This is a genomic window from Novosphingobium sp. ERW19 (assembly GCF_012641315.1).
GTDB lineage: Bacteria > Pseudomonadota > Alphaproteobacteria > Sphingomonadales > Sphingomonadaceae > Novosphingobium.
The window spans coordinates 389,425-446,416 of the sequence record NZ_JABAIC010000004.1; the positions used below are offsets into that span (position 1 = coordinate 389,425).

Sequence of the window (56,992 nt, forward strand, 5' to 3'; positions counted from 1 at the left end):
CGCCGTTCGTCGGGGTTCGGTTGAGCCAGATCTGCGCGCCGTACTGCGCTTCGCGCGGGGAGGGCATGACCATGAACTCGATCCACTGCCGCGGGATGATCTGCGCGCCCTTGACCGAGCCCTTGTTGCGCAGGAACTCGCCGAACTTCGCCCAGTCACGCGCGGTGCCGTGGATCAGCGAACCGCCGATCAGCGTGCCCGAGGCGTCGAACTCGGGCAGCATCGATTTCATGCCGACCGGTTCGAACAGGCGGGTACGCAGGTAGTCGGACACGGCCTGGCGGCGATTCTCGGGGTTCGGCGCAGGCGAGAGCACGCGCGCCGCGAGATCGGCAAGGATCACACTGGTCGCCGAGGAGTACTCGAACTTGCGGCCCGGCTCTGCTTCAAGCGGCTGGTCCTCGGCATAGCGCGCCATGTCGTCACGCCCGTCAAGGAACAGCATGCGCACTTCATCGGATTCGTAGACCGGATCGATCGCCTCGGAATGGCGCAGGCCCGAGCGCATCTGCAGCAGCTGGCGCAGTGTGATCTCGCCGCGCGGGTCGCCGGGGCGCTGCCACGCCGGAACCGGCGCGGTCTCGTCGAGCCGCAGGCGCCCGTCGGACACCAGCATCCCGATCATCACGCCAGTGACCGACTTGGCCATCGACCAGCTGACGAAGCGGGTGTTCTCGTGATAGCCCTCGGCATAACGCTCAGCGACGATACGACCGTTCTTCATCACGATGACGGCGCGCGTCTCGCCCATCTCGGGAGCGAACAGGGCATCGACGGCGCGGGCGAGCTTCTCACGGCTGGTGCCCGGCTCCTTGACCACTGCCTTCAGTGCCTCTTCCGAGACGGGCGGCGGCCCATCGGCCTCATTCGTCCCCCGCGAACAGGCAGCCACGGCTGGCAGCAGCGCGAGGGTCAGGATAAGGGAGAGCGAGCGGCGGGCCATCGGGCCAGTCCTTTCGACCAGAATCGGCAGTCATGGCAACCGGCAACCACAGTTCCCCCACAGCTCCGTCACTGACGATCGCGCCCAAGCGCAGCTGGCGCTGGCGCGCGCTGCTGATTGCACTGGCTCTGCTGCTTGCGGTGCTTGCGACGTTCTGGCCGGCAATTCACGGCTATGCGACGACAGGAGCCAGCTATGGCGCGCGCGTCGCGTGTTCGTGTCGCTTTGTCGGCGGACGCGAACTGTCGGATTGCCGCAAGGACTTCGAGCCGGGGATGGAACTGGTGTCCCTGAGCGAGGACGCCGAGGCCAAGAGCGTGACAGCGCGCTTCGCCCTCGTGTTCAGCCAGACCGCAACCTATCGCAAGGGGCCGGGCTGCATGCTCGAGCCCTGGAAGAAATAGGGCGCAAGAACTGAAGGTTCAGGCGTCCCAACGCTTGGTCGAATCGATCCAGCCGCCGCCGATCACCCGCTCGCCCGCATAGAGCACTGCGGCCTGCCCCGGGGCGACGCCGTATTCGGGCTGCAGGAAGCGAATCGTCGCAGTGGCGCCTTCGCCGAACGGGCCATCGAGTTCGACCGGGACGGGCTTGGCCAGCGAGCGCACCTTTGCCGTCAGCGGGCCTGCCGGGAGCGGGCCGATGCGGTTGGTTTCCGTGATCGTCGCGCGGCTGACGGCCAGCATCGGGCGCGGTCCCACCAGCACGCGGCGCTGCGGTGCGTCGAGGCCGATCACGTAGAGCGGTTCGGGCTGCCCGCCGATCTCGAGGCCGCGTCGCTGGCCGACGGTATAGTGAATGATGCCGCGATGGTGCCCGAGCACTTCGCCAGTGGCGGCATGGACGATCTCGCCCGGCGCATCGCCCTCGGGGCGTACCGAACGGACGATTCTGGCGTAGTCGCCATCGGGCACGAAGCAGATGTCCTGGCTGTCGGGCTTGGCGGCGACGACGAGGCCCATGTCCTCGGCAATGCGCCGCGTCTCGGTCTTGGGCAATCCGCCTAGAGGAAAGCGCAGGAAATCGAGCTGGGCCTCGGTCGTGCCATAGAGAAAGTAGGACTGGTCGCGCGCGGGATCGAACGCGCGGTGGAGTTCGGGGCCGTCAGCACCGACCACGCGGCGCACGTAGTGGCCGGTGGCAAGGCAATCTGCGCCAAGTTCGCGCGCCATCGCCAGCAGATCGGTAAACTTCGGCCCCATGTTGCAGCGGACGCAGGGAATCGGAGTCCGACCGTTGAGATAATCGTCGGCAAAGCGTTCGACCACTTCCTCGCGGAAGCTCGATTCGTGATCGAAGACATAGTGCGCGATGCCCAGGCGGTCGGCCACGGCGCGCGCATCGCGGATGTCATCACCGGCGCAGCAGGCACCCTTGCGCCCGGTTGCCGCGCCATAATCGTAAAGTTGCAGGGTTACGCCGATCACTTCGGCGCCGCTTGCTGCAGCGATTCCCGCGACGACCGAACTGTCGACGCCGCCCGACATGGCGACGACGATGCGCCGCGCCTTGAGCGGTTGCGGCAGGTCGAAAAGATCGGGAAGTGTTGCCGTATCGAGCATGGTGCGCGCCATAGTCGGTTTGGCGCCGCAGCGCAAAGCGTGCCGCACGGCGCGGCATTGGACTGCCACAAGATAAACAACAGCTAAACGGGCCCTTTACCGGACCTTAGCCATCTCGCGCCTAGAAGCACGGCGATGGATATGAGTTTGAACGATCACGCGGCGTTTTTCGGCGGCGACACGGCTTTGGCGGCCGGGACCGGATTGCGTCCGCTGTCTTGGCACGGGCTGTGCGCCCGCATTGCCGCAACGCAGGATTTGCGTCGATCGCTGGGTGCCGACGGAGAGCACGGCGATGCCGAACGCGGTGGCAGCTTTCACCGGCTCACTGCTGCATTCATTGCGTCGAACGTGCAGGGCAATCCGGCGCATGAACGAGTCGTTAACCCAACCTCTTCAGCGAATAGCAAAGCCGATTTGGGCACATTCGCCGCCGATATGACCGTGACGCGGCAGGGCCGCGCCGAAGCACGAGATTGACATGATCGAGAACCAGAAAATCCGTCCGGCACAAGTCATCGGCCCGCTCGGGGAGCCCCTGACGATCGATAGTCTGCCGCCTGCCAACACCACGCGCTGGGTCGTTCGTCGCAAGGCGGAAGTCGTCGCGGCCGTGAACGGCGGGCTCCTTACTATCGACGAGGTCTGCGAGCGCTACAACCTCACGCTCGAGGAGTTTGCATCGTGGCAGCGCGCGGTCGACCGCTCGGGCATGCAGGGCCTGCGCGTGACCCGTATCCAGCATTATCGCGATCTCTACGAGCGACAGCTCAAGTATTGATCGCAAGCACCAGCTCCATCCGCGGCGGCCGCTTCCTTCGGGAGGCGGCCGTTGTTCTTTTGGGCATCTGTTCCGTTGTTTGCCTGCACTGCAAAGGTCGCCGACCGGTTACAAAAAGTTACAGGTGCAAGAAAGACACGGTGTCCATTTCGGCATAAGTCCTTCGTCGAGACGGAATTGCGCCTCGTCGGAAGGGTAGCTATTGCAGTGCAATGACCTGCCATACGGCGGTGCCGCATGCTTGCGGCAAGTGCGTTATGAATGTAACACACCTACTCGAATTCCAAGGGGCCTGCCCTCGCCCCGCTACGGGACGAAGGCATTGACGAACATGAACTACGAAACGACGATCAACGCCGACAACGCAGCCTCGCCCATGTTTGACGGAGAGGGTGACGGTCAGCGGTCGTCCCGACGGCTCTGGATCATCGGCGCGGTTGTTGTGGCGGTCCTGGCCGGGGTGTGGTTCCTGATGCACCGGGGCGATGGCAATGCCGCCGCTGATGCGCAGGAATCGCAGGCGCAGGTCGTGACCGTCGTGGTGCCCGGCACCACCACCATCGCCGGAACCATCACGGCCAGCGGCACGATTGCCGCGCGGCGCGAGATGCCGGTCGGGGTCGCCGGAGAAGGCGGGCAGATCGTCCAGGTGCTGGTGGATGCGGGCGACTGGGTCCGTGCAGGCCAGGTCCTTGCCGTGATCGACCGGTCGGTGCAGGGCCAGCAGATCGCGAGCCAGGCCGCAAACGTCGAAGTGGCCGCCGCCGATGCCCGCCTCGCGCAGGCCAACCTCGATCGTGCGCTGAAGCTGGTGGAGCGCGGCTTCATCTCGAAGGCAGACATCGATCGGCTCACTGCCACCCGCGACGCAGCCAATGCGCGGGTGCGCGTGGCACGGGCGAGCCTTGGCGAACTCGGCGCCCGCGCCGCGCGCCTGAACATCGTCGCGCCGGCGGCGGGCCTTGTCCTGACGCGCGCGGCCGAACCGGGCCAGATCGTCACTCCGGGTTCGGGTGTCCTGTTCTCGATGGCGCGTGATGGGCAGATGGAAATGCAGGCGCGCCTGTCGGAGTCCGATCTTGCGCGTCTTTCCGTCGGGGCGAGCGCGGACGTCACGCCAGTTGGCACAGACCGCAAGTTCTCGGGCCAGGTCTGGCAGCTCTCGCCGACGATCGACCAGACCAGTCGCGAAGGGATCGCGCGCATTGCCCTTGCCTACGACAAGGTCCTGCGCCCCGGCGGTTTTGCCACCGCAACGCTGGTGTCGGGCACGACCAATGCCCCGCTTCTCCCGGAATCGGCCATCCTCAGCGACGACAAGGGCTCATACGTCTTCGTGATCGACAAGGACGACAAGGCGGTCCGCCGCGCGGTCAAGACCGGTCAGGTCAGTGCCAAAGGCATCGCCGTGGTCGAAGGCCTTTCGGGCAGCGAACGGATCGTGCTGCGGGCCGGCGGCTTCCTCAATCCGGGGGACAAGGTCCGGCCGGTCGTTCAGAAATAAGGGCTGGCGATGAACTTCCAGAACATCTCGGCCTGGTGCATCCGCAACCCAGTCGTACCCATCGTCCTGTTCCTCGGGCTTACGCTCGCGGGCCTCGTCTCGTTCATGCAGATGAAGGTCCAGGACAATCCGGACATCGAATTCCCGGTCGTCATCGTCCAGATCAGCCAGCCCGGCGCTGCGCCGACGGAAATCGAGAACCAGATCACGCAGCGTGTCGAATCCGCCGTGCGTTCGATCGCCGGTGTCGACACCCTGACTTCTACCGCCTCTGAAGGCAGCAGCCAGACGCAGGTCCAGTTCAAGATCGGCCAGGACATCAACGCCGCGGTCAACGAGGTCAAGAACAAGGTCGACCAGATCCGTTCCGACCTGCCCGAGGGAATCCTCGAGCCGCAGGTCTTCAAGGTCGAGACATCGTCCAACCCGATCGCCTATTTTGCCGTCGCGGCCGACGACATGACCATCGAGCAGCTTTCGTGGTTCATTGACGACACGATCGCCAAGCGCCTGCTGACCGTGCCCGGCATGGCCGAAGTCAGCCGTTCGGGCGGGGTCAATCGCGAGATCGCCGTCACGCTCGATCCGATGAAGATGACGAGCCTCGGTGTGACGGCAAGCCAGGTCAACGCGGCGCTGCGCCAGGTCAACATCAACGCGGCCGGCGGCAAGACCGAAGTGGCCGGTTCGCGCCAGTCTGTTCGCGTCCTTGGCAATGCGAAGAGCGCGTATGAACTGTCCCAGACCGAGATCAATCTAAGCGGCAATCGTACGGTGCGTCTGTCCGACGTTGCCGATGTCAGCGATTCCTACAGCGAACTGACCTCGATCGCGAAGTTCAACGGCAAGCCTGTCGTCACCTTCTCGTTCTCGCGTGCCCGCGCCGAATCCGACGTGTCGGTCTATGACGGCGCGCTCAAGGAAATGGAGAAGATCAAGCAGGAGCAGGGCGGCAAGATCCACTTCGAGCTCCTGTTCACCTCGGTCATCCAGACCAAAGATCAGTATCGTTCCTCGATGAACGCGATGGTCGAGGGCGCTGTGCTGGCGGTGGTCGTGGTGTTCCTGTTCCTGCGGGACTGGCGCGCGACGATCGTCTCGGCGCTGGCCATTCCCCTGTCCTCGATTCCCACGTTCTGGGTGCTGGACCTGATGGGCTTCACGCTCAACCAGATGTCGCTGCTGGCCCTGGGGCTTGTCGCGGGCGTGCTGGTCGATGACGCGATCGTCGAGATCGAGAATATCGTCAGACACATGCGAATGGGCAAGACCGCCTATCAGGCGGCAATCGACGCGGCCGACGAGATCGGTCTCGCCGTTGTGGCGACGACTTTCTCGATCGTCGCCGTGTTCTTCCCCGTGGCGCTGATGCCCGGCGTATCCGGCCAGTTCTTCAAGAACTTCGGCCTGACCGTGGTCATCTCGGTCCTGTTCTCGCTGCTGGTTGCGCGCATGATCACGCCGATGATCGCGGCCTATTTCCTGCAGGCGCATGGCGAGGCCGAGCACGGCACCGGGCCGTGGATGGACAAGTACATGAAGGTGCTGGGCTGGTCGCTCGATACCTCGAAGGCGAGGGCCTACCGCGCCGAGCATCCGCGCCGCCGCTTCCGCGCGCGCCTGCGCGACCACCGGTTGTGGATGATGGGCATCGGGGCCGGTGCCTTCGTGCTGACCATCGTCATGTTCATGTCGATCCCCGCACAGTTCTTCCCCGACGCCGACAGCGATTCGAGCACGGTAACCATCGAGATGGTCCCCGGCACGACTCTGCAGCAGACCGAGCGCAAGGTGGGCGAGGTCGTCGCCCTGCTCGCCAAGCAGCCCGAGGTGGAATCGCAGCTGGCCTCGGTGCGCGAGGGACGCGGCAACATCTACGTCAACCTCCGGCCCGACCGTGAGCGGACGAGCCTGGTCTTCGAACGCGAACTGACCCCGCAACTGCAGTCGATCTCCGACATCCGGGCGAACTTCCAGGCCCAGGGGCCGAGCGGTCCGGGTGGTGGTTCGGGCCGACCGATCAGCATCATGCTGGCCGGGTCGGATCCCGAATTGCTGCAGAAGACTGCACAGACGCTGGTCGATCAGATGAGCACGCTGCCGCTTGTCGTGGCGCCGCGCATCAGCGCCGATCTGCGTCGGCCTGAAGTGATCATCAAGCCAAGGCTCGATCTTGCGGCAAGCCTCGGCGTGACGACGCAGACCCTGAGCCAGGTGATCCGCATCGCGACGCAGGGCGAAATCGACCAGAACAGCGCGAAGTTTTCGCTGTCCGATCGCCAGGTGCCAATCCGCGTGAAGCTGCCCGAAGCCTCGCGCCGCGACTTGTCGACGCTGGAAAATCTGCCGGTGCCGACTGCATCCGGTGGCTCGGTTCCGCTATCGCGCGTGGCCGAGATCGATTTCGGTTCGGGGCCAACGCAGATCCAGCGCTACAACCAGAGCCGCCGCGTCTTCGTTGGTGCGGACTTGCCGCCGGGCGTGGTCAAGGGCGATGCCATGAACGCCATCGCGAAGCTGCCGGTGATGAAGAACCTGCCGCAGGGCGTTTCCAACACGGCGGCGGGCGAAGACAAGTTCCAGGCCGAGCTGATGTACAACTTCGTCATCGCCGTCGCCTCGGGCATCCTGCTGGTGTTCTCGGTGCTGGTGCTGCTCTACCACCGCTTCATCTCGCCGCTGGTCAACATGGGCTCGTTGTTCCTGGCGCCGCTGGGCGGATTGCTGGCGATCTGGCTGATGGGGCAGGCCCTTTCTCTGCCCGTGTTCATCGGCATTCTCATGCTGTTCGGCATCGTGGCGAAGAACTCGATCCTGCTGATCGACTTCGCGATCGAGGAGATGGCGACTGGCCAGGAAAAGCTTGCTGCCATTACCGAGGCTGGGCACAAGCGCGCACAGCCGATCATCATGACCACCGTAGCCATGGTTGCGGGCATGATCCCGACTGCGGTCTCGGTTGGCGGCGATGGCGGATGGCGTGCGCCGATGGGCATCGTGGTGATCGGCGGGCTTACCCTGTCCACGGCCCTGACGCTGCTGATCGTGCCGGCAGGCTTCAGCCTCGCCGATGGTCTCGAAAAGCGTCTGGGTCCATGGCTTGCCCGCAAGGTTCTCGGCCATGAACCTGCGCCGCAGCCGGCCCACGCCGCCAAGCCGGTCATACCCGCAATGCGGAACGAACCGCAGCACGAGGCATTTCCGGCGGAGTGACCGCCGAATTGCCACAGCCAGTCGAAGCCGCGCCTTCGATCTCCAGCGGACCCGTCCGCATCGGAAGAGGGCGCGTGATGCCGGTGGTGGCTGATCGTGCGCGCCGCATGCGCATCGTCGCCACCTGTCTGCTCGTGGCGATGGCGCTGATCTATATTGCAACGCGCCGGTACGAAGGACTGCACCCGGCGATCGGCTTCATCCGGGCGTTTGCCGAGGCGGCGATGGTCGGCGGTCTGGCAGACTGGTTTGCGGTAACTGCACTGTTCCGGCATCCGCTGGGCCTGCCGATTCCGCACACCGCGATCATTCCGGAAAACAAGGACCGCATCGCCGATACGATGGCGTCGTTCCTGCAGGCCAATTTCCTCACCCCCCAGGTGGTTGCGCGCCGCATGGGAGCGGTCAACGCCGCCGCCGCCGCCGGTGCGTTTCTTTCAGACCCGCGAACCGGGGAAAGCCGCCTGCGCGATGGCGCGGCAGGGCTGCTGGCCGACGTGCTGGAATCGCTCGATCCGGATGAACTGGGCGGTCTTGCCAAAGGCGCGTTGCGGACGCAGCTCGAGAAGCTGGAGCTGGCGCCGCTTTTGGGACAGTTGCTGGGGGCGGCCATCGCCGATGGTCGGCACATGCCGGTGATCGAAAGCCTGATCCGCAAGGCTGCCGAAACGATCGAGGCAAACGAGCAGCTCATCCAGTCGACCATCCACGAGCGCGCCAATACGATCCTGCGCTGGACCGGGCTGGACGAGAAGCTGGCGAACGCAATCCTGGATGGCCTCTACAAGCTTCTCGCCGAGACTCTGGTCGTCCCCGACCATCCCTTGCGTCGCAAGATCGAGGAAGGGCTGGCAACGCTTGCCGACGATCTGGTGAACGATGCCGAGATGCGCGCGAAGGTCGAACGGATGAAGCGTGAGGTGCTGGCCAATCCTGCGTTCGGGCGGTGGCTGGACGGGCTGTGGGAACGCGGCCGGATGCGGCTCCTGCAGCTTGTCCGCAATCCGCGTGGGGCGCTTGGCGGCCAGCTGGGAGCCAGCCTTGCCGAGCTTGGCAATGCGTTGCAACGCGACGTGCGACTGCAGAAGATGGTCAATCGTTTTGCCCGGCGGACGCTGGTTGGCGTGTCGACGCGTTACGGCGCGCAAATCGTGCGACTGGTGTCCGAAACCGTCAAGCGGTGGGACGCCCGCACGGTGACCGACCGCATCGAAGGCGCTGTCGGCCGGGACCTGCAGTTCATCCGCATCAACGGTACCCTCGTCGGTGGGCTGGTCGGCCTCGTGCTCCATGCGATGGACGCGATGTTGTGAACGTGCTGCCGCAGCTGGAGACGGATCGCCTGATCCTCAGAGTGCCGCAGCGCGACGATTACCTGCTGCTGCGTGATCTTGTGGCCGATCCGGAAGTTCACCGCTTCCTCGGGCCACGGCCGGAAGACCCGACCACCGACATGTTCTCGCGCGCCTTGCGCGGTGCAGGCTCATGGCAGTTGTACGGCTACGGCATGTTCATCGTGCACGAGAAAGGCAGTAATGCTTTCGTCGGGCAGATGGGCCTGTTCCACTCCTTGCGCGGTTTCGGCAAAGGGCTTGATGACGCGGTCGAAGCCGCGTGGATCGTTGCGCGTCCGTTCTGGGGCCGTGGCTATGCGCAGGAAGGCATGCAAGCCGCGCTGGACTGGTTCGACCGGACTCGCGAGGCTCGCCGTGTCGCCTGCATGATCGAGCCTGAGAACCATGCATCCGTTCGACTGGCGCAGCGGCTTGGCTTCGTTCGCTATGACGAACACGTCTTCGACGGCGAAGCGGCTGTTGAACTTTACGAGCGAGTCAGAGCGAACTGACGTTGGGCAGCGTTATGGAAACCGGCCGGGCGAGGTTGCGTGCAAGAAGGTGAGCGGTCTGCCGCTGAAGGTCCTCGATCGAAAAGGGCTTGGTCAGAATGAGGGTTCGATCTTCCAGGCTGGCATCGTTTTGCAAGACCACACTGTCGGCATAGCCTGTCACAAATAGGACGCCCAGATCAGGCAGGCGGCGGCGCGCCTCGTCGGCGACTTGTCGGCCGTTGAGCCCGCCAGGCAGGCCCACATCGGTGACCAGCAGATCGATATCGGGGTGGCGATCCAGCATGGCGAGTGCCGCAGCCCCATCAGCAGCTTCAATGCAGCGCATGCCGATCATTGCCAGCGCGTCGAGCATCATCATGCGCACCGTTGGTTCATCATCGACAACCAGGACGGTGGCATCAGGGGACGGATCGACGCATCGGCTATCCTCGGTGTCCACTACGTCCTCGGGCAAGGCATCATGCCTCGGCAGATAGATCCGCACTTGCGTGCCTGCGCCCTGCGTCGAACGGATGCGGACGATACCGTTGCTCTGTCGTGCAAACCCGTAGACCATCGACAGGCCCTGCCCCGTGCCCTTGCCCGTGGGCTTGGTCGTGAAAAATGGTTCGAAAACGCGGTCGACATCCTCGGCCGCAATGCCCACGCCGGAATCGCTCACGGTGATCGTCATGTAGTCTCCGGGCGCCAGACTACGGCTTCGCGCATCGTTGTCCGCCAGCGCGACGTTGAGCGTGGAGATCACGAGGTTGCCGCCGTCCGGCATGGCGTCGCGGGCATTGATGCACAGATTGAGCAGGGCGTTCTCGAGCTGGTTGGGGTCTACCAGCGCGAGCCAAAGCGCGGGATCGAGTTCGGCCTGTACGGTGATCTGCGGCCCCATCGTGCGGCGGACGAGATCAATGAAATCCTCGACGAGCCGGTTGGCATTGGTTGCGCGCGGAGAGAGGGTCTGGCGCCGGGAGAAGGCCAGCAGCCGGTGAGTGAGTGCGGCGGCGCGCTGCGCAGCGCCAAGCCCTGCGTCGACATAGCGGGTGACTTCTTCCGCGCGGCCTTGGCTCACGCGCCGGCCGATCAGCTCGAAAGCCCCGGTTATGCCTGCCAGTAGATTGTTGAAATCGTGCGCAAGACCACCCGTCAGCTGGCCTACGGCTTCCATCTTCTGCGCCTGTCGCAGCGCGTTCTCGGCATGCTCGCGCTGGGCGAGGGCGTCGGCGACGCGCTGTTCGAGCGTTTCGTTGAGCTGGTGCAAGGCGCCTTCGGCGCTGACCTTCTCGGTCACGTCCTTGAACAGCACTGCGACCAGTCGATCCTCGAACGCGCCGATGCGGAACGAGGACACCTCGAGATGGCGTCCTGTCGCTACGAGTTCATTGCGGAACCGGATCGGCTCGCCGGTATGCAGCACCTTGCCGTAGAAGGCGATCCAGTCATCGGCCTCGTCCGGCACCATGTCGCGCAAGTGCTGCCCGACCACGTTCGGAATTCCGGTGTGCCGTTCGTAGGCCGAGTTCGCGAGGACGTGAACGTAGTCGCTGAGCGGACCATGAGGCCCATCGAGGAACCTTATGACGCAAAACCCGTCGTCCATGTTCTCGAACAGGATGCGATAGATCTCGTGGCCGACAACTGGAGCGGGAGGAGTGTGATCCGTCCTGGCGATGCCGTCCTTCACGGGCGCATCAATTCAGTCAGGCAGGATCGGGCGCAGTCCATCGTTCCCCAAACGCGGCTCGTCGCAACTTGTTCCCGTTCTTTTTGCCATGAGAACGAAAAAGGCCGGGAAGATCGCTCCTCCCGGCCCAATCCGTGTCAGCGTGAGCTGCGTGGACTTAGAAGTCCATGCCGCCCATGCCGCCCATGCCACCGCCCATCGGCGGCATCGCGGGCTTGTCGTCCGGCTTCTCGCTGATCGCCGCTTCCGTGGTGATCAGCAGGCCCGAGACCGAGGCAGCGTCCTGCAGGGCAGTGCGAACGACCTTCGTCGGGTCGATCACGCCGGCAGCCTTGAGGTTCTCATAGGTGTCGGTCGCAGCGTTGAAGCCCTGGTTCTCGTCGTTCTCGCGCAGCAGGTTGCCAGCGACGACCGCGCCGTCATGGCCTGCGTTCGCAGCGATCTGACGGATCGGGGCCTGGATCGCGCGGCGCACGATGTCGATGCCCTTGGTCTGGTCGTCGTTGGCGCCCTTGAGGCCTTCGAGAGCCTTGGTCGCATAGAGCAGCGCAGTACCGCCGCCCGAAACGATGCCTTCCTCAACCGCAGCGCGGGTGGCGTGGAGAGCGTCGTCGACGCGGTCCTTGCGCTCCTTCACTTCGACTTCGGTAGCACCGCCGACCTTGATCACGGCAACGCCGCCAGCAAGCTTGGCCAGACGCTCCTGCAGCTTCTCGCGGTCGTAGTCCGAAGTGGTGACTTCGATCTGCGCACGGATCTGCTCGACGCGGGCCTTGATCTCTTCGGCCGAACCTGCGCCGTCGACGATCGTGGTGTTGTCCTTGTCGATGGTGACCTTCTTGGCCTGGCCGAGCATGGCGAGCGTGACGCTCTCCAGCTTGATGCCAAGGTCTTCGGAGATCATTTCGCCGGCGGTCAGCGTGGCGATGTCGCCCAGCATGGCCTTGCGACGGTCACCGAAGCCCGGAGCCTTGACGGCAGCGATCTTGAGGCCACCGCGCAGCTTGTTGACGACGAGGGTCGCCAGCGCTTCGCCTTCGATGTCTTCGGCGATGATGAGGAGCGGACGGCCCGACTGCACAACCGCTTCGAGAATCGGCAGCATCGCCTGGAGCGACGAGAGCTTCTTCTCGTGGATCAGGATGTACGGGTTCTCGAGTTCGACCGTCATCTTTTCCGGGTTGGTGATGAAGTAGGGCGAGAGGTAGCCGCGGTCGAACTGCATGCCTTCAACGACATCGAGTTCGAATTCGAGGCCCTTGGCCTCTTCCACGGTGATCACGCCTTCCTTGCCGACCTTTTCCATCGCTTCGGCGATCTTCTGGCCGACTTCGGTGTCGCCGTTGGCCGAGATGATGCCGACCTGGGCGATTTCCGACGAGCCGGCAACCGGGGTCGAGCGCGCCTTGAGGTTTTCGACGACCTTGCCGACGGCGATGTCGATGCCGCGCTTCAGATCCATCGGGTTCATGCCGGCGGCAACCGCGGTCATGCCTTCGCGAACGATCGCCTGGGCGAGCACGGTCGCGGTGGTGGTGCCGTCACCGGCTGCGTCGTTGGCCTTCGAGGCCACTTCGCGCAGCATCTGGGCGCCCATGTTCTCGAACTTGTCCTTGAGTTCGATTTCCTTGGCGACCGAAACACCGTCCTTGGTGATGCGGGGTGCGCCGAAGCTCTTGTCGATCACGACGTTGCGGCCCTTGGGGCCCAGCGTGACCTTTACCGCGTCGGCGAGGATGTCGACGCCGCGCAGAATGCGTTCACGAGCGTCGCGCGAAAAGCGTACGTCCTTGGCAGCCATTTCTCGTTCCTTTGAATATCTTGAGTTGGTTCAGGAAATCCGGGGTTCGGCTCAGCCGATCACGCCCAGGATGTCCGATTCCTTCATGATCAGCAGGTCTTCACCCGAAACCTTGACTTCGGTGCCGGACCACTTGCCGAACAGGACGCGGTCGCCGACCTTGACGTCGAGCGGAGTGATCGTGCCGTTTTCAGCGCGAGCGCCGGTGCCGACGGCAACGATTTCGCCTTCAGCGGGCTTTTCCTTGGCGCTGTCGGGGATGATGATCCCGCCGGCAGTCTTTTCCTCGGCTTCGACGCGGCGTACGAGCACGCGATCGTGCAGCGGACGGAAAGTCATGGGTTGCTCCCTCTTCCAAGTTAAAAATGAGGCTTGGCACTCTCAAGGCGAGAGTGCCAGCGGGCGGCATATGGGTGCCGGTAGAAGGGGCGTCAATGGGTCTGGCGCAGATTCTTTTCACGCAGATGAACAAATCGACGAAGCGCGGCTTCAGGCAGGCAGAAGCCCGAGCCTGGCCCGGTTGCGCCAGCGCCAGTGCATCAGCCCGGCCACGAAGATCAGGCCGACCAGCAGGCCGAACCACACGCCGAGGCCGCCATTGCCGGTGAACAGGCCGAGGGCGAGTGCCGTGCCCACGCCCGGAACCCAATAGCCGAAAATCGCGATGAGCATTGGAACCCGGGTGTCCTGCAGGCCGCGCAACTGGCTCGACCCCACGGCCTGTGCGCCGTCGAACAGCTGGAATGCAGCCGCCACCATCATGTACTGCAGGGCAAGGCCGACGACGCGCGCGTTTTCAGGCGCTGCCGGATCGATGTAGAGCCTGAGCAACTGCAGCGGGAACAGCAGCATGATCCCCGCCGAAACCGCCATGAAGCCGATGCCAAGCTGGGTTGCGACCTTTCCGGCCAGCGCAATCGCGGCATTGTCTCGCGCGCCATAAGCGAGGCCGACGCGGATCGTGGCGGCTTGCCCCACGCCAAAGGGCACCTGAAAGGCGATCGCCGCGAACTGCAGGGCCAGCGTATGGGCGGCAAGTTCGATCTCGCCGATCCTGCCCATCAGGAAGGCGGCGCCGTTGAACATGCCGGCCTCGGCGATGATCGTGCCGCAGATGGGCAGGCCGATCTTGAGGACGTCGCCCAGGCGCTGCCACTCTGGCCGCCACCACCGGCCAAGCAGCCGGTAGCGGTGCAGCCGCCGGTCGAAGCGGATGACCAGCATGAACGCCAGGAGCATCGCAACGCTCGTCATCACGCTCGAAATGGCCGAGCCGAGCAGCCCCAGTTCCGGTGCGCCGAGATGGCCGAACACGAAGACCCAGTTGCCCAGCGCATTGACCGCCACGGCCATGCCGGTAATCGCCGTGCCGATGCCGGGGCGCCCGAGCGTTGCCACCACCGTGCGCAGCAGAGCGGCAAGCACAGCCGGGATCGCGGCCCACATCAGGACTTCAAGAAAAGGAACTGCACGGGCGATCACGCCGGGGTCCTGCCCGGTCACGCGCATCAGCGGCCCGCCGAGCAGGCATACGCCAATGGCGACGAACGCTGCGAGCAGACCGGCCCACGCTGCCATGCGAACGGTGCGCCGCACCTCGCGGACCGCGTGGCGCCGACGCCCGAGTTCAGCCGCGATCAAGGGCGAGGCCGCGCCGACCAGGCCGGACAGGCTCCAGATCAGCAGCCCGAACAGCGAGACCGATAGTGAGGAGGCGGCCAGCGCCTCGGGACCAAGACGCGCGACGAACACGACGTCGACGGCGAATACCGCCATCTGCAGCAGGTTCGCCCCGACAAGCGGCGCGGCCAGGCGCAGCATCGCGCGCAGCTCGTCAATCCATTTGTGGGGCGGTTGTTCGAACATCGGACGCGGGGTGTAGGCGGGCCGGCGCGGGAAGGAAAGCGCTTCGATGGCGAGTCGCAAAGCGGCCGGATGGCGCCTCTGCATGGCCTGCGCCGGGCAGTGATGCGGATTGTCTCTGATGGACAAGTTTCTGATAAACAGCAGATTCCCGTCATCGCGTGTCACAAATCATGTCCGCCACGCGGCAATGGTTGACCCGTCGCGTCGCGGGTGACAGCGTTTCGGCGATGCAAGGGTTCGGCCATCTGGCAAGCCGGCGGCGCGTGGGGCGCAGTCCGGAGATGCGATCGGCAGGTGGCGTAGGCCGCCTGCGCGCGTTCATCGAGGCGCACCCGCCGCACGGGCCCAATCTGTCCCGATTGGCGGTTCGCGCCGCGACTCTGCTGCTGCTGCTGGCGGCGGTGCAGGCAATCGCCAGCCTCGCCTTCTACGATGTGATCGACAAGGAAACCCTGCGCGAGGACCACGCGCGGCGTGTGGCGGAACTGCTGGTGGTCAGCAATCGCCTGCACGAACTTCACCCCGAGGCGGTCGGCTCGACGATGAGCACCAGTCACCTCGAAGTGGCCCTTGGCAACACGCCCCATCCAATACCCGACCGGGACGACGAAGCCGTGGCCCAGATCCGCGGCTACATCCTGCGTTGGGAGCCGATGCTGGCAGACCAGCAACTGATGCTCGGGCTTGAGCCATCGCGTCTGGGCTACGGCAACCTGGTTGGCGCGATGCGCTTGTCCGATGGCCACTGGCTGAACTTCCGCTCGCGCGACGTGACCTCGGGCTGGCCGATCGCGCTGCGCGCCACGGTCCTTACGCTTGTTACTGCGGTCGTCAGCTTTGCCCTGTCGCTATGGTCGCTGCGCATCATCACCCGCCCCTTGCGGGAGCTGACCGACGCCGCCGATGCGATCGGCAAGGGGCAGGTCGTGCCGGTGCGTGAAAGCGGGCCGGACGATCTGCGCAGCCTCGCCCGGTCGATGAACGCCATGCAGGAGCGCATCGCGGCGATGCTCGAGGATCAGGCGCGCTCGTTCGAGGCCATCAGCCACGACATGCGCACGCCTCTATCGCGCGTGACCATCGCCGCCGATCTGATCGACGATGCCGAAATCGCCGGCCTTGTCCGCGACGCCACGGGCGAGATGGAAGCGATGCTGATGTCGCTCCAGCGCTATCTCCGCGCCCAGCACCTCGCGCCCGAACCGGCCATGATGGACCTTGGGCTGGCAGTGACGGATCTTGTCCTTGGCAGCTTTGCCGGAAATGCCACGGTCGAGGTGACCCCAGGGGCGATGATCTGCTCGTGGCGCGAGCCTCTGCTGATGGCGCTCCACCCGCTGATCGAGAACGCCGTGCATTATGGCGGCAAGGCGAAAGTCTGCGTCGAACCGGATGCGGATGGACGCTGGCACGTGCTGATCGCCGACCAGGGGCCGGGCATCTCCGAGGACCAGTTCGAGCGCATCCTCGCGCCGTTCTACCGGATCGATGACGCCCGCGCGCGCGACACTGCCGGCTTTGGCCTCGGTATTCCCACCGCTGACCGGCTGCTGCAGCGCTTCGGTGGGAAGCTGTCCTTTGCCAGAAGCGAAAGCGGCGGGTTGCTGGTGATCGTGAGAGTGCCCGTGGCCACCGATCCAGCCTGACATCAGGCTGGCGCTGGTGACTCCATATCTGCCAGGCGAAGTAGGTTCTGCCGCCGTCGCGGCGGAACGTCGTTGCTCGTTGCCCGCAACTCGTGCAGCCGCGCTTCTGCCTTGCGCAAGGCGTCGGCGACCTTTTCGTCGGCCAGCGCGCCGATGCATTCATAGTCTTCGACAATGCTGCGCACTGCCTGCGTCGTGCGCTTGAGCGCGCTCTGGTATGCCTCGCAGTTCAGGCCGCGATGCAGTGCCACGGCAGCAGCGCCAATGAAGCTGAGCGGCGAGACGAAGCCTGACAGGTGATCGCCCAAGGCGATGGATCCGGCCGCTACCGGCAGGACGATGCTGATGACCTGAAGGGGCCAGCTTCCTGCGCGGACCCAGAACAATTGGCGGCGCAGGCTCAGGTCCTCCTGCTCGAGCTGCTCCACCCTCAACGCCGCGAAGCGCCGATACCGCGCAATATCTGCTGACATGTGATCCCCCGGACTCTGGCTAGAGGATGTCGCAGCACTACGGTTTCTTCAAACGAAAAAGGCGGAGCCGAAGCCCCGCCTTTCCCTGTATCTTTTCCGAAAGTTCGGAAGAAGAAGATTACTTGACTTCGACGGTGCCGCCGGCTTCTTCGATCTTCTTCTTGATGTCTTCGGCTTCAGCCTTCGACACGCCTTCCTTGATCGCCTTCGGAGCGCCTTCGACCAGCGCCTTGGCTTCGGTCAGGCCCAGGTTGGTGATCGCGCGGACTTCCTTGATGACCTGGATCTTCTTGCCACCGTCGCCGGTCAGGATGACGTCGAATTCGGTCTTCTCTTCAGCGGCTTCAGCAGCAGCGCCGGCAGGAGCCGCAGCAACGGCAACAGCAGCAGCGGCGGAAACGCCCCATGCTTCTTCGAGAGCCTTGGCGAGGTCAGCGGCTTCGAGGACGGTCAGCTTCGAAAGTTCTTCAACGAGCTTGGCGATATCGGCCATGGTATTTCACTCCTGATCTTGTGGTGCCCGCGCACCCGAGTGGTGCGGCCGGGCGGATTCCGAACAATCTTATGCGGCTTCCTTGGCGTAGGCGCCGAAGACGCGGGCCAGCTTGGCTGCCGGAGCAGTCGTGAGCTGGGCGATCTTCGTGGCCGGAGCCTGGATGAGGCCGATAAGCGTGCCGCGCAGTTCGTCGAGGCTGGGCATGGAGGCGAGTGCCTTGACCCCGGCTTCGTTGAGAACCTGCGAACCCATTGCACCACCGACGATTTCGATCTTGTCGGTGGTCTTGGCGAACTCGACCACTGCCTTGGCGGCAGCAACCGGATCGACAGAGGCGGCGATTGCGGTCGGACCGGTGAAGAAATCACCCAGACCTTCGTAATCGGTGCCTGCGACGGCAAGCTTGGCAAGACTGTTCTTCGCAACCTTGTAGGTCGCGCCCGCTTCGCGGATCTTCGTGCGCAGGGCGGTGGACTGGGCCACCGTCATGCCGAGGTTGCGGGTGATGACCACCGCGCCAGCCTCGCTGAAGACGCCGTTAAGGAAGGCGACCGAATCGGCTTTCTGCGAACGATCCATGCCATACTCCTTCACATGTGACTGAACCGGTAGGCCCGGACAGTCGGCTACGTTTGTCGATGGCCCGAAGACCACCGGCGAGTCCGTGACAAGGGAAGGAGATGCGCCGTAAAAGACGCGAGGGGCGCCACGATCCTGTTGGAGCGAGGGGCCTTGAAACTCTTTTCCCCGTCTAGGCTGGAGATTAAGTGCAGGCAGATCCCGCACACCAACTGTCTCGGACGGATGATCGGCAAAACCAAAAGAGGCCCACCGGTCGGGCGGGCCTCTGGCGGATTCGGGTCTCGAAGTCAAGCTTTACACGGTTTCGGCCTCGTCCGGTTCATAGCCGAGGACGTCGCCGGGCTGGCAATCGAGTTCCCGGCAGATCGCTTCGAGGGTCGAGAAGCGGATCGCCTTGGCCTTGCCGGTCTTGAGGATCGAGACGTTGGCGAGCGTCAGGTCGATGCGTTCGGCCAGTTCCGTCAGCGTCATGCGGCGGGCGTGGAGCAGGTCGTCAAGTTTGACGTTGATCGGCATCACACGGTCCCTTCCAGATCTTCGCGCATCTTCGCGCCGGTGCGGAACACCCGGGCGAGGATGAACAGGACGAGGGCAAGCAGCAGGCCGTTGGTCGAGAAATCGGCATCGACACTTATCGACGCTGCATCCGCGCTGGCCTTTTCAAGCATCACCCCGACGATCCCGAGGGGTATGGAAAGCAGCTGGATGATGACCGACAGCCAGGCCATCGCGCGCAGCCGCTCGGCGTTGTCGGGGGTGAACGGATCGCCGTCCTCGACCGTTATGACGATGGCGCGGAGCTTGTCGACGAAACGATGCATCGAGGCCAGCATCGCGGCAAGCAGCGGGAACATCAGCAGGATCAGCCAATAGGTCGATTCTGCGGCACCAGCCTTCGCGAGCTTTTCGGCAACCATCCCATGCAGGCCCACCGTTGCGGCGAATCCTATTCCCAGGCCCACCATGCCGATGACAATGACGACCAGCATGAATGTGAGCAAAGCCTTGGCCAATCCGAGCAGTGGGTCGGTACGGAGCGTGGACATCGTGTTTCCCTCCTGTTGAATGAGCGGTCAGGCGGCGAGTGGAAGCTGATAGGTCGCCATGACCGGACCATCGACGAGCGCGAGCGGAGCCGCGCCTGCATCCACCGTCGGCAGCCACAGCGTGGCGGCCAGCAGCAGCGAGAGGATCGCGGCGGCGGTCTGGGGAAGGTGGCGGGACATTGATCGTTCTCCGATATGGTCGATATCGAAAATCAATAAGGTCGATTCGCCTTATCGTCAATCAATAATATCGAAAAACGATATTCCCCTTATCGTTTTGCTTAGGGTAACGCTTTCCCCATGCAAAAAGGCCCCGTCCGGCGGACGAGGCCTCGTTTGTCGGTGATGGGTTGGCGACGGGTTCAGGCCTGCGCGTAGTCCGTGCGAACCTCGGTCAGGACCTGCTCGCCACGTGTTGTCGTGGGCACGTCGCTGCGGGCGGCCATCGATTGCACCATGATCCGCGCGCGGCGGCGACGGGCCTTGCGTGACAGGAACGGGTTGGCATCGTCGGGCGGAGACGCAACGATGCGCTCGATCAGGGCTTCGCGCTCGCTGGCGGTGCGCGTGTTGGCAGCCGACATGGCGTAAGTCGGGGACGAGGGTCGCTCAGGCGGCATCGGCGGCGCGATGCGGCGCTCGGGCTGCGGCCTCAGGCTCGGACGGGTGGTGACCGGCGGCACGAAATCCACGTCTTCTTCATAGACGCGACGGCGGCGGCTGACGGCCAGGCCCACGCCACCGAGCACGAGCAGGGTTGCCGCGGCGCCAATCGGCAGGGCCCAGTCCGGTGATGCACTTTCAGTGGCGACGTTTGCTGCAACGGGGGCGGCTGCTGCCGGCTCTTCAACAGGCGCAGGTGCAACGGCCGGGACGGGCGCGATTGCCGGCACCGGCGTAGTCTCCGCTGCGGCCGCTGTCGAACGTGCAGGCGCCGACTCACGCACGGGTGCTCGCGGCGCCGGTCGCGCTGCCGGTCGGGGCTGCGCCGTCGGCGTCGCCACCGGCGTCGTTGCGGCCGTGGTCGCGGGCGCTGCAACCGGCTCCGGCGTCGTGGTCGGGATCACGATGGTCGGTGTGACCGGTGCGGGAGTCACGACGGGTGCCGCTGCCACTGGCGCATCAGTTACAGGGATCGTAACCTCCTGCGCATGGGCAGTTCCGGCAGAAAGCAGCAGCATGGCTGAAATCGCCATGGTGCTGCGGGGCGATATGGCGTTGATCTTGGTCATGACGAGAAAACGCGACGACCTGTGCAATAGGTTCCATATTGGCGACGAAGCGAGCGCTTATTGCCAGTGAGCCGTCGTCACTTTGGCGCGCCGCAACAATGTTTCACAGTTTCTGAACCGGTGTTCATCATTTCGCTGAATTACTTGAAGATGCCGCACGTCGGCGCGCCGCCTGCCCAATGCGCCCTTTGACTTGTCCTGCGGCATTGCCTATATGCCGCCCCTGTCCAGCGCTTCGAGCAAGGCCGTCCCATGCGCAGGGGGTGGCTCGGGAAGGAAGTGCAGGGCAATCCATCTGACGCAAAAGGCTGCGGGCCATGGCTTCCGTTGAACGGATCGCCGTGCGCTGTGCGGCCTTTCGCTGTTTGGTGGCGCCATCCTTGCGCGTGGCAGAATTTCCGCCGGTTTTCCGGCCATTTGTTGAGAAGAGGCTCGCAACCTTTATGGTTTCCAAGACAGCCAGTCGTCCCGGCGTGAAGAAGCGCATCCGCAAGATCTTCGGGGACATCCACGAAGTCGTGCAGATGCCGAACCTGATCGAGGTCCAGCGCGAATCGTATGAGCAGTTCCTCCGCTCCGATCCGTCGGTGGGCTACGTTTCGGGTCTCGAAAAGACGCTGCGTTCGGTTTTCCCGATCCAGGATTTCGCCGGCACCGCCAGCCTCGATATCAAGGAGCGTGACGGCTACGTCCTCGAAGCTCCGAAGTACGACGTGAACGAATGCCGCCAGCGCGGCATCACCTATGCTGCGCCGATGAAGGTGACGCTCAAGCTCGCGACCTTCGAGGTCGATGCCGAGACCGAGACCAAGTCGCTCATCGATATCAAGGAGCAGGACGTGTACATGGGCGACATCCCGCTCATGACCGAGAACGGGACGTTCTTCATCAACGGTACCGAGCGCGTGATCGTGTCGCAGATGCACCGCTCGCCTGGCGTGCTGTTCGACCATGACCGCGGCAAGACCCACTCCTCGGGCAAGTACCTCTTCGCTGCCCGCGTGATCCCCTATCGCGGTTCGTGGCTCGACTTCGAATTCGACGCCAAGGACATCGTCAACGTCCGTATCGACCGCAAGCGCAAGCTGCCGGTCACCGCGCTGCTGCACGCGCTCGGCCTCGATGACGAACAGATCCTCCACCACTTCTACGACACCGTGCAGTGGGCGCGTGCCGAAGGTGGCTGGAAGGTGCCCTTCGTGCTCGAACAGTGGCGCGGTGCGAAGCCGATGTTCGACATCGTCGACGGCAAGTCGGGCGAAGTGATCTTCCCGGCAGGCCAGAAGATCAGCCCCCGCGCTGCCAACAAGGCAGCGAAGGACGGTCTTGAAGAACTGCTGATCCCGACCGAGGAAATCTTCGGCCGCTACGCCGCGCGTGACCTCATCGACGAAGCGACCGGTCGCATCTGGATCGAAGCCGGTGACGAAGTCAGCCCGGAAAACCTCGACCTGCTGGACAAGGCCGGCATCGACACGCTCGAGCTGCTCGACATCGACCACGTCTCGACCGGTCCCTGGATCCGCAACACGCTCAAGGCCGACAAGGCTCCAGATCGTGACCACGCCCTGGCCGATATCTACCGCGTCATGCGTCCTGGCGAACCGCCGACGCGCGAAACCGCCGAAGCGCTGTTCGACGGCCTGTTCTTCGACGCCGACCGCTATGACCTCTCGGCCGTGGGTCGCGTCAAGCTCAACATGCGCCTCGGGCTCGAGTGCGACGACAGCGTCACCACCCTGCGCACCGACGATATCCTCGCCGTGGTCAAGGAACTGGTGAACCTCAAGGACGGCAAGGGCGAAGTCGACGACATCGACAACCTCGGCAACCGTCGCGTGCGTTCGGTGGGCGAACTGCTGGAAAACCAGTACCGCGTCGGCCTGCTGCGCATGGAGCGCGCGGTGAAGGAGCGCATGTCGTCGGTTGACGTGTCGACGGTCATGCCGAACGACCTGATCAACGCCAAGCCGGCCGTTGCTGCCGTGCGCGAGTTCTTCGGTTCGTCGCAGCTTTCGCAGTTCATGGACCAGACCAACCCGCTTTCGGAAGTCACCCACAAGCGCCGCGTTTCGGCACTTGGGCCGGGCGGTCTGACCCGCGAGCGCGCCGGCTTCGAAGTCCGCGACGTTCACCCGACGCACTATGGCCGCATCTGTCCGATCGAAACGCCGGAAGGCCCGAACATCGGTCTGATCAACTCGCTGTCGACCTTCGCGCGCGTCAACAAGTACGGCTTCATCGAAACCCCGTACCGCAAGGTCATCGACGGCAAGGTGACCAAGGACGTCATCTACCTCTCGGCGATGGAAGAGCAGAAGCACACCGTGGCGCAGGCTTCGGCCGAGCTGACGGCTGACGGTTCGTTCGTCGAGGAACTCGTCTCGGCTCGCCAGAACGGCGAATTCGTGATGAGCCCGCGTGATCAGATCACGCTGATGGACGTCAGCCCCAAGCAGCTCGTCTCGGTTGCCGCCTCGCTCATTCCGTTCCTGGAAAACGACGACGCCAACCGCGCGCTCATGGGCTCGAACATGCAGCGCCAGGCCGTGCCGCTGATCAAGGCCGATGCGCCTTACGTCGGCACCGGCATGGAAGAGACCGTGGCCCGCGATTCGGGCGCCGCGATCTCGGCCCTGCGTTCCGGCGTGGTCGACCAGGTCGACGCTACCCGTATCGTGATCCGCGCCTCGGGCGATATCGAACCCGGCCAGTCCGGCGTCGACATCTACCGCCTGCAGAAGTTCGAGCGCTCGAACCAGTCGACCTGCATCAACCAGCGTCCGCTGGTGAAGGTGGGTGACCTGATCGAGAAGGGCGACATCATCGCCGACGGTCCCTCGACCGAGTTCGGTGAGCTGGCGCTGGGCCGCAACGTGCTCGTCGCGTTCATGCCCTGGAACGGCTACAACTACGAAGACTCGATCCTGATCAGCGAACGCATCGTCAAGGAAGACGTCTTCACCTCGATCCACATCGAGGAGTTCGAGGTCATGGCCCGCGACACCAAGCTCGGGCCTGAGGACATCACCCGCGACATCCCGAACGTCGGCGAGGAAGCCCTGCGCAACCTCGACGAGGCGGGCATCGTCTACATCGGTGCGGAAGTTCACCCCGGTGACATCCTCGTCGGCAAGATCACCCCGAAGGGTGAATCGCCGATGACGCCGGAAGAGAAGCTGCTCCGCGCGATCTTCGGCGAAAAGGCCAGCGACGTGCGCGACACTTCGCTCCGTCTGCCGCCGGGCGTTGCCGGAACGATCGTCGACGTTCGCGTCTTCAACCGTCACGGCATCGAGATCGACGACCGTACCCGCGCCATCCAGAACGAGGAAATCGAACGCCTCGCCAAGGACCGCGAGGACGAGCGCGCGATCCTCAACCGCGCCACCTTCAACCGCCTGCGCGAAATGCTGCTTGGCCAGGTTTCGGCGGCGGCGCCCAAGGGCATCAAGAAGGGCGAAACGATCGACGAGCAGGTTCTCGCCGATGTCGAGCGTCACGAATGGTGGAAGTTCGCCGTCGCCGACGATGCGCGCCAGCAGCAGCTGGAAGCGGTCAAGGCGCAGTACGACACCGCGGTGAAGGCGATCCAGGAGAAGTTCGAGGACCGCAAGGAAAAGCTCGAGCGTGGTGACGAACTCGCCCCCGGCGTGCTCAAGATGGTCAAGGTCTTCGTCGCGGTGAAGCGCAAGCTGCAGCCGGGCGACAAGATGGCCGGCCGTCACGGCAACAAGGGCATCATCTCCCGCATCCTGCCGCAGGAAGACATGCCGTTCCTCGAGGACGGTACGCCGGTCGACTTCGTGCTCAACCCGCTGGGCGTGCCTTCGCGCATGAACGTCGGGCAGATCTTCGAAACGCACCTTGGCTGGGCCGCCCGCGGCCTTGGCAAGCGCATCGGCGCGGCTCTCGACGCATGGCGCGAGGCCAACCCGAACCCCGAAGCCGGCCAGCCGCCGGAAGCGGTGCGCGAGCTACTCAAGGAGATCTACGGCGACAACTACACGGGCGACATCGACGCCCGTGACGACGCCCAGATCATCGAGTTCGCCCAGGCTGTCCGCAACGGCGTGCCGATGGGCTCGCCGGTGTTCGACGGCGCGGTCGAGAAGGACGTGACCGACATGCTGCGTCTGGCAGGGCTGGATGAATCCGGTCAGGTCACGCTGTTCGACGGTCGCACCGGTGATGCGTTCGACCGCAAGGTGACGGTGGGCATGAAGTACGTGCTCAAGCTGCACCACCTGGTCGACGACAAGATCCACGCACGTTCGATCGGGCCGTACTCGCTCGTCACCCAGCAGCCGCTGGGCGGCAAGGCGCAGTTCGGCGGCCAGCGCTTCGGTGAAATGGAGGTCTGGGCTCTCCAGGCCTATGGCGCGGCCTACACGCTGCAGGAAATGCTCACGGTGAAGTCGGACGACGTGGTCGGCCGCACCAAGGTCTACGAAGCGATCGTCAAGGGCGACGACACCTTCGAGGCCGGCATTCCCGAAAGCTTCAACGTGCTCGTCAAGGAAATGCGCTCGCTCGGCCTCAACGTCGAACTGTCGTCGCTCGACGACACCGATGACGACGGCCTCGCCGAGGCGGCGGAGTAAGGAATACGGGCGGCGGTCCTGCCGCCGCCCATCCCTTCGCACCGAAATTCACGTCCAACGCCTCACATTGAGGCAAGGGAACGGCACCACATGAACGACCTGACCAAATTCACCAACCAGCTCGCCAAGCCCGAGACCTTCGACCAGATCCAGATCGGTTTGGCGAGCCCCGAGCGCATCCGCAGCTGGTCCTTCGGCGAGATCAAGAAGCCGGAAACCATCAACTACCGCACGTTCAAGCCCGAGCGTGACGGCCTGTTCTGCGCGCGCATCTTCGGCCCCGTGAAGGACTACGAGTGCCTCTGCGGCAAGTACAAGCGCATGAAGTACAAGGGCGTCGTCTGCGAAAAGTGCGGCGTCGAAGTCACCGTCACCAAGGTGCGCCGCGAGCGCATGGGCCACATCGAACTGGCCGCGCCGGTTGCGCACATCTGGTTCCTCAAGTCGCTGCCCTCGCGCATCGGCCTGCTGCTCGACATGCAGCTCAAGATCCTTGAGCGCATCCTCTATTTCGAAAGCTACGTGGTCACCGAGCCGGGCCTGACCCCGCTCGAGAAGTACCAGACGCTGACCGAAGACGAACTGCTCGACGCGCAGGACGAGTATGGCGAAGACGCCTTCTCGGCCGGCATCGGGGCCGAGGCCGTCAAGCACATGCTGATGAACCTCGATCTCGAGCAGGAGCGCGACGATCTGCTGGAAGAGCTGCGGACGACCAAATCCGAGCTGAAGCCCAAGAAGATCATCAAGCGCCTCAAGGTCGTGGAATCGTTCATCGATTCGGGCAACCGCCCCGAATGGATGATCCTCGATGTCGTGCCGGTCATCCCGCCCGAACTGCGCCCGCTGGTGCCGCTGGACGGTGGCCGCTTCGCGACCTCGGACCTCAACGACCTCTACCGCCGCGTCATCAACCGCAATAATCGTCTGAAGAGGTTGATCGAGCTGCGCGCGCCGGACATCATCGTCCGCAACGAAAAGCGCATGCTGCAGGAAGCCGTTGACGCGCTGTTCGACAACGGCCGCCGTGGCCGCGTCATCACCGGCGCCAACAAGCGTCCGCTGAAGTCGCTGTCCGACATGCTCAAGGGCAAGCAGGGCCGCTTCCGCCAGAACCTGCTCGGCAAGCGCGTCGACTATTCGGGCCGGTCGGTCATCGTGACCGGGCCGGAACTCAAGCTGCACCAGTGCGGGTTGCCCAAGAAGATGGCGCTCGAACTGTTCAAGCCGTTCATCTACGCGCGTCTTGATGCCAAGGGTCTGTCGATGACCCTGAAGCAGGCCAAGAAGTGGGTCGAGAAGGAACGCAAGGAAGTCTGGGACATCCTTGATGAGGTGATCCGCGAACACCCGGTCATGCTGAACCGTGCGCCTACGCTGCACCGTCTCGGCATCCAGGCGTTCGAGCCGGTCCTGATCGAAGGCAAGGCGATCCAGCTGCACCCGCTCGTCTGCTCGGCGTTCAACGCCGACTTCGACGGTGACCAGATGGCCGTCCACGTGCCGCTTTCGCTGGAAGCCCAGCTTGAAGCGCGCGTGCTGATGATGTCGACCAACAACATCCTCTCGCCCGCCAACGGCAAGCCGATCATCGTGCCTTCGCAGGACATGGTGCTGGGCATCTATTATCTGTCGATGGACCGCGCCGGCGAGCCGGGCGAAGGCATGATGCTGGCCGACATGGCCGAAGTGCACCAGGCGCTGGAGGCCAAGGCCGTCACGCTGCACTCGAAGATCATCGCCCGCGTTCCGCAGACCGACGAGAACGGCAAGCAGTACCTCAAGCGTTTCGAAACGACGCCGGGCCGCATGCTGATTGGCGAATGCCTGCCCAAGAGCCACAAGGTTCCGTTCGAGATCGTCAACCGCCTTCTGACGAAGAAGGAAATCGGCGACGTGATCGACCAGGTCTATCGCCACACCGGCCAGAAGGACACGGTGCTGTTCGCCGACGCCATCATGGCGCTGGGCTTCCGCAACGCGTTCAAGGCAGGCATCTCGTTCGGCAAGGATGACATGATCATCCCCGACAGCAAGGATGCCCTGGTTGCCGAGACCAAGGAACTGGTGGCTGACTACGAGCAGCAGTACCAGGACGGTCTGATCACCCAGCAGGAAAAGTACAACAAGGTGATCGACGCCTGGAGCCGCTGCGGCGACCAGGTGGCCAACGCCATGATGGAAGAGCTGAAGAGCTCGCCTGTTGACGAGGCGACCGGCCGTCAGAAGCCGATCAACGCGATCTACATGATGTCGCACTCGGGCGCTCGTGGCTCCCCGGCGCAGATGAAGCAGCTTGCGGGCATGCGCGGCCTGATGGCCAAGCCTTCGGGCGAGATCATCGAAACCCCGATCATCTCGAACTTCAAGGAAGGTCTGACCGTTCTTGAATACTTCAACTCGACCCACGGTGCCCGTAAGGGCCTCGCTGACACCGCGCTCAAGACCGCGAACTCGGGTTACCTGACCCGTCGTCTGGTCGACGTGTCGCAGGACTGCGTCGTGATCGAGGAAGACTGCGGCACCGAACGTGCGCTGGAAATGCGCGCGATCGTCCAGGGCGGTTCGACCATTGCCTCGCTGGGCGAGCGCATCCTCGGCCGTACCCTTGCCGAAGACCTGATCGAGGCGAAGTCGGGCGAAGTGATCGCGCAGAAGGGCGAACTGCTCGACGAAGCCGCGATTGCCCGCATCGAGGCCGCTGGCGTGCAGTCGGCCAAGATCCGCTCGCCGCTGGTCTGCGAAGCCCAGCAGGGCGTGTGCGGCACGTGCTATGGCCGTGACCTTGCCCGTGGTACGCCGGTCAACATCGGTGAAGCTGTCGGCGTCATCGCCGCGCAGTCGATCGGTGAGCCGGGCACCCAGCTGACCATGCGTACCTTCCACATCGGTGGCGCGGCGCAGGTCAACGAGCAGTCGCACCTCGAAGCGATCTCGGATGGTACCGTGGTCTACCGCGACATCCCGACGATCACCGACAAGCGCGGCCGTCGTCTGTCGCTGGCCCGCAACGGCGAAATCGTGGTCATGGACACCGAGGGCCGTGAGCGCGCGATCCACCGCGTGCCCTACGGTACCCACCTGCTGCACGAGAACGGTGCGATCATTTCGCAGGGCGATCGCCTCGCTGAATGGGACCCGTTCACCCTGCCGGTGATCACCGAAAAGCCGGGCATCGTGCGCTATCAGGACCTTGTCGACGGCAAGACCCTGACCGAGCAGACCGACGAAGCCACCGGCATGTCGAGCCGCGTCGTCACCGAGAACCGTGCCGCCGGCCGGGGCAAGAAGGAGGACCTGCGTCCTCGCCTGACCCTGCTCGACGACGATTCGGGTGAAGCTGCACGCTACCTGATGGCACCGGGCACCACGCTCTCGGTCGAAGACGGCCAGCGCGTCGAAGCGGGCGACATCCTCGCCCGTGCTTCGCGCGAAGCCGCCAAGACCCGCGACATCACCGGCGGTCTGCCGCGCGTTGCCGAACTGTTCGAGGCCCGCAAGCCGAAGGACAACTCGATCATCGCCAAGATCGCCGGCCGCATCGAGTTCGTGCGTGACTACAAGGCCAAGCGCAAGATCGCGATCATCCCCGAGGAGGGTGAACCGGTCGAGTACCTCGTGCCGAAGAGCCGCGTGATCGACGTGCAGGAAGGTGACTACGTCAAGAAGGGCGACAACCTGATCTCGGGCTCGCCCGATCCGCACGACATTCTGGAAGTGATGGGCGTCGAGGCTCTGGCCGAATACCTCGTGGCAGAAATCCAGGAAGTCTACCGCTTGCAGGGCGTGAAGATCAACGACAAGCACATCGAGGTGATCGTTCGCCAGATGCTGCAGAAGGTCGAGATCACCAACGGTGGCGACACCACCCTGCTGCCGGGCGAACAGGTCGACCTCGAGGAGATGCTCGAAACCAACGCCAAGCTGGAAGAAGGCCAGGTGCCCGCCGAAGGCAAGCCGGTGCTGCTCGGCATCACCAAGGCCTCGCTGCAGACGCGTTCGTTCATCTCGGCCGCGTCGTTCCAGGAAACCACCCGCGTGCTCACGCAGGCGGCCGTGGAAGGCAAGAAGGACTCGCTGATCGGTCTCAAGGAGAACGTGATCGTCGGTCGTCTCATCCCCGCCGGTACCGGTGCGGGCATGAACCGCCTGCGCGTCGCCGCCTCCTCGCGCGATGCCGCGTTGCGTGCGTCCTACCGCAGGCTCCAGGAATCGCTGATCGCTCCGGCGACGGCAGCCGAAGAGCATGCGGCCGAACTGGCGCAGGGCCCGGAAGCCGCGATCGGTGACGATCCGCTGGCAGCAGTCGAGGGCGAGACCCACGGCACTGACGCCGATGCCGGCGATTACCTGATCGAAGGCGACGAGGCGTAACGCTTCGCCGACCTGTCGGAACAGTCGAAGAGGCCCCGCCGGAGCGATCCGGCGGGGCTTTTTTATTTACGGTTGCAAGTTCAGTGGGACATCTACGGTAGTAAAGGCCGCTATATCGCTGAAACTGCAACATAACCGCGATGGTCCATGCAATGTCCACCAAACCAAAGGGACATTGGCATGATCAGCGAGCAGACTTCGCGCGGGGCGAAACTTGTTGTCGCCCTGATACTGGCAGCGATCGTGATCGTTGGCATTGCAGTAAGCTACATCCGTTTCGGCGGGCCTCTCCACAAGGAGAACCTGCTGCAGGACGAACTTCTTGCAGACGTCCTGCCGCCGCCCGCGTTCGTCGTCGAACCCTACCTGCACGCCACCTGGACGCTGAGCGATCCCGGCCATGCTGCGCGCGCGCGTGCGGAACTGGCGGAAGAGCGCACGCTGTTCGAACAGCGCAAGGCCTATTGGCAGACCGCCCCGATCCCTGAGGAGCTGCGCGACGAGGTCTCGGCGACGATCGGCACCGCCGATGCCTTCTGGGCGGCGATCGACAAGCGCTTCCTGCCGGCGCTCGCTGCGGGCGATCTGGAGACGATGACCCGCGTCCACCACGACGAACTGGCGTCCGCCTACCAGAAGCAGCATGACGCAGTGGAGCGACTGGTCGAGCATTCCACGGCCTACCGGACCTCGCTGATGGCTCACGCCAACCGGCTCGTGATGGTGCTGATCGTCGCCTTTGCAGGCATCGCGCTGGCGGTGTTTGCGATCGTCCTGCAGGCCGCGCGGATGATCCGCCAGCGCGTGGTGGCCCCGCTTGTCGAGACTGCCGACACCATGCAGCGCATGGCCGAAGGCGATTATCGCGTCGAAGCTACAGGGGCCGAGCGCAATGACGAGATCGGCGTGATGGCGCGCGCCATTGCCGTCTTCCGGGAGAATGGCATGGCCCGGGCCAAGGCCCAGGAGGAGCAGCAGGCGGTTGTCGCGGCGCTGTCGGCGGGGCTCGACTGCATGGCGCGCCAGAACCTCGAGCATCGCATCGAGCAGCGCTTCCCCGGCGATTACGAGGAATTGCGGACGAACTACAACATCGCGGTGGATGCACTGGCATCGGCGATGCGCACCGTCAGGGTCGGCGCGGCCAGCGTGATGAGCTCGATTGCCGAGATCCGTGATGCCAGCGACGATCTGGCGCGACGGAACGAGCAGCAGGCATCGAGCCTCGCCCAGACCGCGTCGGCCATGCACCGCGTGACCGGCAGCGTGCGGGAAACCGCGTCGGGGGCGAAGGACGTCAATGTCGCGATCAACTCTGCCCATGGCGAGGCCAGCAGCGGCGGCGAAGTGGTGCAGCAGGCCATTACCGCAATGGCCGCGATCGAAGCCTCGGCGCAGGAGATCAGCAAGATCATCTCGGTCATCGATGGCATAGCCTTCCAGACCAACCTGCTGGCCCTGAATGCGGGCGTCGAGGCGGCGCGCGCGGGCGAATCCGGCAAGGGCTTTGCCGTTGTCGCAACCGAAGTCCGGGCCTTGGCCCAGCGCTCTGCCGAGGCGGCCCAGAATATCAAGACCCTGATCGAGAACAGCACGAGCCAGGTGGAGGAAGGTGTCCGCCTGGTCGGGGAGACGGGCACACGCCTGACCGGGATTGTCGATCAGATCGCCGCGGTCGATGCGCTGGTCGCGCAGATTGCGCAGTCCGCGGCGCGGCAGGCGGAAAGTCTCGAACAGGTCAACGTGGAAGTGGCCGCGATGGACCGGATGACGCAGGCGAACGCGGCGATGGTCGAGCAATCCTCTGCCGCCACCCGCAGCTTGTCCTCAGAGGCTGAACGACTCACCGATCTGGTTGCGACCTTCCGCACGCGCGATATCGAAAACAGGCCGGTGGAGGCGCCCAACCCGCACATCTTGCGGCGCACTTCAGCGTTGCAAGAGGACCTGCCGCCCCCGAGGATCCTGCGCTTCGGGACCTGAAAATGCAAAAAGGCCGGACGCCCATGGCATCCGGCCTCATGGTCAGTTGCTGGTTCGCGGTCAGCGGCCCTTGCGGTGCTCGCCCTTGACCCAGCGCACGGTGCCGGACGAGGCGCGCATCACCACGCTTTCGGTGGTCATCACGCCGCTCTTGTGGACCTTGACGCCTGCCAGCAGCGAGCCATCGGTGACGCCGGTTGCGGCAAAGATGCAGTCGCCCTTGGCCAGCTCGACCAGATCGTACTGCTTGTTCAGATCTTCGATGCCCCACTTGCGGGCGCGGGCCTTCTCGTCTTCGTTGCGGAACAGCAGGCGGCCCTTGAACTGCCCGCCGACGCAGCGCAGCGCCGCTGCGGCAAGCACGCCTTCGGGCGCGCCGCCGGTGCCCATGTACAAGTCGACGCCGGTTTCCTCGTTGGTCACGGCAATCACGCCTGCCACGTCGCCATCGGGAATGAGCTTGATGCCACAGCCCAGCGCGCGCAGTTCCTCGATCAGTGCGGAGTGACGCGGGCGATCAAGCACGCAGACGTTGATGTCGCCCGGTGCCACGCCCTTGGCCGCAGCCACGGCCTTGACGTTCTCGGTCGGCGACTTGTCGAGGTCGATGATGCCATCGGGATAGCCGGGGCCACAGGCGAGCTTGTCCATGTACACGTCTGGCGCGTTGAGCAGGCCGCCTTCTTCGGCCACGGCCAGCACCGCAAGAGCGTTCGGGCCATCCTTGGCAGTGATGGTGGTGCCTTCGAGCGGGTCCAGGGCGATGTCGATCTTCGGACCCTTGCCCGGTGCCGCGCCGACCTTCTCGCCGATGTAGAGCATCGGCGCCTCGTCGCGCTCGCCCTCGCCGATCACCACGGTGCCGTCCATGTAGAGTTCGTTGAAGGCGGCGCGCATCGCCTCGACAGCGGCGGCGTCGGCGGCTTTCTCGTCACCGCGACCGATCAGCCGCGATGCGCCGATGGCGGCGGCTTCGGTCACGCGGACCATCTCGAGCACGAGCACGCGGTCGAGAACCTGGGAGGCGGCGGGATTGTTGGTCTTATCGGTCACGATGGCTCCAGCTTGGTCGGGTGGTGACGAACAGGGACGTACTTCGAAATCTGGTTCAGCCCGTGTGCAGCATATCACCGGCAGACCCGGCTCGACGCGGCACGCAAGCTGTGCAAACGTATGCGCAATCATCGCTATGTCGCGCAAAGGGCATTGCGTGGCAAAGATGACGCTGGTGTGACCTTGGCACTAGACGCGAGGTAAGGGTCTTGTCGAGACAGAGAGTGGCAGTTCTGGCAGGCCTTGCGCTTCTTTTTGGCGCCTTGCCCGCGTCTGCGCAGGATCAAACGCCTGCGGCGGCTCCGGCGAAGCAGGGACCGGTCGTGCCTGGTGCCGCCACCAGCGATGCAGACGTTGCGCGCAACCTGCTGACCACCTCACAGACCCAGCGTTGCCGACCGATGCAGCGATCTGACGGCACGATCGTCGTCTGCGGCGGCAAGGAAGCCAGCGACCGTGAGCGCGTGCCGCTGCGTGACGAGACCGATGGCGCGAAGTCGACCGACGATGGCTTGCCCCGCGCGCCGAACGTCTCGGGCCTGCGCGATTGCAGCCGCGGATGCATCGGCCTCGGCGGGAAGCCCACCGAGATCTACATGTTCGATATCAAGGCGCTGCCGCCACCGCCGCCCGGTTCGGACGCGGACCGCATCGCCAAGGGTGAGATCCCGGCGCCCTGAGAGCGCCGGAACACTCATTCACCCAGAATGTGCAGCACCAGCGGCGGCTCGGCCAGCACGGGCGAGCCATCGAGCAGGCGCAACGCTTCGGTGATGGCGCTTTCCGGCCCCTCGTGCGTGACCATCGAAACCATGACCGGCGCATTGTCGGCCCCGCCTTTCTGGATCAGGCTTTCGATCGAGACGCCGGCATCGCGCATCGCCGCGGTGATCTCGGCCAGAACACCGGGGCGATCCGCGACGTTGAAGCGGATATAGGCCTTGCCGGTGCGATGGCCGACCTCTGCGGGCGCTGCATGATCCAGCTCCGCCACGGGGATCGAGAACGGCGCACCGATATCGCCACGGGCAATGTCGATAAGGTCGGCCACGACCGCGCTGGCCGTGGGACCGTCACCGGCACCGGCGCCCTGGAACAGCAGGCGGCCGACGAAGTTGCCCTCTGCGACGACCGCATTCGTCGCGCCATCGACATGGGCAAGCGGGTGATCACGGTGGACGAGATGCGGATGGACCCGCTGGAACAGGCGGCGATTGCCGGCAGCGTCGATCTCGGTCTCGGCCATGCCGATCAGGCGGATATAGTAGCCGAGCGCATCGGCCTGCGCGATATCGGCCGCCAGCACGCGGCGAATGCCGGTCGCTGCGACCGGGGCGAAGTCTACCGCGGTGCCGAAGGCGATCGAGGAGAGGATCGAGAGCTTGTGTGCCGCATCGATCCCGTCGATGTCGAACGTCGGGTCGGCCTCGGCATAGCCCTTGGCCTGCGCTTCGGCGAGCACGTCGGCAAAGTCGCGGCCCGTATCCTCCATGGTCGAGAGGATGTAATTGCAGGTGCCGTTGAGGATGCCATAGACCCGCGCGATCTCGTTGGCGGCAACGCCTTCCTTCAGGCCCTTGATGACCGGGATGCCGCCCGCCACTGCCGCTTCGAACTTGAGCGCGACCTTGGCGGCTTCCGCCTTGGTGGCAAGTTCCACGCCGTGGTGCGCGATCATCGCCTTGTTGGCAGTGACCAGTGCCTTGCCCGCCTCGAACGTGGTGCGGGCCAAGGCGAGTGCCGGGCCATCCGCCCCGCCAACCAGCTCGACCACGACGTCGACATCGGGCCGTTCGCCGAGGATGACCATGTCGTCCTCCCAGGCATAGCGCGAGACATCGAAGCCGCGGTCCTTCTGGCGATTGCGCGCGCTGACGGTGGTAATGACGATGGGGCGGCCCGCACGCCTTGCGATGAGGTCCGCATTGGCCTCGATCAACCGGATTACCCCGCCGCCGACCGTGCCCAGCCCGGCCAGCGCGATGCGCAAAGGTTCGCTCATGTCATTCCCGTCCGCTGAAACTTGCAGATTCTGCGCGGCGGGCCTTAGGAGACATGAGCGAGGCGGGCAACCTCGCGTTTGCTCAGCGCTCCACTGCGGGCCGGCTGCGGCTGCACTCGCCGAGCTGGGCGACGACGAAGGCGTAATCTTCCGCTGCCGCGCGGACGTGCGCGGCGCTGCCGGACAGGCTTGCACCCGGCGGCATCTGCGCGGGCAGGCTGCAGGCGAGGCGATACCAGGTCAGCGTGTCACGCGCGGGGGGGCGGGCGGCCTGATCGACGATCTCGGACAGGCTGACTCCCCAAGTTCGCTCCATGCCCGGTCGACGGACGACCGAGAGCGACACGGGCGCATTGTTCTGGGTCTGCAGGAACACCTGCGTCTCGCCTTCGCCGACGAGATTGCCGGGGACATGCAGGACTTCGCGGACGCCCTTGATCCGCGGCGGCGCGTCGGGCGAGAGCATTTCGGTGAGGATCGCGCGGGTCCGCATCTCGGTTTCGCCTGACCACGGCAGCTGCGCGCCGGCATCGACAAGGCTGATTTCTCCGGGACGGCCGGGCACGGTCCGCGCAAACAGCAGCACGACGGCCTTTGAAAGCTTCGGGACCTTGCCCCGTGCATCGAGCGGAACATCGGCAAGATAGCGCACGGTCTCGCCCATGGCGGGGCCGGTCAGCACGGTCTGGGTCCGGGCTTCGATCAGGACGCGCGCCATGCCCGGCGCCACGCCGGGGGCCTGTTCGGGCTTGAGGCGCGATGCCTTGCGCACCTGGACGCGCAGCACCGTTTCGGCAGCGTCGGCCAGCGAGGCAAGGTCGGCGTATGTCAAAGAGGGAGTGGTGCTTGCCGTGACAGCGCCGTCAACAGGCCGAATCGCTGGCTGCGTAGCCATCGCCGACGAGCCTGCGAATCCTGAAAAGAGCATTGCGCAGGCAACGGCAGGGAGCACAGCATTCGATACAAACCTAGGCATGATTGGGTCTCCGGCGGAATCCGCGCTTCGTTTCTGGCTGATTTCAGGCAGTGCAACCATGAATCACGAGTTAACGGATAAAGCATTTGCGCGCCTTTGGCTTCGCCGTTAAAGATGCGCCCGTTCGGGCAATCCAAAACAAGCAGCCCGACGCTTGCCGCCGCCAAACCCCCTGGTTTGATGTCGGCGGACCGGGTTGCCGGCAGGGTGGATTGAAATTTGCTGGATTGGCCTTCGGGCAGGACGGTGATCCTGCGCGCGGGCACCACCTTGGTCAGGGCCGTCAAGCGCGTGCTCCGGGCCCGGGTGGGCGATCAGGAGTATTGGAGCTGAATGGCATACGCTGACCAACAGATGAGCGGTAACAAGATCACCGCGCTCATCGTCGTTGCGATTCTTCATGTCGCCGTTGGCTACGCGCTCGTTACGGGCCTGGCTCAAGAGGCGTTCAAGAAGGTCAAAGAGGTGACCTCGGCGGTCAACATCGAGGAAGAGAAGCCGCCGGAGGAGCCGCCGCCGCCGCCGCCTCCGAAGGAGAACACGCCGCCGCCGCCGATCGTCGCGCCTCCGCCGCCGATCAGCTTCAACGCGCCGGCGCCCCAGGTCCAGACGGTCAATGAAGCACCGCCGATTCCGGCTCCGCCGGCACCGGTTGCGCTTCCCGCGCCGCCTGCCGCTCCGCCCCCGCCGCGTTTCCAGCCCAAGGGCGCTGCGCCCAAGGGCAACCCCGGCAACTGGGCGACGTCGAACGACTACCCCTCGCGTGCGCTTCGCGAAGAGCGTGAAGGCACCACGGGTTTCCGTGTCACGGTCGGTACCGACGGCAAGGTGACGGACTGCCAGATCACCAGATCTTCCGGCAGCCCGGATCTTGACGAGGCGACCTGCGCCAACGTCCGCCGCCGCGCGCGTTTCACGCCCGCGACGGATGGTGAAGGCCAGCCGACCACGGGCTCGTATTCGAACTCGATCCGCTGGGTCATCCCGAAGGATTGATCCGGTAGCGGAACTGACACGAGAGCCTGGTCCAACCGGCACTCACGCACTTTGATTTGAATTGAAGAGGAAGACTCGCAATGTTCATCTACGCTCTTGCTGCCGCCGCTGGCGCCGCAGCGCCGCAGAAGTCCTTCGGCATCAAGGAAGCCTTGTTCCCGAATGGTCAGCCGAACTGGATCGGCATCGCCACCCTCGTGATCCTCGCGATCATGTCGTTCGGCTCGTTCTACATCCTGTTCACCAAGCTCATGGAGCAGAACAAGATCATCGGCCAGTACAAGAACATCGGCACGTTCTGGCGCGCTCCTTCGCTGCGTGAAGGCGCTGCGAAGCTCGAGAAGAACTCGGCATGGCGCCAGATCGTCGACGACGGCATCGCCGCCGAAGACCAGCACGGCAAGATGACCGACGCCATGGAAGCCCATGACTGGCTGCACGGTTCGCTCGCCCGTTCGGAAGCGTTCGTGAACGCTCGCCTCGCCGGCGGCCTTCCGTTCCTCGCCACCGTCGGTGCAACCGCTCCGTTCATCGGTCTGTTCGGTACCGTGGTCGGCATCTACAACGCGCTGATCAACATCGGTCTCGCTGGTTCGGCCTCGATCGACAAGGTCGCCGGTCCGGTCGGTGAAGCTCTGATCATGACCGCGCTGGGTCTGCTCGTCGCCGTTCCGGCCGTGCTTGCCTACAACTGGCTGCAGGCTCGCAACAAGAAGATCGCCGAGCTGCTTTCGGGTTTCTCGACCGACATCCTGGCGAACATCAACTCGAAGGGCGCTGTGAAGCCTGCTCTTCCGGCTGCTCCGGCCACTCCGGCCGCTCCGGTCAAGAAGTAAGCAAAGAACCGGGCCGGAGGCTCACCCTTCGGCCCCTTTCCGGAAACGCGAGTCCACAGGCCGGAGCCAGTTCTCACGATCGCTCCGGCCCCACTCGCGGCTCAAAACGGATAGGATGTAACCCATGGCAATGTCTGTAGGCGGCGCTGGCGGAGAAGAACGCCCGATGTCGGACATCAACACCACGCCGCTCGTGGACGTGATGTTGGTGCTGCTGATCATCTTCCTCATCGCGGTGCCCGTCGCGATCCAGTCGATCGAAAAGCTCAAGGTCCCCATTCTTGTCAGCGAGGAATCGCAGGACAAGGTCGAAAACCTGATGCTTTCGGTCGTCTCGACGGACGCCGCAGGCCGTAGCCCGAAGGAGCCCGGATATGAGGGTTCTTCGCGCACCGGCCAGTGCCGCGTCTATTTCAACAACATCACCCCGGTGGACAACCAGGAGCTGTACCAGCAGGCTTTCAATCGCCTCGATGCGATCGTGAAGCGTGAAGGCGGCGCCGCCAACATGGACCCCGAGAAGATCCCCGAAGTGCATATCCGTGGCGACGTGAACGTGCCGTGGAAGTGCATCGCTGGTGCGATCTACAACGTCCAGTCCGCTGGCTATCCGAAAGTCGGCTTCATCTCGACGCCGGTCGATCCGGGCTAAACCCGGACCCTCGACAGGCCCAGAGAGCGAACAGGAGTACCAACCATGGCAATGAGTGGCGGCAAGGATGATGGCTCGCCGATGATGGAAATGAACACGACGCCGTTGATCGACGTCATGCTCGTTCTCCTCATCATGTTCATCATCACCATCCCCGTGGCCACCCACGCGGTGAACATCGACCTCCCGCAGCCGACGACGGTTCCTAACAACGTCACGATCGATCCGATCAAGAACAAGCTGGTGCTGACCGCGACCAACCAGATCCTCTGGAATGGTGCTTCGGTAAGCGAAGGTCAGCTGGTCTCGATCATCGCTTCGACGAAGGGAATCGATCCCGAGCCGGAACTGCAGTTCCAGCCCGAGGAATTCGCCAGCTACGAAATCGCGAACCGGCTGATGAAGATCATCACCGACGCGAAGGTCACGAAGTTCGGCTTCGTCGGCAACGAAAACTTCGCCACCTTCGAGAAGGGTCCTGCATAAGGGTTCTGCCGAAGCGGCTGAAGACAAGAGGGAGCGGTGCAAGCCGCTCCCTTTTTTGTTGTGTGAAAGCTTCTGGGCACCCGCCTGCGCGGGGAGGCAGGAAGGGGTTTCGCGCGGAGGCGCAGAGGGAGCAGAGATCGCGGAGAAGATTACGGGCTTCGCCCGGGGTGACTCACGCAAAGACGCAAAGACGCGAAGAGATTGTGAGCGCCGCAGGCCTTCCTTGCCATTCGAATGGCGTTTGAAGGAGATCACGGCTTCGCCGCATGGCGCACCATCTTCGCGTCTTTGCGGCTTTGCGTGAGATATTCCTTCTCTGCTCCCCCGCGAAAGCGGGGGCCTCGGGCGGTTTGCGCTGAGGTTCCGTGAGAACACCGAGGTCCCCGCCTTCGCGGGGACGCCATGACTTTGGTACGAGATCGCATCCGCTGGCGAATGCGGACGGGTGCGCCGGTGGAATAGTCACAGATCGCGCGACCGGTGCGGTGCCGTTGTGGCACGCAAAGGGAGGGCGCGGGACCGGTTGCGAGTGGCCGGGGGGCGGTTCCGAACCCCTTGTCGGCTCAGCCTGAGGGCGGACATGTTTGACGGGACGAAGCGTTGGCAGCGGCTCGCGGGCTGCCTTGGCTTCTGGCAAGCGGCTGCGTGAAAAGAACCTGTCGTTTGCGCCGACACTGTCACGCAAGTCTAGGCGGGTTCCGCATCCGCAGCGTCGCTCAGGGTTCGGCGCCGTGCTATCAGCCCTGGGGTGTCCTGTCTGTCCTTGGGTAACGACAGGTCTTGCCCGGTGGGTCTTGGGCTTTACGCCCCGCATTGAACCCACGCGCACCTGCCGCACCGATCGCGCCGGACGCCTTCACGATGTGTTGGCGTCCGAAGGGAGAGGAGCGGGTTGGCCTTGTGCCCTCTCCTGACCTGTGGGCGGGGCGTATAACCTATATGGTTCGTTTTGTCAAGGTGGCCTGAGTTGGTTCACGCCGAGACGCGGGGGGAGCGGAGCGCGCAGAGAAGAAGAAAGGTCTGGAGGCGGCTTCGCCGCAGGCCTTAATTGCCATGCCTTTCCTTCTTCCCTTCTCCGCGTCCCCTTTTTCTTCTCTGCGCCTCTGCGTGAAACAGAAAAAAATGCCCAGCCCCGGGTCAAGCCCGGGGCGGCGGTGGTGTTTGGGATGTGGGTCGGGGCCGCGCCGGCGAGATGCGTTCAACCCAAAGCAGCCGCCCACTCCGCTTCCTTGAACCCGACCAGCAAGCCGCCCGGATGCTCGACGATCGGGCGCTTGATGACCGAGGTGTTCTCGGCCAGCACGGCGGGGGCGCCTTCGCCAGCGAGTGCGGCCTTCTGTGCATCGTCAAGCTTGCGGTAGGTCGTCCCGGCCTTGTTGACGACCTTGTCGAGTCCCGCCTTTGCAATCCAGTCTGCAATTCGCGCGGGGTCGGCACCCTGCTTCTTGTAGTCGTGGAAGGTGAAGGCGATGCCGTGCGCGTCGAGCCAATGCCTTGCCTTCTTGACTGTGTCGCAATTGGGAATGCCGTAGACCGTAACGCTCATCATGCCTGCCTGTCGAAGTGATGCACGCGCGTCGGCGTGCCTGCAAAGAGGGTGTAGTTCTCGTAGTACTCGGCGCGGCCCTTGCCCTGCATCTCGGCGTGGTGGGCGACGCGGCGCCAGGCGAGGGCTGCGGCTTCGTCTTCCCACTCCGACAGCGCGACCACCTCACCATCGTCGGCGGTGTAGCTCTTGAAGCCGAGGTAACCGGGTTGCTGCGCGGCGAGGTCTTCCATCGCCTGGGCATCGGCCGAGTAGGCGGCGGCGTCGATATCGGCGCGCTTGCGGTTGCGGAAGACGACGAGGAACATGGGGTGTGCGATAGCGCGATGGCGTGCGCGCCGAAAGGTGGACTTTTCCGCGCATCTGCGACAAAGCGCCATCCCATGAGCCTCAACAGCTTCGGTCACCTATTCCGTTTCACCACCTGGGGCGAGAGCCACGGGCCCGCGATTGGCGCGGTGGTCGACGGTTGCCCTCCCGGCCTTGCCATCAGCGAGGCGCAGATCCAGCCGTTTCTCGACGCGCGCCGCCCCGGCCAGTCGCGCTTTACGACGCAGCGGCAGGAGCCCGATCAGGTGCGTATCCTTTCGGGGGTGTTCGAAGGCCGCACGACGGGCACGCCGATCAGCCTGATGATCGAGAACGTCGACCAGCGTTCGAAGGACTACGGCGACGTAGCCAAGGCCTATCGCCCCGGTCATGCCGACTATGCCTATGACGCCAAGTACGGCTTCCGCGACTATCGCGGCGGGGGGCGGTCTTCCGCGCGCGAGACGGCTTCGCGCGTGGCCGCTGGCGCGGTGGCGCGTCTGGTGATTCCCGAAGTGCAAATCCTCGCCTGGGTCAGCGAGATTGGTGGCGACAAGATCGACATGGATCACTTCGACGCCGCCGAAATCAGCCGCAACCCGTTCTTCTGCCCGGATTCGTGGGCGGCGGCGCGCTGGGAGAAGCTGGTCGACGATGCACGCAAGTCGGGCTCGTCGCTGGGCGCGGTGGTGGAGTGTGTGGCGACGGGTGTACCGGCGGGTTGGGGCGCGCCGCTCTATGCCAAGCTCGATGCCGAACTGGCGCATGCGATGATGGGCATCAACGCGGTGAAGGGCGTGGAGATCGGTGACGGTTTCGAGGCGGCCCGCAACACCGGCGAAGGCAATGCCGATCCGATGCGGCCGGGCGATGGGACGCCGGAGTTTCTTGCCAATCATGCTGGCGGCATCGCTGGCGGCATTTCCACCGGCCAACCGGTGACAGTGCGCGTGGCGTTCAAGCCGACATCATCGATCCTCACGCCGATGCCGACGATCACGCGCGAGGGCGAAGCGACCGAGCTGATGACAAAGGGCCGTCACGATCCGTGCGTCGGAATCCGTGGCGTGCCGGTGGTCGAGGCGATGATGGCGCTGGTGCTGGCGGACCAGAAGCTGCTCCATCGGGGGCAAGTCGGCTGAAAGCAGCTGCTGGCGGTTGAGCCGGGCCTGAAACGTCGTTAGTCTCCTCTGCAACAAAATTGCGGGAGCATGTTTCTTGGCCAAGCGCCTTACCCTCTACATCGTGATCGGCATGGTGCTCGGCATTCTCGTCGGGTACGTTCTCAACACCAGCTATCCGCAGGGTGATGCGACGCTGGCGCAGATCGCCGACACGCTGAAGCTGCTGCCCGATATCTTCCTGCACCTGATCAAGATGATCATCGCGCCGCTGATCCTGGCGACGCTGGTGACGGGCATCGCCGGAATGGGCGACAGCGCGGCGCTGGGCCGCATTGGCGGGCGGGCGCTGGCATGGTTCATCACCGCCAGCCTGATCTCGATCGGCCTCGGCCTGTTGCTGGTGAACCTGTTCAAGCCGGGGGTGGGGCTGGAATTCACCGCGGCAGGGCCAGTGGGCGATCTGGCAACGGCGGACTTCACGCTGCGTCACTTCGTGCTGGAAATCTTCCCGACCAGCGCGCTGGACGCGATGGCCAAGAACAACGTGTTGCAGATTCTCGTGTTCTCGCTGTTTGCGGGCGTGGCACTTTCCGCCATCGGCGAGACCGGCGCCCCGATCGTGCGCGGGTGCGAGGCGCTTGCCCACCTGATGCTGCAGATCACCGACTACGTGATGCGCATGGCGCCGCTGGCGGTGTTTGGGGCGCTGGCTGCGGTGATCGCCACGAAGGGCCTGGGCATTGTCGTGACCTATGGCGTGTTCGTGTCCGAATTCTACTTCGGCCTGGCGCTGTTGTGGATCATCCTGCTGACGCTGGGCGGCATTTTCCTCAAGGGGCGGATCTTCCTTCTCGCGCGCTACATCCGCGAGCCGCTGCTGCTCGCGTTCTCGACCGCGAGTTCGGAATCCGCGCTGCCCAAGCTGTTCGAACAGCTCGACCGCTTTGGCGTGCCGCGCCGCATTTCGGGCTTCGTGCTGCCGCTGGGCTACAGCTTCAACCTCGACGGTTCGATGATGTACACCAGCTTTGCGACAATGTTCATCGCGCAGGCCTATGGCATCGAGCTGTCGGTGGGGCAGCAGATCGCCATGCTGCTGACGCTGATGGTCACCTCGAAGGGCATCGCCGGGGTGCCACGCGCCAGCCTCGTCGTCATCGCCGCGACGCTGACGCAGTTCGGCCTGCCGCTCGAGGGCATCGCGCTGCTGCTCGGCGTCGATACCTTCCTCGACATGGGTCGGACGGCGACGAACGTGGTGGGCAATGCGGTGGCGACGTCGGTCATCACCAAGTGGGAAGGCATGCTGCAGCCGCCGCTGGACCCGGATGCCGAGCCGCCGCACGCGCCTGCGCATACCGTGGCGGACGGGCGGGCGGGGCTGAACCTCGATCCGGCGAATTACGAGAAGTAGAGCCTACTTTTCCAGTTCGACCGGGGTGAACTCGCCGAGGCCGCAGGCCCCCCGGTTGATCGGACCGGGGCCGCCGTTGTTGACCAGTACCGTGATGATATCGACGTTGCACAACTGGGTGAGCGAGGTCGAATAGGAGAACGCGCGTTCGAAGCCGAGGGTGAAGCAGCGGTTGGGCAGGGTGTTGCGATACCACTGGCCGCCGCTGGTGCGGAAATCGATGGTCCAGTCATCGCGGACCTGGCTTTCGCGGATGGTCTGGAGCGGAAGGCAATTGACCGGCTTGCCGACGACTTTGGCCTTGGGAATGTCGGCGCGATGGCCGTTATTGCCCTGTTTGGCATCGGCGGTGCAGCCCGCCACCGCCAGCGTAAGGCCTGCGATCAGAAATGGAGTAACGCGCTTCATGCCTTGCTCTCCTTCCTTGTCCTGCGACTCAAGGGGGTCTTTGCCTGCTTCGCTTGCGGCGGCTTGGTCCCTTTCTCCAGAACCTTGCCCTTGAAGCTGCAAAGATCAACCACCCCACAGTGCCAGCATTCGGGCGTCCGCGCCTTGCACACATAGCGTCCATGGAGGATCAGCCAGTGATGCGCGCCGACGCGAAACGGCTGGGGAACGTGTCTCTCCAGCCCTTTTTCAACGGCGAGCGGCGTCTTTCCCTTCGCGAGGCCGGTGCGGTTGCCGACGCGGAAGATATGCGTATCGACCGCAAAGGTTTCCGCTCCGAACGCGCAGTTCATCACGACGTTGGCGGTCTTGCGGCCGACGCCGGGCAGTTCGGTCAGGAGATCGCGGTCTGCCGGAACCTCGCCGCCGTACTTCTCGACCAGGATTTCGGCCATGGCCATGACGTTCTTCGCCTTGGAATTGAACAGGCCGATGGTCTTGATGTGCTCCTTGAGGCCCTCCTCGCCAAGGTCGAGCATGTCCTGCGGCGTCTTGACGTTGGCGAAGAGCTTGCGTGTCGCCTTGTTGACGCCGACGTCGGTCGCCTGCGCGGAAAGCGTCACCGCGACCAGCAGCTGGTAGACGTTGCCGTATTCCAGCTCCGTTTCGGGCGAGGGGTTGGCCTCGGCGAGGCGGCGGAAGAATTCGAAGATGTCCGCCCTCTTCATGTCAGAGCCCCAGAACCCCTCACAAGCCAAGCACCTCGGGCATGGTGTAGCGTCCCGGCGCCTTGCCGATGATCCATTCGGCCGCGCGGATCGCGCCCTTGGCGAAGATGCCGCGGTTTTCGGCGAGGTGGGAGAAGGTCAGGCGTTCGTTGTCGGCGAGGAAGTGGACCGAGTGGTCGCCCGCCACCGAACCACCGCGCAATGCTGCAAAGCCGATGGTGCCAGCCTTGCGCGCGCCTGTGATGCCATCGCGCCCGCGCACGGCTTCGTCGGCCAAGCGCACGCCGCGGCCCTTGGCCGCCGCTTCGCCGAGCAGCAGCGCGGTGCCCGAAGGCGCATCGACCTTCATGCGGTGATGCGTCTCGACGATCTCGATGTCCCAGTCCTCGCCAAGGCGCGAGGCAGCTTCCTGCACGATATGGGCAAGGAGCGTGACGCCCAGCGAGGTGTTGCCGGTCTGCAGCACCGGGATGCTGACGGCGGCAGAATCGATCAGCCAGTGGTGGCGTTCTTCCAGCCCCGTGGTGCCGATCACGATGGGCCTGCCCGCGTGAATCGCTGCGTCGAGGTTGAACTCCAGCGCGCCGGGGGCGGAGAAATCGACCAGCACGTCGCTCGCCTGGGCGAGGGCGAGGGGATCGCCGCCCTTGTCGATGCCGCCGGCAAATTCGTGCCCGGCTGCGGCGACTGCTGCCTGCAGCGCATTGCCCATTCGTCCAGCGCTGCCGATGATTCCGATTCTGGTCATTGCCTATCCTTCAAGTCGCGTGCTTCATGGTCGCGATGAGCAAGCCACGCAATATCGTCATTCTCACCGGAGCGGGAATTTCTGCAGAGTCCGGGATCGACACCTTCCGTGGCGGAGGGGGCCTTTGGGAGCAGCACCGGGTGGAGGACGTCGCCACGCCCGAGGCTTTCGCGCGCGATCCCGAGCTTGTCCTGCGCTTCTACGACATGCGCCGCGCGGCGATCCAGACCAAGCAGCCCAATGCCGCGCACCATGCTCTTGCCCGGCTTGATCGGGAATGGCCCAAGAAGGCGGGCGGCGAAGTGCTGATCGTGACGCAGAACGTCGATGATCTGCACGAACGCGGCGGGGCGCTGAACGTGCTGCACATGCATGGGGAGCATCTGAACGCCTGGTGCACCGCCTGCGACGAGCGCCACCGCTGGACCGAAGCACTGATCCACCGACCGCCCTGTCCGGCTTGCGGCATGCGCGCCCTGCGCCCGGACGTGGTGTGGTTCGGCGAAGTGCCTTACCGGATGGAGGAGATCTACCAGGCGGTTGCCGGGGCGGACCTGTTCGTCTCCATCGGAACGTCGGGCGCTGTCTATCCTGCGGCGGGGCTTGTCCGCACCGCGCGGGATCTTGGCATGCAGACACTGGAACTCAATCTGGAGCGCAGCCAAGGCTCGGCGTGGTTTCACGAAACGCGGCTTGGCGCAGCGACCGAGATCGTTCCGGCATGGGTGGAGGAACTTCTCGCAAGTTAAAGTGTTGCTGGCGTGAAAAGGATGATGTCGCCCCTGTAAAGGCCCTGCGAATCATGTTACCTACATCAATGTGAGCAACGTGATCCCCCATCTCGTCCCCATTGCGGTAAAACCCGATGACATCGACTTCATGGGGCACGTCAACAATGCCTCCTACCTCACGTGGGTGCAGGATGCGGTGATCGATCATTGGCGCGCGCTGGCCCCGGCAGAGGCGGTGGCCGCACACCTTTGGGTCGCACTGAAGCACGAGATCACCTACCGCCGCCCGACCTTCCTCGACGATCAGGTGATAGCCCACGTGATCCTGGAGAAAGTGCAGGGCGCGCGCGCGTTCTACGAAACGATCATCAAGCGTGGTGAGGAAGTGCTGGCCGAGGTCAAGTCCAGCTGGTGCTGCCTCGATGCCGAAACGCTGCGCCCGGCACGGCTGGCGCGAGAGCTGGTCGAGAAGTTTCTTCCCTCTGAAAAGTAGATGCTAGCGCAGCTTGGCGATGGAAAGTCCGTCGCTCTTGGCACGGACCTTCACCGATTCCTCGCTTCGCGTCAGGGCTTTGGCGATGGCCTTGAGCGCCATGCCCTTCTTGGCAAGCGTGTGCAGCTTCTGAATCTCGTCAGCGGTCCATGCCTGTTTGTGGCGTTCGAAGCGTTCGGCCATTGGATTCCTTCTGAAGCCTCAACCGCCTAGGAGACCGAGCGCCTTGGCAAGAAGCATGCCTCCCATCAGCACAATACAGCCGTAAACAAAAGCCCACATGGCAGGGCGCGGTACTCGCGCCATCTCCGGGCAGCCTTCCGGAAAGCGTACCATCAGCTTCGTGCCGACGGGCGGCGTTGGCTTGCGCCGCCAGACCTGATCAGTCACTTCGTGCTCGCACCCTTCGGCCTGGAAGTGAAGGCGCATGGCATAGAGCGGGCGACCGCTGTCCCAACCTTGCTCATGGCCGCTGACCACAGCTTCAACTTTACGCGAGGGTCGCATCAAGCGTGGCCAGTCCTGCCTTAGCAGGGCCCACAATGCGAACAGGCAAAGCGCAATCCCGATGGAGAGGATCACCTGTTCCATCGTCTGCTCAATCCGTTCGCGTCACTGTGACAATGTAGTTCAGCGCCAGATCGTCCGAGAGGTGCAGGCCCTTCGATACGCTCCAGGCGATGCCCATCGGGTTGCCCATTTTCAGGCCTGCCGCGTCGAGCAGGTCGTGCAGTTCTACCGGCGTGATGAAATCGTCCCAGTGGTGCGTGCCCTTCGGGACCATGCCGATGGCCTCGGCGCCTTCGACCAGCAGCAGGCGCGAACGCGTGGTGCGGTTGGGGGTGGAGAGGATCATCAGCCCGCCGGGGGCGAGCGCCGCTTCCAGCGCTGTAATGAACGCGGCCTTGTCAGCGACGTGTTCGATCACTTCCATCGAGGTGACGAGGTCGTAGCCCGTCAGGCCAAGCTGACCGACATCGCCGCAGCGGTAGTCGATGGCAAGGCCCGAGCCTTCGGCGTGGAGGCGGGCGGCGGCGATGTTTTCTGCCGCTGCGTCGACGCCGGTCACCTCCGCGCCTAGCCGTGCGAGCGGTTCGCAGAGCAGGCCTGCGCCGCAGCCGACATCGAGCGCCTTGCGACCCGCCAAGGGCCTGGCGCCGCGCGAATCGCTGGCGAAGTGCGCATCGATGGCATCGCGGATGAAGCCGAGCCGCACCGGGTTGAGCTTGTGCAGCATGGCCGAGGAACCCTTGGGATTCCACCAGTCTGCCGCCAGCTTGCCGAAATGCGCCGCTTCATCAGGGCGAATGGTATTCGCAGAGGTTGCATTGCTCATAAGCCGTCCCTAAAGCGCGCGCGCTGCAAGGTCCACCGGCCTTGCGGGCAAGATTCTTACGCGCAAGACTTCAGGAGCAAGCCCTTGGCCCGCATCGTGATGAAATTCGGCGGCACGTCGATGGCCGGAACCGAGCGCATCCGCCGCGTGGCGCGCATCGTGCAGCGCCAGCAGGCCGCGGGGCATGAGGTTGCGGTGGTCGTTTCGGCCATGGCGGGGGAAACCGACCGCCTCGTGAACTTCTGCCGCGAGGCGAACCCGCTTTATGACCCGGCCGAGTACGACGTGGTCGTGGCCAGCGGCGAGCAGGTGACCTCGGGCCTGCTGGCGATGCATCTGCAGGCGCTGGGCTGCAAGGCGCGCTCGTGGCTCGGTTGGCAGTTGCCGATCCACACCGACGATGCCCACGCCAAGGCGCGCATCGAAGGCATCGATTCGGAAGCCGTGTTGGCCTCGATGGCCTCGGGCGAGATCGCGGTGATTCCGGGATTCCAGGGCGTCAGCGATGCCGGGCGCATCACTACGCTGGGCCGTGGCGGATCGGATACCTCGGCGGTGGCCGTGGCGGCGGCGGTCAAGGCCGATCGCTGCGACATCTACACCGACGTCGACGGGGTCTACACCACCGACCCGCGCATCGTGGCCAAGGCGCGCAAGCTGAAGAATGTCACCTACGAGGAAATGCTCGAACTGGCCTCGGTCGGCTCGAAGGTGCTGCAGACCCGTTCGGTCAGCCTAGCCATGAAGGAAGGCGTGCGCGTGCAGGTGCTGTCCTCGTTCATCGATGACGATGCGCCTGCTGCTGACACGATTCCGGGAACGATGATTGTCTCTGACGAAGAGCTTGAAGGATTGGATATGGAACGCCAGCTGATCACCGGCATCGCTGCCGACAAGAACGAAGCCAAGATCACCCTGACGCGCATTTCCGACCGTCCGGGCGCGGTTGCCGCGATCTTCGGTCCGCTGGCCGCCGCCAATATCAACGTCGACATGATCATCCAGAACATCGCCAAGGACAAGGGCGAGACCGACGTGACCTTCACGGTCCCGCTGGCCGACCTCGCCCGCGCCCAGGCTCTGTTGGAAGAGCGCAAGGACACGATCGGCTACTACCGCATGCTGGCCAACAGCAAGGTGGCGAAGATCAGCGTCGTCGGCGTCGGCATGCGCAGCCATGCAGGCGTGGCCGCCACGATGTTCCGCGCGCTCGCCGATCGCGGCATCAACATCCAGGCGATCACCACCAGCGAGATCAAGGTCTCGGTGCTGATCGACGAGGACGAGACCGAACTGGCCGTGCGCGTGCTGCACACCGCTTACGAGATGGACGCCGAGTAAGCTTCGGCTGGCGCCGAATGCCCCCCCCCAGCCCCTCCCGCCTGCGGGAGGGGGGATTATCTCTGCCCTGTCATTCCCCTCCCGCAGGCGGGAGGGGCAGGGGTGGGCCCACAAGACTACCTAATCAGCAGGCCCCAGCCCGACAGCAGTTGTTCGGCCTGCTCGCGCGAGATCACGGCGCCGCGGAACACCCGCGCATCTTCCAATTCGATCCCGCCGAGATCGCACCCGCGCAGATCGGCTCCGGCGAATTGCGCGCCATCGAGATTGGCCTCACGCAACGAACATCCTTCCAGCACCGCGCCACGGAAGTCGGCCTTGGCGAGGTCTGCCTGCGCCATGTCGAGACGCACCAGCTTCTCCTTGCGGAATGACAGGCCGGGCAGGCGCGCGCCGACCAGCAGCACTTCCTCGAACGTGAAGCCCATGCCTTTGGCGAGGTGCAGGTCGGCCCCTGTCATGCGGGTGGAGATGAACCTTGCCGAGCCGATGTTGGCGCGGCGCAGCGAGGCGTTGTTGAGATCGCAACCCGTGACTTGCGCTTCCTCGAGGTCTGCGCCGGTCAGGTTGGCGAAGGGGGCCTTGGTCGAGCGCCAGACGGTGCGGGCGAGCCTTGCGCCTGAAATGTCGGCTTGGCGCATCGAGCAGCGCTCGAACGTCCAGCCGGACAGGTCCAGCTTCGACAGGTCCGATTCGTCGAGATCGCATTCGACCAGTTGTTGCGCGCCCATGCCGATGAGCCTGATGATGTCGGATCTGTTGAGCGTCTGGCCGGAAATGCTGTTCGTCATTGCTCGCGCTTAGGGCAAAGTTCTCCTGGCACAAAAGAAAACCCCGCCCTCCGGCCCGATCCGGAGCCGAAAGGCGGGGTGCGACCCGGGCCAGTCTGGAGATTGCGACGACCGGTCCTCGGGGCTCGGTGGGTGAGGGGGAACCCACTTGATGGCACCCTCTTACTGCAAGTTTGGCAATCGGTGAAATGTGTTAATTCGTGCAGAGTTATCGCTTTGGCCGATCATGCGGCAAAGTCCGGCCTTGTTGCCGCCCCAAACCCGCCCTAAAGCGCGCGCCGGACTTTCGGACGGGATTCTTCACGCATGACTGCCACACCCAAGACAACTGCTCTCATGCGCCGTGGCACCGAGTTCCTCGGCACGGAGCACGCCATCCTGTGCGGGGCGATGAGCTGGGTGTCGGAGCGCAATCTCGTCTCGGCGATCAGCAACGCCGGCGGCTTTGGCGTGATCGCCTGCGGGGCGATGACGCCGGAACTGCTCGACACCGAAATCGCCGCGACCAAGGCGCTGACGCAGAAGCCGTTCGGCGTGAATCTGATTACCATGCACCCGGCGCTGTTCGACCTGATCGCGGTCTGCGCGAAGCACAAGGTCGGCCACGTCGTCCTCGCTGGCGGCATCCCGCCCAAGGGCAGTGTCGAGGCGATCAAGGCGTTCGGGGCCAAGGTCCTCGTCTTTGCACCGACGCTGGCGCTGGCCAAGAAGCTGCTGCGTTCCGGCGCCGATGCGCTGGTGATCGAGGGCTCGGAGGCGGGCGGGCATATCGGCCCGGTTTCGACCTCGGTCCTCGCGCAGGAATTCCTGCCCGCGCTGGCCGAGGAGCATGTGGTGTTCGTGGCCGGTGGCATCGGCCGGGGCGAGATGATCGCCAGCTACCTCGAGATGGGCGCGAGCGGCGTGCAGCTTGGCACCCGCTTTGCCTGCGCCACCGAATCGATCGCGCACCCGGCGTTCAAGGCGGCGTTCTTCCGGGGCAATGCGCGCGATGCGGTGGCCTCGGTGCAGGTCGATCCGCGCCTGCCTGTGATCCCCGTCCGCGCGCTGAAGAACAAGGGCACCGAGGAGTTCACCGCCAAGCAGGTGGAAGTTGCCAAGCTGCTCGACGAGGGCAAGCTCGACATGGGCGCTGCGCAGCTTGAGATCGAGCACTTCTGGGCAGGCGCGCTGCGCCGCGCGGTGATCGACGGCGATGTCGAGCGTGGCTCGGTCATGGCCGGGCAGTCGGTCGGCATGGTCACACGAGAAGAGCCAGTGGCCGAGATCATCGCGCAACTCATGGCCGAAAGCGAGGCAGCGCTCTCGCGGCGCTGATCGCATGGCTGCAGGGGGATCAGCAGGGCATCGCGCGTCCTTCGGCGTCGTCTTTGCGATCGTGCTGATCGACATGCTTGGCTTCGGCGTGGTGACGCCGGTGCTGCCGGGCCTGATCATGGACCTGACGCATGTCGATATCGGCACGGCGGCAGGGTACGCGGGCTGGCTCGGGGCGGGCTATGCAGCGATGCAGTTCGTGTTCGCGCCGGTGCTGGGCAATCTTTCGGACCGCTATGGGCGGCGCCCCGTGTTGCTGGCGGCGGTGCTGATGCTGGGGCTGGATTACCTGCTGCAGGCGATGGCGCCGAACTTCGGCTGGCTGATTGCGGGACGGCTGATCGCCGGGGTGACCGGCGCCAGCTTCTCCCCCGCCTATGCCTATATCGCTGACGTGACCCCGCCTGAAAAACGCGCGGCTAACTTCGGCCTGATGGGGCTGGCCTTCGGGATCGGCTTTGTCGTGGGGCCAGCAATGGGCGGGCTGTTCGGCTCGATCGACCAGCGCCTGCCGTTCTATACTGCGGCGGGGTTGGCGCTGGCCAATGCCGTGTTCGGGTTCTTCTTCCTCAAGGAATCGCTGCTGCCGGAAAACCGCCGTCCGTTCGACTGGCGGCGGGCGAATGCCATGGCCTCGCTGCGGGCGCTGAAGGGGCAGAGCCCGACTGTGCTGTGGTTCGTAGCAGCGCTCGGCACCTGGCAGCTGGCGCATATCGTCTATCCGGCGGCGTGGTCCTATTTCGCCATTGCCGCCTATGGCTTCACCGTAGGCCAAGTCGGCGTGGCGCTCGCACTGGTGGGCTTCAGCAGCGCGCTGGTGCAGGGCGTGGGCCTGCGCCTGTTTCTGCCGATGTTGGGCGAGAAGCGGGCGGTCGTGCTCGGTGTGGCGGGCCTGTGCGTTTCGGCGGTGCTCTACACCCTCGCGCGGGAGCCATGGCAGGTCTACGTGGCGATTGCCGTGGGCGCCTTGCAGGGCTTTGTGCAGTCACCGATCTCGGCGTTCAACAGCCGCGCGGTCGATGCGCGCAGTCAGGGCGAGTTGCAGGGAGCGGTGCAGTCGATCGGCTCGATCGCCGCGATCATCGGCCCGCCGATGTATACCCAGACGCTCGAGAAATTCAGCGGTCCGAATGCGATCTATCACTTGCCGGGAATGCCGATCCTGCTGGCGGCGGCGATCTCGCTGGTGACGCTGGCGCTGTTCCTCAAGGGCGCGGCCTTGCTCGAAGGCAAAGCTCAGCTTTCCAGCTCGACGTCCCAGTAGAGCCAGTCGCGCCAGGTTTCGTGGAGGTAGCCCGGCGGGAAGGCGCGGCCGCGCTCCTGCAACTGCCAGGTTGTCGGGCGGATCGCGCGGTTCATCAGGCGCATGTGTGCCTGTTCCGGGGTGCGGCCGCCCTTTTTCAGATTGCAGGGTGAGCACGCCGCCGCGACATTCTCCCACGACGTCCGCCCGCCCAAGCGACGCGGCACGATGTGGTCGAAGGTCAGCAGGTCGGGGCTGCCGCAGTACTGGCACTGGAAGCGATCGCGCAGGAACAGGTTGAAGCGGGTGAAGGCGGGATATTCGCTGGGCCGCACATATTGGCGCAGCGCGATGACGGAGGGCAGCTTCATGCCGAAGCTGGTGCTGTGCACTTCGCGGTCATAGGTGTCGATGATGTCGACCCGTTCGAGGAACACTGCCTTGATCGCGGTCTGCCACGACCACAGGCTGAGCGGGTAGTAGCTGAGCGGGGTGTAATCGGCGTTCAGGACCAGCGCGGGGCAGTTCGCCAGATGCCGGTCATTGTGCAAAACGTCGTTGAAGGCGGTATCACCGCTGTGGGGCCGAGCCGAAGCCGCCCGATCGATCAGCGCCTTATGGAGCACGTCCGGATCGCTTCCCTGCAGGCAAAGGCATTTGCGCCTCCGCAGGGGCAGTCATGGCCGAGCCTCGTGACCGCAGTGTTACGCATGGCCACAAGAGACACCTGCGCGACTCACGCGTCAAGAGGTTGATTGGCACCCTTTCCACAGCCGGTTGCGAAGGTGCGGCGATCAGGTCTTTCGGCGGGGCTTTCGGTTGTGCAAAACGGGCCGGATTCGCTTGGGTTTTTGCCCTTTCGTGCCTATGTGCAGACTATGTCGAGCAGCAACGAAAACACACCCAACGCCAACGCCTATGGCGCCGACTCCATCAAGGTCCTGAAAGGCCTCGATGCGGTGCGAAAGCGCCCCGGCATGTACATCGGCGATACCGACGATGGCTCGGGCCTGCACCACATGGTGTTCGAGGTTTCGGACAACGCGATCGACGAGGCGCTGGCCGGGCATTGCGATCTGGTGCTGATCGAACTGAACCCCGATGGCTCGGTGTCTGTGGAAGACAACGGACGCGGCATCCCGACCGATATCCATGCCGAAGAAGGCGTCTCGGCGGCCGAAGTGATCATGACCCAGCTCCATGCGGGGGGCAAGTTCGAGAACACCTCGGACGACAACGCCTACAAGGTTTCGGGCGGTCTCCACGGCGTCGGCGTCTCGGTGGTGAATGCCCTGTCGGAATGGCTGGAGCTGACGATCTGGCGCGACGGCAAGGAGCACTGGATGCGCTTTGCCAATGGCGATGCCGAAGGGCCGCTGGTGGTGCGGGGCGATGCACCGGCAGGCAAGAAGGGCACCCGCGTGACTTTCCAGGCCAGTCATGAGACGTTCAAGAATGTGCTCGAATTCGATTTCGACAAGCTCGAGCACCGCTATCGCGAACTCGCCTTCCTCAATTCGGGCGTGCGCATTCTGCTGCGCGACAAGCGTCACGAGGACGTGAAGGAGCACGATCTCTATTACGAAGGCGGCATCGCGGCCTTCGTGAAGTATCTTGACCGCAACAAGCAGCCGCTCATGCCGGAACCGGTGGCGATCTCGGCCAACCGTGACGGCATCGGCATCGACGTCGCGCTCGAATGGAATGACAGCTACTACGAAAACGTGCTGTGCTTCACCAACAACATCCCGCAGCGCGATGGCGGCACGCACCTGGCGGCCTTCCGCGCCGCGCTGACCCGCACGCTGAATGGCTATGCCGAACGGTCCGGCCTGCTCAAGAAGGAGAAGGTCAGCCTTACCGGCGATGACATGCGCGAAGGCCTTACCGCCATCGTCTCAGTCAAGCTGCCCGATCCGAAGTTTTCCTCGCAGACCAAGGACAAGCTGGTCTCCTCGGAAGTGCGCCAGCCGCTGGAAAGCCTGATGGCCGACAAGATGGTGGAATGGCTGGAGGAAAACCCCGGCCACGCCAAGGCGATCGTCCAGAAGGTGATCGACGCCGCCGCCGCGCGCGAAGCGGCCAAGCGTGCCCGCGAATTGACCCGCCGCAAGGGGGCGATGGACATTGCCTCGCTGCCCGGAAAGCTGGCCGACTGCCAGGAACGCGATCCTGCCAAGTGCGAACTGTTCCTGGTCGAGGGTGACTCGGCAGGTGGTTCGGCCAAGCAGGGGCGTGACCGCAAGACGCAGGCGATCCTGCCCTTGAAGGGCAAGATCCTCAACGTCGAGCGCGCGCGCTTCGACCGTATCATCGGTTCGAAGGAAGTCGGCACGCTGATCCAGGCGATGGGCACGGGCCTGCGCGACGAGTTCAATCTCGACAAGCTGCGCTATCACAAGATCGTGATCATGACCGACGCCGACGTCGACGGCGCGCATATCCGCACCCTGCTGCTGACGTTCTTCCACCGCCAGATGCCCGAGATCATCAAGGCCGGGCACCTGTTCATCGCCCAGCCGCCGCTCTACAAGGTCGCCAAGGGGCGCAGCGAGGTCTACCTCAAGGACAACGCGGCGATGGACCGCTATCTGGTCGAGGCGGGGCTTTCGGGCCGCGTGCTCGAAACTGCCGGTGGCGCGCGCAGTGGGCCGGACCTTGAGGCGCTGGTCGAACATGCCCTACGCATGCGCAACCTGATGGGCTTCGTGCCGCGCCGCTACAATCCCTCGATCATCGAGGCACTGGCGCTGTCCGGCGCGCTCGAGCCCGAGATGTCGGCCGAGCAGCGCGATGCGGCGCTTGCCCGCGCGGCGGACTGGCTCAACCGCGGCGACACCGAGGCGCGCTGGAGCGTGGTGGTCTCGGAAGAGGGCGGCTATCACGTCCAGCGCCTGTGGCGCGGGGTGACCGATCATCACATGATCGAAGCCGGGTTCCTTGTCAGCGCCGAGGCGCGCAAGCTGGCGAAGCTGGCAGCGGAGAACGCCGAGGTCTATGCCGGGATGGCGCGGCTGGTCCGTGCCACGGCTGCCGAGGCCGAGCCTGCGCCGGTCGTGGCCGAGGGGGATGATGAAGCACCTGCCGCGCCGGTGGCCAAGGCCAAGGATGCGATCACGCGGCCTTCCGAACTGCTCGATGCGGTGTTTGCCGGCGGCCGCAAGGGCCTGTCGATCCAGCGCTACAAGGGTCTTGGCGAGATGAATGCCGAGCAGTTGTGGGAAACCACGCTCGATCCCGACAACCGCTCGCTGCTGCAGGTCAAGGTCGAGGATGCGGACGTGACCGACGAGATCTTTACCCGCCTGATGGGCGATGTGGTCGAACCGCGCCGTGACTTCATTCAGGAAAATGCCCTCAACGTCGCGAACTTGGACGTCTGATCGTGGCTTACACCGACGACATTCCGTGGGACCAGCCCGCCACGATGATCGACCTTGAGGGGCGCGCGCCGATCATCGGCACGATACGTGACTGCGCCCTGCACTACGGCCTCTACAAGCCCCATGCCCGCGACAACGCGCGCGTGTTGCTGACCAAGCCGATCCATCGCGAGGGCCGGGCGACGCGGACTTGGCTGCTCGATCCTTCGGAGATCGCCGAACTGGCGGACCGGCTGGCGCGCGAGACGAACTGAAGAAGCTGATTTATCTCACGCAAAGACGCAAAGACGCGAAGATGTGGCGCTTTGCCGTCAGACAGCCTTTTCTCATAACCATCGGGATTTCGGCGGAGTCTGATGGAGCAGCGGCTTCGCCGCCTTGAGCGACTTCTTGGCGTCTTTGCGGCTTTGCGTGAGTATTGTCTTTTCGTGGAGCCTTGGTGTCAGCCAAGAAGTCAATCCGCCCGCATGGCAGCCGCAGCAAGGCTCTCGGCCTCGACCAGCAGCTCGTCATCCGCCGCGCCCGCGGGCGTGGTTTCGCGGCCGATCATCACCAGGACCGGCACTGCGAGCGGGCTGACACGGTCGAGTTCGACGTGGACCAATTGCCCTAGCGCGCGGTCGAGCAGGTCGCCCAGTCGTCCCACATCGGTCATCCGCGCGCGGGCATCGGCCCAGGCGGCCTGAATCAGCAGGTGGTCGGGCTCGTACTTGCGCAGCACGTCGTAGATCAGGTCGGTCGAGAAGGTCACCTGCTTGCCCGACTTGCGCTTGCCCGGATGCTGCCGCTCCACCAGGCCGGAGATCACCGCCACTTCGCGGAAAGCGCGGCGCAGGAGGTGCGATTCCTGCACCCATTCGACGAATTCGTGCGCAAGGATGTCGGGTGAGAGCAATGGCGCCGGGTCCAGCACGGGCCTGGCCCCCCACACCGCCAGCGAATAGTCGTTGGCGACGAACCCGAGCGGCGCCAGCCCAAGCTCATTCATGCGCCGGGTGATCAGCATGCCGAGCGACTGGTTCGCGTTCCAGCCCTCGAAGGTATAGTAGACCGTGTAATGCTTGTTCTGGTGGGGGAAGCTTTCGGCCAGCAGCATGCCGGGGCCGGGCAATCGGCTGCGCCAGTCCTGCATTTCCAGCCATTCGCGGACATCATCGGGAAAGCGCGACCAGCCGGCGCGGTCGACCATCAGGCCCCGCACGCGGTCAGACAGGTGCGTGGTCAGCGGCAGGCGCGCGCCCATGTAGCTGGGAATCTGGCCCGGCTTCTTCGCGGCACGCACGATCAGTTCGAGATCGCGCAACGCTTCGACCTCAAGGTCCATGCCGGCAAAACGGATCGTATCGCCGGGGGAGAGGGTGGCGCCGAAGCTCTCCTCGACCTTGCCCAGCGATCGGCCATTGCGAAAGCGCACGTCGAGCATTTCGGCATCGACGATGATCCCCGCGTTGAGCCGGTGCCGCGCCGCAT

Annotated in this window: 53 protein-coding genes (2 of these 53 running past the window's edge); 25 read left to right on the forward strand and 28 right to left on the reverse strand. The window is 64.4% G+C overall.

All coding sequences use genetic code 11. From position 1 onward, the window contains the following. Positions 1–943: the 5' portion of a serine hydrolase gene (locus HGI46_RS10545; RefSeq protein WP_168904107.1), read on the reverse strand. It extends 182 nt beyond the left edge of the window; the window shows 943 of its 1,125 coding nt (coding positions 1–943); it begins with the start codon at positions 941–943; its stop codon lies beyond the left edge, outside the window. Between the two features lie 32 nt (positions 944–975). On the opposite strand from HGI46_RS10545, the gene HGI46_RS10550 reads away from it, so the two are divergent. Beyond that, positions 976–1,347: a hypothetical protein gene (locus tag HGI46_RS10550; RefSeq protein WP_168904108.1), complete on the forward strand. Its 372-nt coding sequence runs from the start codon at positions 976–978 to the stop codon at positions 1,345–1,347. A gap of 18 nt (positions 1,348–1,365) precedes the next feature. Here HGI46_RS10550 and mnmA read toward each other — a convergent pair whose 3' ends face one another. Beyond that, complete coding sequence (gene mnmA / locus HGI46_RS10555; protein ID WP_118074607.1) at positions 1,366–2,505, reverse strand: tRNA 2-thiouridine(34) synthase MnmA; 1,140 nt, start codon at positions 2,503–2,505, stop codon at positions 1,366–1,368. 141 nt (positions 2,506–2,646) lie between these two features. Between mnmA and HGI46_RS10560 the strand changes: the two genes are divergently transcribed. The 6 genes from HGI46_RS10560 (at position 2,647) to HGI46_RS10585 (ending at position 9,849) form a co-directional block, all read left to right on the forward strand. Continuing rightward, the gene (locus HGI46_RS10560; protein WP_168904109.1) at positions 2,647–2,985 is read left to right on the forward strand and encodes a hypothetical protein; all 339 of its coding nucleotides are present in this window, start codon (positions 2,647–2,649) and stop codon (positions 2,983–2,985) included. 1 nt (position 2,986) lies between these two features. Further along, positions 2,987–3,286 carry a DUF1153 domain-containing protein gene (locus tag HGI46_RS10565; RefSeq protein ID WP_118072866.1) on the forward strand — a complete coding sequence of 100 codons (300 nt, stop codon included), beginning with the start codon at positions 2,987–2,989 and terminating at the stop codon, positions 3,284–3,286. A gap of 331 nt (positions 3,287–3,617) precedes the next feature. Beyond that, positions 3,618–4,790 (forward strand): efflux RND transporter periplasmic adaptor subunit, encoded by a 1,173-nt coding sequence (locus HGI46_RS10570; protein ID WP_118072867.1) that lies wholly within the window; start codon positions 3,618–3,620, stop codon positions 4,788–4,790. A gap of 9 nt (positions 4,791–4,799) precedes the next feature. Next, positions 4,800–8,003: an efflux RND transporter permease subunit gene (locus HGI46_RS10575; RefSeq protein WP_168904110.1), complete on the forward strand. Its 3,204-nt coding sequence runs from the start codon at positions 4,800–4,802 to the stop codon at positions 8,001–8,003. A gap of 107 nt (positions 8,004–8,110) precedes the next feature. Next, positions 8,111–9,316 carry a DUF445 domain-containing protein gene (locus HGI46_RS10580; protein ID WP_168904204.1) on the forward strand — a complete coding sequence of 402 codons (1,206 nt, stop codon included), beginning with the start codon at positions 8,111–8,113 and terminating at the stop codon, positions 9,314–9,316. Beyond that, positions 9,313–9,849 (forward strand): GNAT family N-acetyltransferase, encoded by a 537-nt coding sequence (locus HGI46_RS10585; RefSeq protein WP_346766707.1) that lies wholly within the window; start codon positions 9,313–9,315, stop codon positions 9,847–9,849. The genes HGI46_RS10580 and HGI46_RS10585 overlap by 4 nt, the downstream gene beginning before the upstream one ends. Here HGI46_RS10585 and HGI46_RS10590 read toward each other — a convergent pair. The 4 genes from HGI46_RS10590 to HGI46_RS10605 form a co-directional block, all read right to left on the reverse strand. Next, positions 9,836–11,527 carry an ATP-binding protein gene (locus HGI46_RS10590; RefSeq protein ID WP_346766708.1) on the reverse strand — a complete coding sequence of 564 codons (1,692 nt, stop codon included), beginning with the start codon at positions 11,525–11,527 and terminating at the stop codon, positions 9,836–9,838. The two genes, HGI46_RS10585 and HGI46_RS10590, sit on opposite strands and share 14 nt — an antisense overlap. Before the next feature lie 157 nt (positions 11,528–11,684). Further along, positions 11,685–13,328, reverse strand: coding sequence for a chaperonin GroEL (gene groL / locus HGI46_RS10595; protein WP_168904111.1), 1,644 nt, complete (start codon positions 13,326–13,328; stop codon positions 11,685–11,687). A 51-nt stretch (positions 13,329–13,379) separates the two neighbouring features. Continuing rightward, positions 13,380–13,667: a co-chaperone GroES gene (gene groES / locus HGI46_RS10600; protein WP_110763794.1), complete on the reverse strand. Its 288-nt coding sequence runs from the start codon at positions 13,665–13,667 to the stop codon at positions 13,380–13,382. 150 nt (positions 13,668–13,817) lie between these two features. Next, on the reverse strand, positions 13,818–15,194 hold the full coding sequence (locus HGI46_RS10605; RefSeq protein WP_168904207.1) for an MATE family efflux transporter: 1,377 nt from the start codon (positions 15,192–15,194) through the stop codon (positions 13,818–13,820). Between the two features lie 170 nt (positions 15,195–15,364). Here HGI46_RS10605 and HGI46_RS10610 point away from each other — a divergent pair, with 170 nt between their 5' ends. Next, a complete protein-coding gene (locus HGI46_RS10610; RefSeq protein WP_240946688.1) occupies positions 15,365–16,840 on the forward strand; it encodes a HAMP domain-containing sensor histidine kinase in 1,476 nt (491 codons plus the stop codon). A 2-nt stretch (positions 16,841–16,842) separates the two neighbouring features. On the opposite strand, the gene HGI46_RS10615 is transcribed toward HGI46_RS10610, so the two are convergent. The 7 genes from HGI46_RS10615 to HGI46_RS10645 form a co-directional block, all read right to left on the reverse strand. After that, complete coding sequence (locus HGI46_RS10615; protein ID WP_168904112.1) at positions 16,843–17,313, reverse strand: hypothetical protein; 471 nt, start codon at positions 17,311–17,313, stop codon at positions 16,843–16,845. Between the two features lie 118 nt (positions 17,314–17,431). Continuing rightward, positions 17,432–17,806 (reverse strand): 50S ribosomal protein L7/L12, encoded by a 375-nt coding sequence (rplL, locus tag HGI46_RS10620; protein ID WP_039337844.1) that lies wholly within the window; start codon positions 17,804–17,806, stop codon positions 17,432–17,434. Between the two features lie 69 nt (positions 17,807–17,875). Then, positions 17,876–18,388, reverse strand: a complete 513-nt coding sequence (gene rplJ, locus HGI46_RS10625) for a 50S ribosomal protein L10 (RefSeq protein WP_039337847.1) — start codon at positions 18,386–18,388, stop codon at positions 17,876–17,878. A gap of 297 nt (positions 18,389–18,685) precedes the next feature. Continuing rightward, positions 18,686–18,907 (reverse strand): helix-turn-helix transcriptional regulator, encoded by a 222-nt coding sequence (locus HGI46_RS10630; RefSeq protein ID WP_118072871.1) that lies wholly within the window; start codon positions 18,905–18,907, stop codon positions 18,686–18,688. Continuing rightward, positions 18,907–19,437: a DUF2975 domain-containing protein gene (locus tag HGI46_RS10635; RefSeq protein WP_168904113.1), complete on the reverse strand. Its 531-nt coding sequence runs from the start codon at positions 19,435–19,437 to the stop codon at positions 18,907–18,909. Before HGI46_RS10635 ends, HGI46_RS10630 begins: the two co-directional genes overlap by 1 nt. Before the next feature lie 27 nt (positions 19,438–19,464). Then, positions 19,465–19,617 carry a hypothetical protein gene (locus HGI46_RS10640; RefSeq protein WP_168904114.1) on the reverse strand — a complete coding sequence of 51 codons (153 nt, stop codon included), beginning with the start codon at positions 19,615–19,617 and terminating at the stop codon, positions 19,465–19,467. A gap of 182 nt (positions 19,618–19,799) precedes the next feature. Next, a complete protein-coding gene (locus HGI46_RS10645) occupies positions 19,800–20,669 on the reverse strand; it encodes a hypothetical protein (protein ID WP_168904115.1) in 870 nt (289 codons plus the stop codon). 443 nt (positions 20,670–21,112) lie between these two features. Between HGI46_RS10645 and rpoB the strand changes: the two genes are divergently transcribed. From rpoB to HGI46_RS10660, 3 genes are all read left to right on the forward strand, one after another. Further along, positions 21,113–25,273, forward strand: a complete 4,161-nt coding sequence (gene rpoB, locus HGI46_RS10650; RefSeq protein WP_168904116.1) for a DNA-directed RNA polymerase subunit beta — start codon at positions 21,113–21,115, stop codon at positions 25,271–25,273. A gap of 90 nt (positions 25,274–25,363) precedes the next feature. Beyond that, positions 25,364–29,647 (forward strand): DNA-directed RNA polymerase subunit beta', encoded by a 4,284-nt coding sequence (rpoC, locus tag HGI46_RS10655; protein ID WP_168904117.1) that lies wholly within the window; start codon positions 25,364–25,366, stop codon positions 29,645–29,647. A gap of 180 nt (positions 29,648–29,827) precedes the next feature. Further along, the gene (locus tag HGI46_RS10660; protein ID WP_168904118.1) at positions 29,828–31,630 is read left to right on the forward strand and encodes a methyl-accepting chemotaxis protein; all 1,803 of its coding nucleotides are present in this window, start codon (positions 29,828–29,830) and stop codon (positions 31,628–31,630) included. A gap of 60 nt (positions 31,631–31,690) precedes the next feature. Here the strand turns inward: HGI46_RS10660 and glpX are convergent, their stop codons facing one another. After that, complete coding sequence (glpX, locus tag HGI46_RS10665) at positions 31,691–32,683, reverse strand: class II fructose-bisphosphatase (RefSeq protein ID WP_168904119.1); 993 nt, start codon at positions 32,681–32,683, stop codon at positions 31,691–31,693. A gap of 323 nt (positions 32,684–33,006) precedes the next feature. Between glpX and HGI46_RS10670 the strand changes: the two genes are divergently transcribed. After that, entirely contained in the window at positions 33,007–33,363 is a 357-nt protein-coding gene (locus HGI46_RS10670; protein ID WP_162895930.1) for a hypothetical protein, read from the forward strand. Between the two features lie 14 nt (positions 33,364–33,377). Here the strand turns inward: HGI46_RS10670 and HGI46_RS10675 are convergent, their stop codons facing one another. The 3 genes from HGI46_RS10675 to HGI46_RS22115 form a co-directional block, all read right to left on the reverse strand. Beyond that, complete coding sequence (locus HGI46_RS10675) at positions 33,378–34,685, reverse strand: homoserine dehydrogenase (protein WP_168904120.1); 1,308 nt, start codon at positions 34,683–34,685, stop codon at positions 33,378–33,380. Positions 34,686–34,767: 82 nt separating this feature from the next. After that, positions 34,768–35,517: a hypothetical protein gene (locus HGI46_RS10680; protein ID WP_240946689.1), complete on the reverse strand. Its 750-nt coding sequence runs from the start codon at positions 35,515–35,517 to the stop codon at positions 34,768–34,770. Then, on the reverse strand, positions 35,514–35,948 hold the full coding sequence (locus HGI46_RS22115) for a hypothetical protein (protein ID WP_240344856.1): 435 nt from the start codon (positions 35,946–35,948) through the stop codon (positions 35,514–35,516). The genes HGI46_RS10680 and HGI46_RS22115 overlap by 4 nt, the downstream gene beginning before the upstream one ends. Before the next feature lie 46 nt (positions 35,949–35,994). On the opposite strand from HGI46_RS22115, the gene HGI46_RS10685 reads away from it, so the two are divergent. From HGI46_RS10685 to HGI46_RS10700, 4 genes are all read left to right on the forward strand, one after another. Further along, entirely contained in the window at positions 35,995–36,657 is a 663-nt protein-coding gene (locus HGI46_RS10685; RefSeq protein WP_039333390.1) for an energy transducer TonB, read from the forward strand. An 80-nt stretch (positions 36,658–36,737) separates the two neighbouring features. Further along, positions 36,738–37,493: a MotA/TolQ/ExbB proton channel family protein gene (locus HGI46_RS10690; RefSeq protein WP_039333391.1), complete on the forward strand. Its 756-nt coding sequence runs from the start codon at positions 36,738–36,740 to the stop codon at positions 37,491–37,493. 124 nt (positions 37,494–37,617) lie between these two features. Continuing rightward, complete coding sequence (locus HGI46_RS10695; RefSeq protein ID WP_118072878.1) at positions 37,618–38,145, forward strand: biopolymer transporter ExbD; 528 nt, start codon at positions 37,618–37,620, stop codon at positions 38,143–38,145. Positions 38,146–38,190: 45 nt separating this feature from the next. Beyond that, the gene (locus tag HGI46_RS10700) at positions 38,191–38,631 is read left to right on the forward strand and encodes a biopolymer transporter ExbD (RefSeq protein ID WP_168904122.1); all 441 of its coding nucleotides are present in this window, start codon (positions 38,191–38,193) and stop codon (positions 38,629–38,631) included. Positions 38,632–39,829: 1,198 nt separating this feature from the next. On the opposite strand, the gene HGI46_RS10705 is transcribed toward HGI46_RS10700, so the two are convergent. Together HGI46_RS10705 and HGI46_RS10710 are read right to left on the reverse strand one after the other, a co-directional pair. Beyond that, positions 39,830–40,177: an arsenate reductase gene (locus tag HGI46_RS10705; protein ID WP_168904123.1), complete on the reverse strand. Its 348-nt coding sequence runs from the start codon at positions 40,175–40,177 to the stop codon at positions 39,830–39,832. After that, positions 40,177–40,485, reverse strand: coding sequence for an antibiotic biosynthesis monooxygenase (locus HGI46_RS10710; protein ID WP_168904124.1), 309 nt, complete (start codon positions 40,483–40,485; stop codon positions 40,177–40,179). Before HGI46_RS10710 ends, HGI46_RS10705 begins: the two co-directional genes overlap by 1 nt. Positions 40,486–40,560: 75 nt before the next feature. Between HGI46_RS10710 and aroC the strand changes: the two genes are divergently transcribed. Together aroC and HGI46_RS10720 are read left to right on the forward strand one after the other, a co-directional pair. Beyond that, a complete protein-coding gene (gene aroC / locus HGI46_RS10715) occupies positions 40,561–41,628 on the forward strand; it encodes a chorismate synthase (protein WP_168904125.1) in 1,068 nt (355 codons plus the stop codon). Positions 41,629–41,704: 76 nt separating this feature from the next. After that, positions 41,705–43,024: a dicarboxylate/amino acid:cation symporter gene (locus tag HGI46_RS10720; protein WP_168904126.1), complete on the forward strand. Its 1,320-nt coding sequence runs from the start codon at positions 41,705–41,707 to the stop codon at positions 43,022–43,024. Positions 43,025–43,027: 3 nt separating this feature from the next. Here HGI46_RS10720 and HGI46_RS10725 read toward each other — a convergent pair whose 3' ends face one another. From HGI46_RS10725 to dapB, 3 genes are read right to left on the reverse strand one after another with little or no spacing between them, the layout of a single operon-like run. Further along, entirely contained in the window at positions 43,028–43,432 is a 405-nt protein-coding gene (locus HGI46_RS10725; RefSeq protein ID WP_168904127.1) for a hypothetical protein, read from the reverse strand. Next, a complete protein-coding gene (gene nth / locus HGI46_RS10730) occupies positions 43,429–44,139 on the reverse strand; it encodes an endonuclease III (protein ID WP_168904128.1) in 711 nt (236 codons plus the stop codon). The genes HGI46_RS10725 and nth overlap by 4 nt, the downstream gene beginning before the upstream one ends. 19 nt (positions 44,140–44,158) lie before the next feature. Beyond that, the gene (gene dapB / locus HGI46_RS10735) at positions 44,159–44,887 is read right to left on the reverse strand and encodes a 4-hydroxy-tetrahydrodipicolinate reductase (protein ID WP_168904129.1); all 729 of its coding nucleotides are present in this window, start codon (positions 44,885–44,887) and stop codon (positions 44,159–44,161) included. Positions 44,888–44,922: 35 nt separating this feature from the next. Here dapB and HGI46_RS10740 point away from each other — a divergent pair, with 35 nt between their 5' ends. Both HGI46_RS10740 and HGI46_RS10745 read left to right on the forward strand, forming a co-directional pair. Continuing rightward, positions 44,923–45,636 carry an NAD-dependent deacylase gene (locus tag HGI46_RS10740; protein ID WP_168904130.1) on the forward strand — a complete coding sequence of 238 codons (714 nt, stop codon included), beginning with the start codon at positions 44,923–44,925 and terminating at the stop codon, positions 45,634–45,636. 70 nt (positions 45,637–45,706) lie between these two features. Then, positions 45,707–46,111 carry a thioesterase family protein gene (locus HGI46_RS10745; RefSeq protein ID WP_168904131.1) on the forward strand — a complete coding sequence of 135 codons (405 nt, stop codon included), beginning with the start codon at positions 45,707–45,709 and terminating at the stop codon, positions 46,109–46,111. A gap of 3 nt (positions 46,112–46,114) precedes the next feature. Here the strand turns inward: HGI46_RS10745 and HGI46_RS10750 are convergent, their stop codons facing one another. The 3 genes from HGI46_RS10750 to ubiG are packed head-to-tail and all read right to left on the reverse strand — an operon-like array spanning position 46,115 to position 47,447. Beyond that, positions 46,115–46,294, reverse strand: a complete 180-nt coding sequence (locus HGI46_RS10750; protein WP_168904132.1) for a hypothetical protein — start codon at positions 46,292–46,294, stop codon at positions 46,115–46,117. A gap of 18 nt (positions 46,295–46,312) precedes the next feature. Then, complete coding sequence (locus tag HGI46_RS10755; protein WP_168904133.1) at positions 46,313–46,702, reverse strand: DUF3592 domain-containing protein; 390 nt, start codon at positions 46,700–46,702, stop codon at positions 46,313–46,315. A 7-nt stretch (positions 46,703–46,709) separates the two neighbouring features. Further along, a complete protein-coding gene (gene ubiG / locus HGI46_RS10760) occupies positions 46,710–47,447 on the reverse strand; it encodes a bifunctional 2-polyprenyl-6-hydroxyphenol methylase/3-demethylubiquinol 3-O-methyltransferase UbiG (protein WP_168904134.1) in 738 nt (245 codons plus the stop codon). Between the two features lie 99 nt (positions 47,448–47,546). Between ubiG and HGI46_RS10765 the strand changes: the two genes are divergently transcribed. Beyond that, positions 47,547–48,788, forward strand: coding sequence for an aspartate kinase (locus HGI46_RS10765; RefSeq protein WP_205525290.1), 1,242 nt, complete (start codon positions 47,547–47,549; stop codon positions 48,786–48,788). 116 nt (positions 48,789–48,904) lie between these two features. On the opposite strand, the gene HGI46_RS10770 is transcribed toward HGI46_RS10765, so the two are convergent. Continuing rightward, on the reverse strand, positions 48,905–49,579 hold the full coding sequence (locus HGI46_RS10770; RefSeq protein ID WP_168904135.1) for a pentapeptide repeat-containing protein: 675 nt from the start codon (positions 49,577–49,579) through the stop codon (positions 48,905–48,907). A gap of 306 nt (positions 49,580–49,885) precedes the next feature. On the opposite strand from HGI46_RS10770, the gene HGI46_RS10775 reads away from it, so the two are divergent. Together HGI46_RS10775 and HGI46_RS10780 are read left to right on the forward strand one after the other, a co-directional pair. After that, the gene (locus HGI46_RS10775) at positions 49,886–50,896 is read left to right on the forward strand and encodes a nitronate monooxygenase (RefSeq protein ID WP_168904136.1); all 1,011 of its coding nucleotides are present in this window, start codon (positions 49,886–49,888) and stop codon (positions 50,894–50,896) included. Positions 50,897–50,900: 4 nt separating this feature from the next. Further along, positions 50,901–52,160, forward strand: coding sequence for a TCR/Tet family MFS transporter (locus HGI46_RS10780; protein ID WP_168904137.1), 1,260 nt, complete (start codon positions 50,901–50,903; stop codon positions 52,158–52,160). Here the strand turns inward: HGI46_RS10780 and HGI46_RS10785 are convergent. Continuing rightward, positions 52,133–52,690, reverse strand: a complete 558-nt coding sequence (locus HGI46_RS10785) for an HNH endonuclease (protein ID WP_168904209.1) — start codon at positions 52,688–52,690, stop codon at positions 52,133–52,135. The genes HGI46_RS10780 and HGI46_RS10785 overlap by 28 nt on opposite strands. Positions 52,691–53,017: 327 nt before the next feature. Here HGI46_RS10785 and gyrB point away from each other — a divergent pair, with 327 nt between their 5' ends. Then, entirely contained in the window at positions 53,018–55,522 is a 2,505-nt protein-coding gene (gene gyrB / locus HGI46_RS10790) for a DNA topoisomerase (ATP-hydrolyzing) subunit B (RefSeq protein ID WP_168904138.1), read from the forward strand. A gap of 44 nt (positions 55,523–55,566) precedes the next feature. Next, on the forward strand, positions 55,567–55,776 hold the full coding sequence (locus tag HGI46_RS10795; protein ID WP_052242259.1) for a hypothetical protein: 210 nt from the start codon (positions 55,567–55,569) through the stop codon (positions 55,774–55,776). A gap of 200 nt (positions 55,777–55,976) precedes the next feature. On the opposite strand, the gene HGI46_RS10800 is transcribed toward HGI46_RS10795, so the two are convergent. Continuing rightward, on the reverse strand, positions 55,977–56,992 hold the 3' portion of the coding sequence (locus HGI46_RS10800; RefSeq protein WP_168904139.1) for a ligase-associated DNA damage response DEXH box helicase. Its footprint extends 1,399 nt past the window's final position; the window shows 1,016 of its 2,415 coding nt (coding positions 1,400–2,415); its start codon lies beyond the right edge, outside the window; its stop codon occupies positions 55,977–55,979.

Coding starts and splice junctions, on each gene's coding strand:
- HGI46_RS10550 (WP_168904108.1), top strand. CDS start 976: ATGGCAACCGGCAACCACAGTTCCCCCACAGCTCCGTCACTGACGATC.
- mnmA (WP_118074607.1), bottom strand. CDS start 2,505: ATGCTCGATACGGCAACACTTCCCGATCTTTTCGACCTGCCGCAACCG.
- HGI46_RS10560 (WP_168904109.1), top strand. CDS start 2,647: ATGAGTTTGAACGATCACGCGGCGTTTTTCGGCGGCGACACGGCTTTG.
- HGI46_RS10565 (WP_118072866.1), top strand. CDS start 2,987: ATGATCGAGAACCAGAAAATCCGTCCGGCACAAGTCATCGGCCCGCTC.
- HGI46_RS10570 (WP_118072867.1), top strand. CDS start 3,618: ATGAACTACGAAACGACGATCAACGCCGACAACGCAGCCTCGCCCATG.
- HGI46_RS10575 (WP_168904110.1), top strand. CDS start 4,800: ATGAACTTCCAGAACATCTCGGCCTGGTGCATCCGCAACCCAGTCGTA.
- HGI46_RS10580 (WP_168904204.1), top strand. CDS start 8,111: ATGCGCATCGTCGCCACCTGTCTGCTCGTGGCGATGGCGCTGATCTAT.
- groL (WP_168904111.1), bottom strand. CDS start 13,328: ATGGCTGCCAAGGACGTACGCTTTTCGCGCGACGCTCGTGAACGCATT.
- groES (WP_110763794.1), bottom strand. CDS start 13,667: ATGACTTTCCGTCCGCTGCACGATCGCGTGCTCGTACGCCGCGTCGAA.
- HGI46_RS10605 (WP_168904207.1), bottom strand. CDS start 15,194: ATGTTCGAACAACCGCCCCACAAATGGATTGACGAGCTGCGCGCGATG.
- HGI46_RS10610 (WP_240946688.1), top strand. CDS start 15,365: ATGTCCGCCACGCGGCAATGGTTGACCCGTCGCGTCGCGGGTGACAGC.
- HGI46_RS10615 (WP_168904112.1), bottom strand. CDS start 17,313: ATGTCAGCAGATATTGCGCGGTATCGGCGCTTCGCGGCGTTGAGGGTG.
- rplL (WP_039337844.1), bottom strand. CDS start 17,806: ATGGCCGATATCGCCAAGCTCGTTGAAGAACTTTCGAAGCTGACCGTC.
- rplJ (WP_039337847.1), bottom strand. CDS start 18,388: ATGGATCGTTCGCAGAAAGCCGATTCGGTCGCCTTCCTTAACGGCGTC.
- HGI46_RS10630 (WP_118072871.1), bottom strand. CDS start 18,907: ATGCCGATCAACGTCAAACTTGACGACCTGCTCCACGCCCGCCGCATG.
- HGI46_RS10635 (WP_168904113.1), bottom strand. CDS start 19,437: ATGTCCACGCTCCGTACCGACCCACTGCTCGGATTGGCCAAGGCTTTG.
- HGI46_RS10640 (WP_168904114.1), bottom strand. CDS start 19,617: ATGTCCCGCCACCTTCCCCAGACCGCCGCCGCGATCCTCTCGCTGCTG.
- HGI46_RS10645 (WP_168904115.1), bottom strand. CDS start 20,669: ATGACCAAGATCAACGCCATATCGCCCCGCAGCACCATGGCGATTTCA.
- rpoB (WP_168904116.1), top strand. CDS start 21,113: ATGGTTTCCAAGACAGCCAGTCGTCCCGGCGTGAAGAAGCGCATCCGC.
- rpoC (WP_168904117.1), top strand. CDS start 25,364: ATGAACGACCTGACCAAATTCACCAACCAGCTCGCCAAGCCCGAGACC.
- HGI46_RS10660 (WP_168904118.1), top strand. CDS start 29,828: ATGATCAGCGAGCAGACTTCGCGCGGGGCGAAACTTGTTGTCGCCCTG.
- HGI46_RS10675 (WP_168904120.1), bottom strand. CDS start 34,685: ATGAGCGAACCTTTGCGCATCGCGCTGGCCGGGCTGGGCACGGTCGGC.
- HGI46_RS10685 (WP_039333390.1), top strand. CDS start 35,995: ATGGCATACGCTGACCAACAGATGAGCGGTAACAAGATCACCGCGCTC.
- HGI46_RS10690 (WP_039333391.1), top strand. CDS start 36,738: ATGTTCATCTACGCTCTTGCTGCCGCCGCTGGCGCCGCAGCGCCGCAG.
- HGI46_RS10695 (WP_118072878.1), top strand. CDS start 37,618: ATGGCAATGTCTGTAGGCGGCGCTGGCGGAGAAGAACGCCCGATGTCG.
- HGI46_RS10700 (WP_168904122.1), top strand. CDS start 38,191: ATGGCAATGAGTGGCGGCAAGGATGATGGCTCGCCGATGATGGAAATG.
- HGI46_RS10705 (WP_168904123.1), bottom strand. CDS start 40,177: ATGAGCGTTACGGTCTACGGCATTCCCAATTGCGACACAGTCAAGAAG.
- HGI46_RS10710 (WP_168904124.1), bottom strand. CDS start 40,485: ATGTTCCTCGTCGTCTTCCGCAACCGCAAGCGCGCCGATATCGACGCC.
- aroC (WP_168904125.1), top strand. CDS start 40,561: ATGAGCCTCAACAGCTTCGGTCACCTATTCCGTTTCACCACCTGGGGC.
- HGI46_RS10725 (WP_168904127.1), bottom strand. CDS start 43,432: ATGAAGCGCGTTACTCCATTTCTGATCGCAGGCCTTACGCTGGCGGTG.
- nth (WP_168904128.1), bottom strand. CDS start 44,139: ATGAAGAGGGCGGACATCTTCGAATTCTTCCGCCGCCTCGCCGAGGCC.
- dapB (WP_168904129.1), bottom strand. CDS start 44,887: ATGACCAGAATCGGAATCATCGGCAGCGCTGGACGAATGGGCAATGCG.
- HGI46_RS10740 (WP_168904130.1), top strand. CDS start 44,923: ATGAGCAAGCCACGCAATATCGTCATTCTCACCGGAGCGGGAATTTCT.
- HGI46_RS10750 (WP_168904132.1), bottom strand. CDS start 46,294: ATGGCCGAACGCTTCGAACGCCACAAACAGGCATGGACCGCTGACGAG.
- HGI46_RS10755 (WP_168904133.1), bottom strand. CDS start 46,702: ATGGAACAGGTGATCCTCTCCATCGGGATTGCGCTTTGCCTGTTCGCA.
- ubiG (WP_168904134.1), bottom strand. CDS start 47,447: ATGAGCAATGCAACCTCTGCGAATACCATTCGCCCTGATGAAGCGGCG.
- HGI46_RS10765 (WP_205525290.1), top strand. CDS start 47,547: ATGAAATTCGGCGGCACGTCGATGGCCGGAACCGAGCGCATCCGCCGC.
- HGI46_RS10770 (WP_168904135.1), bottom strand. CDS start 49,579: ATGACGAACAGCATTTCCGGCCAGACGCTCAACAGATCCGACATCATC.
- HGI46_RS10775 (WP_168904136.1), top strand. CDS start 49,886: ATGACTGCCACACCCAAGACAACTGCTCTCATGCGCCGTGGCACCGAG.
- HGI46_RS10780 (WP_168904137.1), top strand. CDS start 50,901: ATGGCTGCAGGGGGATCAGCAGGGCATCGCGCGTCCTTCGGCGTCGTC.
- gyrB (WP_168904138.1), top strand. CDS start 53,018: ATGTCGAGCAGCAACGAAAACACACCCAACGCCAACGCCTATGGCGCC.
- HGI46_RS10795 (WP_052242259.1), top strand. CDS start 55,567: ATGATCGACCTTGAGGGGCGCGCGCCGATCATCGGCACGATACGTGAC.